The following is a 57,671-nucleotide window of genomic DNA, read 5'->3' as shown; positions in this document are numbered from 1 at the left end:
GAGAGCTTTGAGCGCATTCATCGCAGCAACCTTATCGGGATGGGAGTTCTCCCTTTGCAGTTCGAAGAAGGACAGAATTATCAGACACTTGGCCTTTCTGGACTTGAGGTGTTCGATATCGAAGGAATCGCAGACGACCTTACACCTCGAAAAAAAATAACTGTGACGGCAGTATCGAACGACGGCACAAAGAAAAATTTCACCGCGATATGCAGAATTGACACACCCAACGAAGTCGATTACTACAAACATGACGGCATTCTTCAATATGTTTTGCGGTCGCTCTTGAAACAAAACCCGCCAAGTGTTGAAGAACAAACAAAACCCGCCGGTGAAAAAAAAAGCCAAAAATATCGGGTTCTTTTCAAAGGTGAGATAGACGAAGGGCAAGAACTTGATAAAGTGAAAGAGCGCTTCACAAAGCTTTTCAAAACTTCACCCGAGCGAATTGAAAAACTCTTCACAGGCAAAATGGTTACGCTGAATCACAACATCGATCATGCCAAAGCGCAGGAATATAGCGACGAGTTAAAGAATGCTGGCGCGCTCTGCATCATCGAACCGATGTTGAAAACACCTTCGGTTCCCATGAGTACTAACACAGAACCACCACCACCCCCTTCTGTCTCAAAAACCGACCGTGCTTCAACACTGAACATGAGTTCTTCTAAAATTAGCGGCTCAAAAAAAGCAATCAGACCGGCTTCCTTACATTCCAAATTATATCTTATCGGAAAGATGTTAGCAGCGTCGTGTATGATTCTCCTTCCCATACTGTATTGTGTACTTATCCTTTTCGTATTGAACATCACACTCAATCATATTGAAGACAATTTTTCTTTGATCAATAATTATTCGTTCATCGTTGGATTTCTTTTATATTTCATTCCAGGCTTTATTGGAATCTTCCTTGTCACGGCTATGGCGAAACCGCTCATCGCGCGCCCTAGTGCAAAAAAGATCTTTATTTCCCTTTCACGAAAAAATGAGCCAGCATTCCAAGCTTTTATTGAGAAAGTTTGTCATGCTGTCGGATCCAAAATTCCAGATACCATTGACGTGGATTGTTCGATTCATGCTTCGGCAAATTACCGGCGCGGAATTATTAGTTTTTTAGAGGACGATCTTACTCTCACGATCGGTCTGCCGATAATTTCGGAAATGACGATGACAGAATTTGCTAATGTATTAGCGCATGAATTGAGCCAATACACAAAAAAAACAGAAACGCGTCTTTCATCTATTATCACAGGCATCAATCTCTGGTTTGCACGTGTGATCTATGAACAAGATGTTATCGATGATAAACTAACCTTGCTGTCATTGACTGCAAGCGGATTTCTCGCTCAGATTCCTCTGAGTATAGCGAAATTCTTTATTTGGCTATCACGAAAGATTCTTATTGTGTTCATGATTGCGGGTCATATGATCAGTAAAATCTTTGTACGCCAAATTGAATTCGATGCTGATGAATCCGCGATCTCACTTACCGGTTTCGAATCATTTAAATCGTCTTTGACGAAACTGCATACACTTATGAATGCATCATTTGAGGCGTTCTCTCAATTAAAGACGCAGAGAGATCCAAATGATAATTCCCTGCCGGATGATTTTGTACTTCTTCTATCTTCCATCAACCGACAAGTATCTGATCAAGGTAATTTGAAGCCGAATCTAAACTCACCGCAAGGGAAGACAGCCATACGTACTATTTATCCGTCTGATCAAGAACGTATTGACCATGGAAAGAAGATAGCTTCGAAAGATATATTCCAATCCGACAAGCCTGTGTCTGCACTATTCACTAATTTTGAAGAATTGTGCAAAACTGCCTCGATGCGACTGTATCGCGATGTGCTGGACATACGGTTTGATAAAGATGATTTAGTTCCGACAAGTCAATTTAGTAACAGTACGGATCACACAACGAAAACAACTGATAGTACCTCGAACTTTTTCTAAGACATAACAAGAGAGAGCACAACTCATAATGCCAATTTACGATTATCGCTGTAAAGAATGCAGGACGCTGTACGATGTCTACCATAAAGGAAAAGAGATCACCGAAGACATACAATGTCCGGCTTGCGGTTCGTTTCACTCTACAAAGTTAATTTCACTGCCTGGCATTATTACAAAGGGGACATCTACAGCACAGTGTGATAGAGGGGCTTGCGGTATAGATACATCATGCTGCGGCGGGGCTTGCGGTTTGAATTAGCATTACGGCTTCACGATATTTTTTCGTTCTAATTCTTTTCGAATCATCGCCTGCAATTCTGGCTTCATACTTGATTTTTGAATATACCCATCTGCCGGAGAATCAATATTCAACTCCCTAAATTCTTTCAATTCATATGCCGAACATAAATAGACATAGATATGAAGCGATAAAGATTTAATTCTTCGCGCTACTTCTACACCGCTTAATCCTGGCATACTCATATCCAAGATTACAACATCAGGTTGAAATTCTTGAGCTTTCGTCAATGCTTCCTCACCGTTGCTTGCCTCCCCGACAACGATGACTGCTTTATAACTGCGAAGATATTGCTGCATCAATAAGCGCATAGATGGCATATCGTCAACAATGAGAATTCGCAGCTTCGTCATATCTTCTTTACTTACTATATTTGACAATAATCGTACCCGCCAAATTCTTCAATTATTTTTGTGTACTAAAAAATACGAAACTCTCGCACTGTAGTCAATATCGGATGAAAGAACATAATAATTTCTCTGATGCGAAGCGGAAAGCTCACCGTTTTGAAATCAGATACCTCATCAAGAATATGGCATCATCCCAATTTCTTTTGGAACCGCATGACGCTCATGCTTAATATGACACTGCCAAACACTAAGAGAGCCAGTGCTTGCGGCCACAGGATGCGCATGCCGACTCCCTTTAAGAACAAACCACGCACAATAACAAAATAATAGCGAAGCGGAATAACGTAAGAAACATATTGGATGATTAACGGCATGTTTTCGATTGGGAAAACAAAACCGGAGAAAAACATCATAGGCAACATGAAGAAAAAGATTGCGGTCATCATTGCCTGTTGCTGTGTGCGTGAGATTGTCGAAATAAATAATCCCAATCCAAGCGTTGTCATAAGGAAGATAAGACTAAGAAAGAGAAGCAGCAGTACTCCGCCTTTTACGGGCAGACTAAAAACCAACGATGCGAAGAACACGACAAGAACGACATCGATGACTCCAATAAGAAAAAATGGTGCAAGCTTGCCAATAATAAGCTGATAGGGTTTGATGGGCGTAACAACAAGCTGTTCCAATGTGCCAAGCTCTTTTTCTTTGACGATTGCCAGTGAAGTGAGGAGCATTGTCATCACCATCAGAAGCAAACCAAGCACTCCGGGAACCATAAAGTTACGGCTCTTAAGTTCTGGATTGTACCATACGCGAAACTCTGCCGAAACGCGGGCAGGCATAGTCACCGAACCTCGCTTGACCAGCGATTCCAGCAAAATATTTTGCGAGTATCGTGACACAATGATGGAAGCATAACTCAAACCAATTCCAGCTGTACTCGTCTCTGTTCCATCTGCAATAATTTGTAGCGGCGCAGATTGACCGGCACCAATCTTTTTTTCAAAGCCTCGAGGAATGATGATCGCGATCGATGCATGCCCATCATCTAATTGATTGTCAATCTCTGAGGTTTTGTCAAAATATCCGTCTACTCTGAAATATTCCGTGCTGGTGAAGTTTCGTACAAGCTCTCTGCTGGACGGCGAGTTATCAAAGTCACAGACAACCGTTGGAATATGAGTGACATCAAAGGTCGCGGCATAGCCAAGGATAATTAATTGAAATACAGGCGCAACAAAGCTCATGCCAAACATTTTCCGGTCTTGCCGCAATTGAAGAAATTCTTTTCGTATGATATGGAGAATATTTTTCATCGTTTATAACTAAGCAAGGATCTTCCGCATGCGCAGCGAACTGACGCTGATCATAATAACAGCATAGATGATGAGCATGAATGCTTGATCCCAGAAAGCGCTTAAGCCGGCGCCTTTCAAGATGATGGCACGGAGAGCAACCAAGAAATATCGTGCGGGCAATATATATGTTATGGCTTGAATAATGATCGGCATGTTGCGGATAGGAAAAACAAATCCGGAAAGAATAAACGTTGGCAGCATAGAAACAATGACCGCAATCATAAACGCAAGCTGCTGTGTCTCGACGAGTGTGGAGATCAATATTCCCATTCCCAAACTGCCCACAAGAAATATAAATGTCACGAGCGATAGCAAGAGAATACTGCCCTTAATACTGACATCAAACAGAATGTAACCAAGAAACAAAATTGCGATGGTGGCAAACGAGGAAATGATCGTGTAGGGAATTGTCTTGCCCAATATTAATTCAATAGGTTTAATAGGCGAAACCATGAGCTGCTCCATTGTTCCGAGCTCGCGTTCGCGCACAATCGCCAAAGCAGTTGAAATGACTGCTGTCACCATGAGGATAAAAGCAATGAATCCCGGCACTAAGAATTTTGCACTCTTTAATTCAGGGTTGTACCAAACACGCGGCTCGAAATCGATTGGCATCGTAATATTTTGGCGTCCCATTCTGACGAAAGATTCCGTCATCACTTTCACAGAGTATTGTTGTATAATGGCACTGATATATCCGAGGACAGTCGCTGCTGCATTCGAGTTTGTGCCATCGACGATCACCTGCACAGAGGCAGCGCGTCCGCGCTGTATATCTTTTGTGAACGTGGAAGGAACGACCAGCACAACACGAACCTGTTCTCCATCGAGCAGGTTGTTGATCTCTGCTTTGCTTTCCAGAGTTTGAACTTTGGTAAAATATTCTGAAATAAAAAATTGCTCAATAAATTCCCTGCTGACACTGGTTCGATCTTCGTCGTACACTGCCATCGAAGTGTGTTTAACATCAAAGTTCAGCGCGTAACCAAACATCAACAGCATCAATGCCGGAATAAACAACAGCACACTCAGTATGCGTTTATCGCGTTTGATCTGACGAAATTCTTTTCGCACAATTGGAAGAATGTTCAGCGATACAAGTGGCATCTTCAATTGAGGGCTCCGTACTTGCGTGCATCTTCTTCGGCAATCCTATTGATAAATACGTCTTCGAGAGACGGGATAATTTGGTCGATACGATCTGCTGTCATGTGTTCTTTTGTAAGCAGCCGGCGTATCTTTTTCTGCGCGTCCGGTTCGTCCAACGTGCTCACATGAAATGCTGAGCCAAATATCGATGTTTCAGCAACCCACGTTTGACTGCGCAACAGTTCCATCGCATCCACCGGATTACTGCTCTGAACTTCAAAAATAGCGTAGCGATCAAGGCCGTGCTTTAACTCCGTTGGAGATCCGATGGAAATGAGTTTTCCGTTGTAAATCAAACCTATCGTATTGCAATGTTCCGCTTCATCCATATAATGCGTGGTAACAAAGACTGTGACGCCGCTGTGTGACAAGTCGTAAATCAAATCCCAAAAATTGCGGCGAGAAACCGGATCAACACCGCCCGTTGGTTCATCAAGAAATAAAATAGGCGGCTCGTGAAGGATGGAACATCCTAATGCCAATCTCTGCCGCCATCCGCCTGAAAGTGCATGCGCCAGCATTGTTTCCTTACCGCTCAATCCAGCCATCTCGATAGCCCAACGCTTGCGTTCTTCTAACCGCATGCCGTCAAGACCATAGATACCGCCGTAAAAGTTAATGTTCTGCTCGACCGTGAGATCTTCATACAAAGAAAATCGCTGCGACATATATCCAATGCGTGATTTCACTTCGTCAGGCTGAGTTGCAATATCAAATCCTCCAACACTGGCCGATCCTTCTGTGGGTGAAAATAGTCCGCAGAGCATTCGGATTGTTGTTGACTTGCCCGCTCCATTCGGTCCCAGAAATCCGAATACCTCTCCCCGCTTCACTTTGAAGCTCACATGATCAACTGCAACAAACTTGCCGAACTTCTTCGTCAGCCCTTCGGCAACGACAGCACAATCACTATCACACGGTACTTTTGCAATAAGTCGTTCTTTGTGACCAACCCACAGCTTCACTGATTTTCTCCTACCGCTTTTTTCAATCGAGCCAATGCAAGCATGCAATCAACGACGGCTTGAGTGTGCGTCAGCCTTGACTGCAAGAGAGCAGTCTCAGCATCAAGCATGTCTGTATTGGAACTCAAGCCATGTTTATACTTTTCTGATGTCATACGAAATGATTCCTGTGCTTGCTCCATACCGCCGGAAGCAACACCGACTTTTTCCTTTGCTGTCTGCGCATTAAAATATTGCTGAGCGACATCCAACGATACTGCATCGTTGAGCTGCACCACACTTGCTTCGCTTTGACGCAAAACTGCTTCTGCTTGTGCTGTCTGATGGCCAGTAGCATACCAATCCCAAATGTTCCATTGAAAGTTGACACCGATATCCCACGTTCCATCCCATTGGTCTTTTGGGGGAATGATGCGTTGATTCGGCCGGGCATAGTCATAGTTCGCGGCAAGAAATATTTGCGGATACCAGCCGCCTTTTGCGGCGGTTACTCCAGCACTGCTCATATCCCGCCGTAATTGCATTGACTTCAGTTCCGGACGGCGTTTAAGTGCAAGAGTTTGAAGCGTAGATAGATTTTCACTCAGTAGTGTTGTGCCTGGATTTTGTGAAATTGCAGGTGTATCACTTGGCGTTATCTCGGTCTCAAGAGTATTTCTCATCAGACTATTGAGTGCCATCGAGGTAAGTCTCATCGCATTCCGTGCTTCGAGCTGTTTCACCTTCACATCAGAAAGTTGTACCTGCACTTTCATCACATCAGCATCGGTCGCCATTCCTTGCTGCGACATGTTCGTCACATCTTTCAGATGTTCCGACATTTGTTCAACAGATTGTCGGATCACCTCTTCAACTTTAATTGCACGGTAGAAATTCCAATATGCTGTAATAACATTCAGAACTAACTCTGCTTGATCCTTTGTCCATTCTTCGCGTACAGCACTGGCATTGAGCTCTGCCATCTCACGATTCTTTTGAAGCTTAAATCCGGTGAACAACGGTTGTTGTAGCGAAAGCTTCAAAGAATAGTTTTCAGTGATAGACGGAAATAGGACCATGGACATATTGATCGGCGGCCCAAGTGTCAATCCGAATGCGTCGATTGTACTCAGTTCGGCGACTCTTCCGCTGAGTTTAAGCTGCGGCAATAACGCTGTTGCCGCCTCAGAAGAACGTGCTTCCGCCGCCTGTACTTTTGCTCCGCTTATTTGGAGAGATGGATTCTTTCCTAATGCCAGAGCAATACAATCAGCTAAGCGGATGGGCTGGACATTCTGCTGTGCATACACTTGATGTATCAACACAAACGATATTATCAAGAATTTCATTTTCATAGCACCCTCATTCATGATCAAGTATGTAAACTTGCAATAAAAACATCTTCCAACGATGCCGGAACAATTCGATAACTGCGCACTTCAATATGTTCCTTCTTCAATGTTTTAAGAATTTCTTTTTCTTTCTTTTTCGCGTCTTGAACCAGAACGTGCAAACGATCGCCAAACAACTGGATATCTTTTCGTGAAAAAGATCGCAGTAATATATCGGAAGCAACCCGAACATTATCACATACTAATTCAACTACTTCGGAATGGAATGATGACTTCACAGCCTCAGGTGTATCGCAATTTAAAAGCTTGCCTTGATTCATCAACGCTACGCGTGTGCTTCGCTCCGCTTCATCAAGATACGGCGTACTCACAACTATCGTAATCCCTGACTTAAGAAGACTTGACAGAATTTTCCAAAAATCGCGACGCGAAACCGGATCAACGCCTGTGGTTGGTTCATCTAAGAAAATAATTTCTGGTGTGTGTATCAGTGTACATGAGAGCGCAAGTTTTTGCTTCATTCCGCCGGAAAGCTGACCTGCAAGACGGTCCCGGAACGCGGTGAGCCGTGTGAATTGCAGAAGTTCTTCTTTTCTCTCTTTATACTCTCTTACTTTATGAATTTCAGCGAAGAAGTCGATGTTTTCATCAATGGTTAAATCCTGATACAAACTGAAGCGTTGCGAAAGATATCCAATGCGTTTTTTAATTTCATCCTTTTGCGTTCTGATATCAAATCCTAGCAGCGAAATTGTTCCCTCTGTTGGCGCAAGCACACCGCACATCATCCGGATTGTTGTCGTCTTCCCTGCACCATCAGGTCCAACCAAACTGAAGATTTCCCCCCGTTCAATTTTGAGTGAGAGATGATCAACGGCGACGACGCGTTCTTCACGTCCTGCACCAAAGATCTTTCCAACATGATCGAGGATAATGGCATCAGCCATGTCTTTTTGCCTTACTCATGTGCTACTTGCAGTGTAACATCTGCCGGAATTCCAGCTTTAAGTGTGCCATCGGGATTAGGAACTTTCACTTTTACGCTGAACACTAACTTTGTTCGTTCTTCTTTTGTTTGAATATTCTTTGGAGTGAATTCCGCTGTTGAGGAAATGAACGTTACCTTGCCTTCATAATCCTTATTTTGAAATGCATCGATATTGACAATCGCTTTCTGATTCAATTTGACTTTGGGAAGATTCGATTCTGACACATAGATTGTAATATCCATCGTTGAAAGATCCGAAACACGATAAAGCGCCATGCCAGTACTGGCAAGTTCTCCTTGTTCCACAAACCGTTTTGTTACAGTTCCACCAACCTGTGCAGTAACGACGCAATCATTTACTTTTTTCTGAAGAGATGCCATTTGCGCCTTCGTTTGATCGCGGCGGGCACGAGCTGCATCGATCTCTTCCTGTCGAGAACCATTTTTCATTTTTTCCCACATCTGCTGACTTACGGTGAACCGTGTCCGTGCATCATCTAATTGTTTCTCCGAGACACTCTTCGCACGATAAAGTTCTTCCATTCGCTTCAGGTCAGTTTCCGCGTTTTTGTAGTTTGCTTCGGATTGGATGACATCTTCTTCTCGCGCGCCTTTTATAGCAAGCCGAAATTGTGCTTCCGCCATCTCATATCCGCCTCGCGCTTGTTCCAGTTGATATACCCAATCTGTATTATCAATAATGAGGAGCGTGTCGCCACTTCGAACAACATCTCCTTCATCTGCAATAATACGTTTGACCTGGCCACCCGCCTGCGCGCTCAGAGTCACTTCTGTTGCTTCGATCGTCCCGGTTGCGGAGATGGTTTCTCCATCGTGCGAACTGCATCCGAGAAGAAAACCGGCACATAATATAACGGCTATAATATTTTTCATACGTTCCTCGGTGATTCATTTGATGATAGACTAATATTATTCAATTGAAATCTTTTACGTGCCTCATCTGTGAGAGCACCCTCATAAAGAATTCTAAAAATTCCCTTGAAAGCTTCCTCTGCAGAAAATGGCTGTTGAGAGAGTACCTGCGGATTCATGATGCCTTGAATTGTCGAATTTAAAACGAGAAAAAAAAGATCCGGATCCAAATCTTCACGAAAGGCCCCCTCCTTCTTTGCCTGTCTAAACATCTGTTGTAGTTTACTCAATACTCGTTCGCGACGGAATAGTTCAATCTCTTTCCACAGCATTGGTGCAAACCGTTGAATATCTGTCATGAATGGACGGGAGAACCTCCGCATCACCTTCCCTACAAACGTTATAAGTGTCGTGAGTTTTTCTTCAAGAGGTTTATCGGATGCAATGATTCCCTGTACTTCCCCCTCAACCTTCTTCATCATCGAATGAACAATAGCTTTCAACAGAACTTCTTTGCTGGGAAAGAACTTGTACACAGTTTTTTTGCTCATTCGAAGGTCGGATGCAATTTCATCCATCGTGACTTTATAGAGACCTGCGTCCATGAATCTGTCGGTAGCTGCCTCCATAATTCTTGTTTCATCACTGTTCTCTATCATAAGTCGTATATCCTCAAATGAAACTATAAAGGTATTTCAGGTTTCCTAACATTTATATATTGGTATGTTATAATAATATCAAGCATTTCGTCCATCTCAGAAGGAAACTATTATCGTTTCTTTCGTTTCCAATATACATTATTGATTCCCATTTGTCAAGATTTTTTATGGAATTTTGAGAAGGGGAGTATGAATCGAGAGCGTTTTAGTTAAGTTGTGTCAACCAAATATTGCGTAATTCGAATGGAACTCCTTTGAGCTGGATGCCTATCTTTTCGGCATGCGGCCGGCAATTGGTTATATGATTTTGACCAATGCCGTTCATCAAACACTCAATGGTGCTGTCACAACAAATGATACCGACGATGTTCCATTCGCCGACGGGCCTTTCGCTGTCAGGTTTCTGGCATTCAAGCAGAATCGTCTTGGTTTCAGGAACGGTGGATAGTGGTTCGTCGAATTTCGCACCAGCCATCAGAAGCAAGTCGCCAGCACGCGTGATCTTCGTCTGAATCTGAAAGCACAAAGGCCATGTATTTCGATCAATCGGCCCGGACGCAATGTGGATAAACACACCGCTGTTGCTATTTTTAACAGCGTCAAGCGGCCATCGGTACTCTAAGTGGAGTTTATAGTTATTATATGAATCGATAGTTGCAAGATAACCAATGGGATTGCCAGCGACAACAAGTACACTATCGGATTCAATTTTATAAACAGAGTCTATATTGGCAGCAGAATTGGTTACGAGTTCCCAACCTTTCACATCTTCGCCGTTCCAGATTTTTTATCGTTATGGATGATGATTGACTATAGACCGAGATTGAGATGAAAATGAGAATTTCTACTATGGAAAGCAAGTGCATCATAAAATTCCTTGAAATGTATCTTATAATGCGACTATAGCTCAAATTACTTTTTAAATAGTGTCTTAATGTGCACTGATCTTATTATTGTAAAATTGGAACTACTTTTTCCTGCATCGATAAGCCGGTAACAATCACTTCCAGATCTTTCGAGATATAGACATCAATCTCACTACGGATACCATACTTGTCGCGCAGATAAATTCCAGGTTCAAGAGAGAATGACGTCTGAGGGATAATGGTGCGTTCATCGCGAGTTTCAAGATTGTCCATGTTGGCACCATTGCCATGCACTTCCTCTCCTATGGAATGTCCTGTGCGATGTACAAAATATTCGCCATACCCATGCTGTGTGATATAATTGCGCGCAGCATCGTCTACTTCATACCCATGAATAATCGTTCCTGCTTTTAGAGATGAACGAACGAAATCCAACGCTGCATTACGTCCGCCCTTCACGATTTGGAATATCTTTTCAAATTCATCTGGAACTGTATCTCCAAGAAATCCCATCCACGTGATATCCGCGTACACCGACCGCTGCTTATCTTTCTTCGCCCAGAGATCCAATAGCACATAATCGCCTTTATGTAATGGAGAATGAATTTCCTTCGTCGGTTCGTAATGCGGATTTGCGCTATTTGCATTCACAGAACAATTCGGATCGCTCGATGTTACTAACCCGCGTTTCTTGAACTCCGATGACATAAACTGCTGAACATCATATTCTGTCATCGCAGTATTCGATTTTATATTCTTACGAATAAATCCAAATGTTTCTTCAACGATCTGATATAGATGCGCTGCACTCTCCATGTTGTCCTTCAATTGCTCATCGTCCCACCGGGCTTCAAAGTACTGGATAAGATTCGCCGAGGATACAATCTCAACTCCCGTACCTCGGACAAGTTCAACAGTACCTGCATCAACAGTTGAGACGTACGGAATCGCGCATCGAGGTGAATATTCCATCGCAATTTGTTTCGCACCTGAAAGAAGTTCCTTCAGTCCTCCTTCCAGCGAACGCCAGCTGAGATAGATGCTCTTACCGCCGGGGAGCGCATCCAGATTCCATTCTTCTATCCGATGAACTAATTTTTTAGGTGCACCGTGCGCTGGAATATAATAGAAATACCTTCGCGTGAACATAATATGTTTGGGAAGCGCAAGAAGGCGAGTCGCAAATATATTGGAATCGCGAAAATTGTAAAGAAGCCAGCCGTCTATACGTTCTGCCTGCAAAGCGTGTTGAATTTCGCGAATCAACTCGGAATAATCCTTCGATGGTATCATTGAATGTTCCTTTCAACTAAGAATATTTATTTCAATCAGCAGGAATGCTATAAATAAAAAATCCCGCCCCGATACGTCGGGACGGGATTAATGTACAATTCAGTCGGTCACTTTCCAACTTGTCCCACTGGAACTTGTTCCTCCGTCCCTGTAGGTGCTTCGGCAACTGTCACGGGTTTTCGTCTTCCATTCTGACGTTTCCTCAAGTACTTATGTTCCACCGGATGCTGTTCAATCGGTGCTTCTTCCACATCCGGATATGTATAGATTTCATATTTATAATTACGGAGAATAATATCCTTCCCATTTCTTCCCAGCACGTATTGTGGAAGCAGGGGTATTTTACCACCGCCGCCCGGTGCATCAATAACATAATATGGAATCGCAAGACCCGAGGTGTGGCCGCGCAGTTTATCCATAATCTCTAGACCGACACGCACAGGTGTTCTGAAGTGATTCGTGCCTTTTGTCAGATCGGCTTGGTAAATATAATATGGACGTACGCGCATTTTGAGCAGTTTGCGGTGCAATTCCAACATGACGTCTGGATCGTCATTTACGCCTTTCATCAGCACAGATTGATTGCCGACAGGGATTCCAACATCAGCCAGCATATTGCATGCACGTTCAGCCTCCGGTGTGCATTCCCAAGGATGATTAAAATGCGTATTAACATACAGCGGATGATACTTCTTTAACATTTTGCACAGTTTTGGAGTAATGCGCTGCGGCAGTACACACGGCATTTTTGTGCCAAGGCGGATAATCTCGACATGGGGAATTTCCCGCAAACCCGCCAGCACTCGTTCTAACGCATAGTCTGTCACCATCAATGGATCGCCGCCAGAGATAATCACGTCCCGTATCTCTGGATGAGCGCCAATATAATCCAATCCCCACTGAATATATTTTGCGTTGATCTTCGTCGAATCGCTCACTTTTCTTTTACGTGTGCAGAATCGACAGTACATAGAACACTGGCTGGTGATAAGAAATAATGCTCTATCAGGATATCGATGCGTAATACTCGGAACCGGACTATCGGCATCTTCATTCAGCGGATCTTCAGGAGCTTTCTCGTCCTGAAGCTCGATTGCATCTGGGATACATTGCCGCCAGATAGGATCGTTCGGATAACGAATCAAACTCAGGTAGTACGGATTGATTCGTATATGAAAGAATTTATCGAGTTTCTCCGCTGCCTCTTTATCAAATCCAAAGCGTTCAACTAAATCTTTTGCGCTGTCAACGCTTTGTCTCAGCATTTCTTGCCAAAGTTCCATAAATAATGCTCTTGCTCCTTAGAAGTATTTAGAATAGATGACGAGGTCGTCATCCTGTGCATAATAATCTTTGATCCGCGCCGCTTCTTTATATTGATGCCGAAGATAGAATCGTCGAGTTGGTTCGTACTTCGGTTGTGATGACGTTTCAACAACGAGCAATTTTCCGCCCATCGTTTTCACGTGCTCTTCACAATGTTCAAGTAATTCATGGCCAATTCGCTTTTTATGCATACTTGGATGTACGGCGATCCAATACAAGTCATACGTTCTTTGCGTCATCGGTGTAGGCCCTGCGCAATAATATCCCTGGATTGTACCGATTTCATCCACATAGGAAAAAAGAAAATAATCATTTTGCTCTTTGTCGTTTGCAGCAATATCCATCAGTTCCACTGCGACAGTAACTTCTTCTTCACGAAACACACCGGTTGCCCGCACAATTTCTGCGAGTGGTTTGATATCTTCTTTTTCAAACTTTCGAATCGGCATACCGTTAACGCCGCGACCGCTCAAGTGCGGTTTCTACTATTTTCACAATCATATCGTCAAAAGTCATTCCAGCCGTGCGGGCTGAACGGGCAAAACCAGCATCACATGAAATATCCGGATTGGGATTCACTTCTAAAACGTACGGTGTATTCGCAGCATCAAGCCGGATATCTACGCGTGCATAATCTCGAATTTCCATTAATTGATACGCACGCAATGCAACTTCCCGCACGCGTTGTTCTACACTTGGCTCAAGCTGTGCCGGGCATGTTCCAACAGTACCATCATATTCCGGCGAACCCTCAACCCATTTAGCATTATAGGTGACAATCTTAGGATAGCCAGACGGTAATTTTGAAAAATCAATTTCAGAAATCGGCAGCAATGTCGGCTGCTCGTTACCGATGATGGCAACATTCAATTCTCTTCCTTCAATATATTCCTCCACAAGCGCCGGTTCGTTGAAGGTTTTTAAAATATAGGCAATCTGCTTCTGAAGCGATTGAATATCATACACTACAGATGAATTCACAATACCAATGCTCGCATCTTCGTGAATTGGCTTGACAATAAATGGAAAGTGTAAACGTGCGTCATCGATATGGCAGGCTTCAACCTTCGCGGAAATGAGGTGCCGTGCGGTCGGTATTCCATGTGCCTGAAGAATTTCTTTCGTGCGGACCTTATTCAAACATGTCCCTAGTGCAAGCGTTGCGGCTCCTGTGTAGGGAATATTCATCAATTCATAAATGCCGGCAACGTGCATCTCGTGAAGCGATTCTCCCATCAGTGATTCGCATAAATTGAATATAATATCAGGTTTTTGCACTTCTATAAAATTAATAAGACGTTTGATGTTGCCATCAATATTAAAGAGAGAAGTACGATATCCTTTATGTTGAAGCGCTTTTTCAACTTGCTCACGCTCTTCGATTACGCCAACTTCCGACATATCAACTAAATAACTTGGCATCGTGCTAACTATTTCCGAATGAGTCGCAAGGGCACCCACCTGTCCTTCTGCAGATATGAACATCCGCCCTTTCTCTGTCGCAATAGTCGGCTCATTAAAAACAACTGCAATATGTGCCATTTTGATCATCATTTATTCAATTAACATAAGTTATATCGTTTAATCCCTGCATTTAACACGGCGTTAATCATCGTGTTGTAATCCATGCCTGCCGCTCTGGCAGCTTGTGGGAAGCACGAATGTTCTTCAGGATTTGGCAATATTCCAGGTAAAGGATTCAATTCCAGCACATTTGGACAACCCTGATCATCCAATCTTATGTCAATTCGACACCAGTCTCGACATCGTAATACTCGATAAGTATCACGGCATATATTCTCAATTTCTTTCTGAAGTTTCAAAGAAACCTTAGCCGGACATTCATGTACATCGATGGGATTCTCTATTGTATCCCAAATCCATTTCGCCTCATACGAATAAATAGGATTGACATCTTCAGGAAGCGAATCGAAGCGAATCTCTACAATTGGCAATACTCGAATGTCGGAGTCGTTACCAAGAATTGCCACTGTGAACTCGCGTCCTGTTAAGAATTTTTCTACCAACGCAGGTTCTTCATACTCCTCAATGACTCTCTTGATCTGACGATGGAGTTCTTCAGTGGTGCGAACAACGGATGCATTGTAAATTCCTTTACTCGATCCCTCATGTAAAGGTTTCACTATGCAAGGCAGAGAGATATTGAATTCCGATAATTGATGAAGAGTATTAACGACAACGAATGGTGGAGTTAGAATTTTGTAATAGGAGAGAATTTCCTTTGCTCTCGACTTATCGAGACAAATTCCAAGAGTGAGCGAATCAGAACCAGTATAGGGAATGCCCAGCATCTCGAGAATCGCTGGAATTTGTGCTTCACGCGATGGCCCCCGCAATCCTTCAGCAATATTGAAAACTATGTCAGGTTTCTTTTGAAGAAGTGCCAGGTAGGATTCCTCGTTTGCTTCGATGAGAGTAATATCATGATGCAATTCGAGTGCTGTCTTCACGGCGAGAATAGTTTCTTCCGTGTCCCATTCTGCGTATGTGTCAGCTTTCGTCTGATGAAGTTCTGTTTTTACTGCGACGGATTCTTTTCTTCCGGTGTATCTATCCGGATCACCATCGTCTTTCGAAACTTCATCTACACTTTCCTTCTTCACATTGTAGACGAGAGCTACGTTCAGTCGCTGTAGCAAGCGGTAAGATCAACCTTTCACTTGTTGAACTAATCAACTTTGCTGTTTCAATGAACAACAAATGTTGATACTAATATAATCCTTTCTATCTTGTTGTCAAGTTTTTTCACTCGTTTTACTGATAAAATCTTTGCAGCGCATGAGCATGACGAGAAGAGAATTTTTAAGATTTATGATTCTAGATTTTGGATTTAGGATTTTAGATATGAGATATACGAATAGAAGATTTAAAATAATATCTTGTCGATAGTTGTTTCTGCTTTCTGCTTTCTGTTTTCTGCTTTTCTGCTTTCTGCTTTTCTGCTTTCTGCTTTTCTGTTTCTGTCTTATCCTATTTTTCCCAACGCAAGAATATCTCTGAACTCATCTTCAAAATGTTTTCGAATACATTCGTTCGATTTCTTTCGAAGATGCGGATCATTCTTAATAAGATCGAATGCTTCTTTTCGTGCCTTGATGAGCAAGTCTGCATCATCAATAAGATTTGCAATGCGAAGCGCCGGCAATCCACTTTGCAGTGTACCAAAGAATTCCCCAGGCCCTCGTAATTTTAAATCCACCTCCGCTATTTTGAATCCATCAGTTGTCTGCACCATCGTCTCTAAACGTATGCGGGCGTGTTCCTTTTCCTCATGCAATTCCAGCGCCTCCATTCCTCTTGCGTGTGCATCGAACCAACTGTAGTTTGCTATAAGGATACAGTAGGATTGATCGGCTCCGCGGCCTACACGACCGCGGAGTTGATGCAATTGTGCCAGTCCAAACCTTTCTGCGTTTTCAATAATCATGACGGTTGCATTCGCAACATCAATACCGACTTCGATGACCGTTGTTGAAACAAGAATTTGAATTTCACCTGCTTTGAACTTTTGCATCACTTCATCTTTTATTTCCGGTTTCATTCTACCATGTAAGAGCCCGAGCCGATAGTTCGGAAAAATAGTATTTTGTAGAAGTTCACACTCTTTCGTAGCGGCTTTAAGATCTATTTTTTCCGATTCCTCGATAAGTGGAAAAACAATATATGCCTGCCTGCCGCGATCAATTTCCTCCTTGACGAATTGATAAACTTTATTTTTTTGAGATTCAGTCCGAATTGCGGTGCGAATAGGTTTGCGGTTTGAAGGCAGTTCGTCAATTTGAGATATTTCAAGATCGCCATATAATGTCATTGCAAGTGTGCGTGGAATGGGTGTCGCTGTCATCACCAGAACATCAGGATTGAGGCCCTTCCCGCGTAATGTTGCACGCTGCATGACACCGAATCGATGCTGTTCATCTACGATAACGAAACCAAGCTTTGCAAATTCGACTTTTTCCTCAACTAACGCATGTGTACCAACCACAATATTTGCTCTACCATTCCTGATATCTTCCAGAACATCGTCTCGTAATATTTTTCGCTGCCCGCCAATAAGTATGCGGACATTGACTGGTAAATTGGTGAGAAACGATTTAAGAGTCTGATAATGCTGTTCGGCAAGAATTTCTGTCGGCGCCATAAATGCAACCTGCAAACCATTCTCAACAGCGATGAGTGCAGTGCAAATCGCTACTATTGTTTTACCGCTTCCAACATCGCCCTGCATAAGCCGATTCATTGGGCATGGAGATTTTAAATCATCAACAATTTCTCGCAGTACTCGCTTCTGTGCACGTGTTAATTCAAACTGAAGAGACTCTACGAGCTGTCGTGCAAGTGTACTTTCTACATTATATGTCAATCCGCGTAATTGCTGCTGTGCCCCGCGTTTGCGTAAAGCTAACATCAATTGGAGAAAGAACAGTTCCTCAAACTTGAGCCGTCGCTGTGCTTTTTCTAATTCTTGAAAATTGTCTGGAAAATGAATGGAACGTATTGCTGATTGTCTATCGCAGAGAGATTGACGAAGTAAAATGTCAGGCGAAATCGTTTCCTCAATTGCAGCACCATGGTGATCCACTGCATTCCGAATAATACGCCGAAAGCCGCGGCTGTCGAGTCCTACTTTTTCAAGTTCAGCGCTGGAACGATACTTTGGAATGATACCACCGGTGTTGAATAATTTGCCCCAATCGGGCTCGTCATCTTCAACACGTTTCAATCTATCAAATTGCGGATGAATGAATTGTGGACGCCCAAGTTTATCAAGCGTAGGAAGAGAGGAAAGTGCAAGTACCTCACCGACCTCAAACGCATCTTTCAACCAATAGAATCCTTCAAACCAAACACACGTAAGAAATCCGCTTTCGTCTTTCACTGTAAGCATAAATATCAATTTGTTGCTGCGCCTCGTGCGCCTTGCTTCTTGTCGATACACTTCGGCGAAGATAGTTACAGCTTCGCCATGTTCGACATAGCGTTTCAAATCAGCTATACGCACAATTTGACTACGATCTAAATAACCACGCGGGAAATACAAGAAAATATCTTTGATGCTATGGATACCGAGATTCGCCAACGCCTCTGCGCGTTTCGGTCCAACACCTTTAATATATTGAAGAGGCAGCTGTGAATTTATAGTCATAGTAACAATTGTCTCCCCAGAGCATTCCTCTACTGCATTTGTTTAACATACTGAATGAAGATAGCCAAAGAGCGAATGAGATTCAAATTTAACAACATATAAAATGGACAATAGTACGCATTACTTTCTGTTTGCATTTGGCAAAGTGTCTTCCTAACTTAATCCTAGTTTTTCACTCTATTAAAGGGGATTTGCTATGAAGCTAAATTTCAAGCCCAGTGTGCCAGCAATATTCTGTTTCATTCTTTTGAGCTGCATTCAACTCACCAAAATCCAAGCTCAAGATAATTCCACTGTCAAAGAGCCACCCGTTCCTGTCTATGTCATCTCTCCTTATCACGAAGACAGTCTCAGTGCCGCGTATGAAGAATCTATAAAGGGCATTAACTCATCAAATATCAGTACTCTCAAGAAATTAGATACGCTTCAACAACATGTTCAGAAATCATCTGCAGAAAGTACTGTTCATTTCATTTGGCTTTATACACTCGTGGCACTGCTTGGTATTATGAACATCGTTCTTCTTTTTTCAGCATCTCGCATTAAAAAAGAAGTAGCACAATTGAAGCGTTTTGAACACCAAAAAATGCTTTTAACAGCTGAAGCTTCTGCAATGTCACAGCCAACCCCTAAACTTCTAGAAACGTCGTTCAAACAAGAGCCGACGAAACTGCTGGCACCAGCGCGAATTCGTAAACCGCGGACAGCGAAACCGCGCATCAAAAAAAAGAAATAGGTTTTAAACCCGTATTTTTTAGACGTAACCGAAACGGCGAATTATAGCACCCTAAAATTCGCCGTTTTGTTGTAAAAACCCTGCCATTTAGCAATATCTGATTATCGAGGAATTGATTGCTTTTTCCCAGTATTGTTGGGTAAAGGGCATCGGTATGAAAAGACTTGAAGAGAATCAGACAAAATAATCCAAGCGAAAACATGCGCTAAAAACTTCTAAAAAGTTCAAGTCCCCATTTCAGGAATACAATGCATTTGTAGAACTTACAAAGTTAAGGCTATAATATTCACACTACGAAGTTCAAACCTATCTCGTTTTCCCCTTATTTATCAGGCATTTCCTCACTTTTTCATTTTAAAAAGTAAGCTTTCTTCGACTGGCACGTTGAGTGAACTTCTTTAGTAGAAGTTCAACGAAAGGTAACTAAAATGAAGATGAGCAAAAGATACTATCAAATTCTAATAGGCCTGTTAATCTCAGTCTCCATAGCATACTCTGGTAACAAACTAACAGTAGTGCGGACTGCAACGAATGCTCTCGAAGTCCAGCTCGCCAATTCTGACGCGGTTGCTGGTGTGCAGTTCAGTATGCACACTTCGTCCGATGTTGTGTTAGGTGAACTCGAACATGGCACTCGTACTGCTGAATCGCACTGGATTGTTGCTTCTTATAAACCGAACGATTCTACTGTCAATGTCGTAATCTTAAGTTTAGAACAAAAAGCTTTTCCGATTGGTCAAGGCGCACTGGTAAGATTTCCTATTTCTTTGATCAATCCGTTAGATAAGAGTAATGCATCCTTAGCTAATGTTATGGTCACGAATAGTCAAGCTGATAGTCTTGGTGTAGCGATTAACAACTTGGAATGGAGTAACAACTCTACTCTCGCATCAAACAACGATTCGAAATCGACTCTGCTCGGTCAAAATTATCCTAATCCATTCAACCCATCTACACGAATTGCCTATCAATTACTTAAGGCAGCACAAGTGCAATTAAGTGTATATGACATTACAGGCCGCGAAGTGAATCGCCTTGTTGATCAATATCAACCAGTTGGTGATTATAGTGTAGAATGGAGCAGCAATGCAACAAGCGGACAGAAATTGTCATCAGGCGTCTATTTCGCCCGACTCATTGCAGACAACGAAAGTGCAACACGTAAGATGATTATGACAAAATAATTTTAACGTACGTCTCTACGCGATCGCGTTTGGTGGAAACGTGATCTATTGAGACATCAATGGCGCTCCTGAGGTTTCCCCTTACTTCAGGAGCGCAAGTTTTTTCTCAGCCATCTGTTTAAGACTTCCTTGAGGATATATCCGCAGCATTTTTTCGAAGGCCATTTTCGCATCTCGTTTTGCTCCCTTGCGTTCATAGCACTGACCAACCATAAAGTATGCGCCTTCTGCTTTTTCGGAATGAGCATATCCAAGTACTTTTGTGAACTCACTGAATGCTTGATTGCTTCTCTTCAAGTTGAAATAACATACGCCCATCCAAAAATGATAGCGGTCTGCTAGATTTGGTTCAATTTTCCGATCCAATAATTTCCTGAAGGCAGTTATCGCTTTTCCATACTGTTTGTTCTGATAGAGTCGGATCGCTTTCCCGTAATTTAATGAGGCACTGAGATGCTGAGACACAGGTTGACGCACTGGAACCTGCTGAACATGAGCCGCATCGGAATGATCGGCAAGATTTGAACGATATGCACTTTGATCCTGGGAAAGAAGTTTCAACTGTTCAATAACATCGTTAAGCCGTTGGTTCTGATCTCTCATCATTTCCACCAGCATTTCATTTGAAATGCGATCGCGAGTTGCAAGAAGATCACCAAGATTGTTTGAACTCTTTGAATTGTCGGCAATTTCTTTATCGGTCAATAGATTCAGTTTCTGAACTACATCATCTAATCGTTTATTCTGCTGTCGAAGCATCTCCATAAGTGAATCCGTTAAGCCATGATCAGTTCGTGTAACAAAGCGTTCAAGAACCATGACAGGAGCTCCTGAGTCCGGCTTCTGATATGCGATCTGACTCACCGGTTTAAAATAATAATCATCCTTTTGGGCTTCTTCTAATGTTAACGAACATGCAACGAATACAGTTGCCATAATAACCGCCAGCAACAACCGGAGAAGAATAGTAAATTGTTTCATGTGGATCACCCCTCAATACGTATTACCTTGCGATAACGAAATCCGTCTCCATTAAGATTTACTCTGTACCTGTTGACTCTTACTATTGTCTTTTACTGCCTTCACGAAACCGACGAACAATGGATGTGGAGCGACCGGACGAGATTTTAATTCAGGATGAAATTGGACTGCAACAAACCACGGATGATCCGGCAATTCAATAATCTCGACGAGATCGTTATTAATATACATACCGCTAAATATCATGCCATTATCCGCAAGTCTCTTCCTGAATTTATTGTTCACTTCAAATCTATGCCGGTGTCTCTCCGTTACCAATTCCTTCCGGTACGCGGCGTACGCGTTTGATCCTTTCTGAATTGTGCACGGATATGCACCAAGGCGCATCGTGCCGCCCAAGTTCCGCACCGACTTTTGTTCCAGCATCATATCGATGACGTTATGTTTCGTCTTTCGAAATTCAGTGCTGTTTGCATCCTTCATTCCGCATCTGTTTCGCGCAAATTCGATGACAGCGCACTGTAATCCAAGGCATATTCCAAAAAATGGAATTTTGTTCTCCCGTGCAAATCGGACAGCATCAATTTTTCCTTCAATGCCGCGGCTGCCAAATCCCCAAGGGACCAGCAACCCTGCAGCACCTTTTAAATATTTTTCAGCACCATAATCTTCTACATCTTCGGCTCGAATCCAATCAAGCTGAACTTCGACATCATTCTCTGCGCCTGCATGGACAAACGCTTCAGAGATGCTTTTATAGGCATCTTTTAGTTCAATATACTTTCCGCAAACGGCAATACGGACCTTGCCGGTGGGTTTTTTCACTTTATTTACGAACCGAAGCCACTGTTTTAAGTTAGGTTTATCGCATTTAATATTTAATTCCTCAATGACAATTCCAGGAAGATTTTCCTTCTCATACATAAGCGGAACTTCATAAATAGTTTGAACATCTCTTCCTTCAATGACAGAACGGGTTTCTACATTGCAGAACAAGGCAATCTTTTCTTTTAGTTCTTTCGATAACGGTTTCTCGGTGCGACAGATGAGGATATCCGGCTGCAATCCGATTTCGAGAAGCGTCTTCACACTATGCTGTGTGGGTTTGGTCTTTATTTCACCTGCTGCTTTAATATATGGTATCAGCGTTAAATGAATATTAATTGCGTTGCGCCGTCCGACATCGTGCTTGAACTGACGAATAGCTTCGAGGAAGGGTAATCCTTCAATATCACCGACAGTGCCGCCTACCTCTACAATAATGACGTCATATTTACCGGTCTTGGCAAGATTCCATAATCGTTTTTTGATCTCATCTGTGATATGTGGAATCACCTGAACAGTTGCACCGAGATAATCGCCGCGCCGTTCTCGTGAAATCACTTCAAAATATACCTGACCTGTCGTCGTATTGTTTTGACGAGTCATATTCTCGTTGAGAAACCGCTCATAATGGCCAAGATCTAAATCTGTTTCAGCGCCGTCTTCCGTTACGTACACTTCACCATGCTGAAATGGATTCATTGTTCCCGGATCAACATTGATGTACGGATCGAACTTCTGAATTGTCACGCGCAAACCACGCGCTTTGAGCAGCATCCCCAGTGAGGAAGCAGCGATTCCTTTGCCAAGCGATGAAACGACACCGCCTGTCACAAAAATAAACTTCACAGTGTTTCTAGCCATAAGTTTCTCATCTATGTACCCGACGATGTATGCTCTAATATCTCAACCACGCGAGCAACATCTTCCGGTGTGTCAATTGGAATGCTTTCGTACGTTGTTATACCTGCTTTTATTTTATACCCTGCTTCAAGAATACGCAGCTGTTCTAATTTTTCAGCCATCTCCAATTGAGAAACCGGCAGCTGCGCGTACTGCAACAAAAACTCACGCCGAAATATATACAATCCGATATGTTTATAAAATGTTTGATGTTCAAGCCATTGTCTCATGTCCGCTTCACCGCGCACATAAGGAACTATGGAACGAGAGAAGTACATAGCATACCCGCCATCACTCAGCACCACTTTTACTATATTCGGATTTAGTAATTCTCCTAGTAAAGAAATTTGTTTTACTAATGTTCCTACCGGTGCAGATGTGTCGTCAAGAAGAAGTTGAATTCCCTGATCGATCATCTCCGGCGCAATCAATGGTTCATCGCCTTGGATATTAACGAAGATATCACCTGCCACGTGCAATGCGACCGCAGCAACGCGATCACTTCCGCTTGCTATATCCGGTGATGTAAGCATCACATCACCGCCAAACTGCAGTACAGCTTCTTCGATGCGAACATCATCAGTCGCAATCACGACACGATCCAGAAGTCGGGATTTTTTTGCCTGCTCATATACCCGCTGCACCATTGGTTTGCCGCATAAATCCACCAACGGCTTTGCCGGCAGCCGGTGCGATGCATAGCGCGACGGAATAACTCCAACAACAATCGGTTTCGCGGGCATCAGGATTTCTCACCAATTACTTTTGGCACTTTGAAAAACTGTTCATTCTTTTCCGGGGCGTTCTTCAACGCGTCCTCAGTCGATACACCTGGCTTCACTTCATCCACACGGAATACGTTGCTGAGTTCTATAACATGCGAAAGCGGTTCAACATTGCTCGTATCCAGCGAGTTTAATTGTTCCATGTACTCTAAAATTTGGTTCATCTGGTGCGTGAATTTTTCTTTTTCTGCATCCGAGAATTCTAACTTCGCCAGCGTGGCTATATGTTCAACATCTTTTATCGTTACTGCCATACATCATCTCACGATTGATCAACATAATGTTTTTCGATTGCTTTATGTACTTGGTCCATCAATTCCAATTCATCGGTTTTGCTTTGAAGTCCGTCTGTGAGAATTGGTTTTTCTAGTACCACTGAAATATCTGCCTGCTTGACGATGAAAGATCCTTTCGGCATAATTCCGAATGTATTATTTATGGTCATCGGTACAACTGAAACTCCAGATTTCGCAGCCAGTGTGAACGCCCCGCGCTTGAACGGCTGTAGTTTGCCGTCACGTGTCCGGGTTCCTTCTGGAAACAAGATGACCGATTGACCGCTGCGAATAGTTTTCACTGCCCGTTCGATACTTGCCATTGCATCCCGTGGATTCGATCGATCAATCATAATAAAAGGCCCATAGCGTAACGCCCATCCCCAGATAGGTACCCACGTCAATTCTTTTTTAAAAACAATATTCGCTTTGCCATTCAAAGCCACCAAGACTGTTGGAATATCAGCCATACTTGCATGGTTCGATACGAAAATGTACGGCTGATGGAGATCAATATTTTCAAGTCCCTTCAGATGTACTTTAATACCAAAAGTCCACAGAATGCATTTTGACCATGTCCAGGGACACCAGCGAAAAAAATCTCCTTTCCTGTCAAATGGAATAGAACCAAATGCCAATAATGAAAGCAGTAATGAAACGGGAAATAGAAAAATTAATTTCGCAATTGTTAAAAACAACACAGGCTCCTTTCTTGAACAATATCCAAGAAAGCATATGCTTTACGCCGATGCCGGCGACAAATTAATTTTGGAGATGGTGCAGGGGACTCGTATTCCGTGGAACGCGGGGGGAGAAAATAAACTTGGACTTTCAGGTCTGAAGAACCTGTTTCGATTCGCTCCATGGACTCATGTTTATCTGGGTATTCATAATGAATTCATTACTAAAATAGGAAAGCCTTGCATGAAATGCAACGGCTGTATACGGATTTTCCAAGCCGAGACAGAAATCAGACAACCAACATTAGCACACTGAAAAAGCTGTTCACGGCACTATTTGTATAAAAGATATTTCTCCCGCTTCACCATAAACTGCGCTCGCATTTGGTCGATTCTATGAAGAATTTCTTCAACCGAAGTTCCATTCTGAAGCGCACGCCGAATATCATCTGTTCCAACAGCTTTATCAAACGAATTGATTCTCTCCGGCTTTGCACGATCAAAAATATTATTATCTGGAAAAAGATGAAGCAGCGCTTCAAGTATGGTAATCTGCACTTGAGTCATGTTCAATATCGACCGGTCGATAACGTGTATCTGCACGCCTTTGTACCGAAGTCCTGTCGTGTCTTTGTAGAATGGGATATAGGAAATTGGACGGAACTGGACACCAGGTAAATTAAAGCTGTTCAAATAACGGGCAAGAGCATAACCGTCAATCCAAGGAGCACCAACCAATTCAAACGGCAGCGTGTACCCGATCCCTTGATTTGCTGTGCCAAGTTCCCCCAAAAGGCCGGTAAGCACAGCAAAGATAGTCGTAAAAGAATGAGGAATATGCGGGGATGTCGGAACCCACGTTAAGCCGGTTTCATCCCACCACAGAGAGCGCTTCCATCCTTTCATCGTTACAACCGTGAGATCACATTTACTCGCCGCACCAGACGAGCCGCCGTTGTTGAGCCATTGTTCTCCGTTTATCATCTGTGCTAATTCGCCAGTGGTCATTCCATAGACATACGGAATTGGATACTCGCCGATAAATGATTTAAATTTTGGTTCTAACATCGGTCCTTCTACTCGTTCGCCTGTTAATGGATTCGGTCGATCCAGAACAACAAACTTAATTCCATTTTCCGCAGCGGCTTCCATCGCTAATCCCATCGTTGATATGTACGTATACGAACGTACACCAATATCCTGAATATCATATACAAGCACATCTATGCCTTGCAGCATTTCCTTTGTCGGCCTGCGCGTTTTTCCATAAAGCGAGTACACCGGTAATCCAGTTCTTGAATCAATGAAACCGTTGATTTCTTTTCCCGCGTCAGCATCACCTCGTACACCGTGCTCTGGACTGTAGAGCGCAACGAGCTTCACTCCGGGAGAGTTGAACAGCACATCAATCGTGCTTTTCAAATCTGACGTAACACCTGTAGCATTGGTAATAAGACCAACCTGTTTACCTTTCAGGATGTCAAAGCCGCGTTCACGCAGAACGTCAATTCCCGGCTTTACTTTTGGTTCCGCAGAAAATAGTTGTAACGTGAATAACAAAACGAGAAATGGTATTGAAGAATAATTATATTTCATTTTAAAATCTATTCAATGAGAGTTTGGATTTTTTGTTAGGAACACTATTTGGATAACAATATAGACAAGCAATGCTGCAATCCCTAACGAAAGTATCCAGCCGAGAACTGTTACCGGTGGATCGATAAGAAGAAAGAGTACGAACAGGAGCGCAGCAAGCATCGCACTTCTTTGAATTCGAGCAAGTGATTTAGTCGATTGGCTGTTCTGTTTTTTCCCCCTCGTTTGCTGATTCACATATTCTCGGGCGGCAGTTATTTTTGATGATTTTGTTTCATACGGCAGTGGCTTACCGTCAATCTGCCAGTTTTTTATCCAGCTCAGATCAGAATAGAACTTCATCAAACGAGCAAAGCTTTCGGCGTCCATGGCAAAGAACGTATCTGAATATTTCTGCATGACATCTGCGGCAGTTCTTCCAACAAGCATCTTCAGCAAATCCATCGACTTTTTTACCGCAGATTGAAATTCTATCGAAAGCTTTTCGAATCCCTGCGCTTCATAACCGATTTGATTCATCACGTCTTGCGTGCGTACCAAAAACTTTGTTTGAAAGATCAATTCTTCAAACTCGTTTGTCAATCCAGTCTGAATAGTAATTTGAAGTATTTCACCGACTTCTGAAGGATAGTTCAACTTTCTTTTACTGAACACCTCAAGGTCGGCTACAAATTCTGCAATATCGGGACGAATAGTCATTTATTTGTCATTCATAATTCGTTGATCATTGTTTCATCGCCCAAATCTTGAGAAGCTTTGTTAATTCTGTAATAGAATATTTTGATTCATCGTACTGTCCCGAGGCAATTCTTTGGCGGACGATTTCAAAGAGAATGACTGCCGTAGCAACAGAAACATTTAAACTCTGAATCATTCCGAACATGGGAATCTGGAGAATACCATCTGCTAACTGAGCCGCTTCCGACGACACTCCTTTGTGTTCATTCCCCACAACAATCGCTATTTTCTTTGTCATATTGATTTCGAACAATGACTGTGCCTTTTCTTCAAGATGCGTTGCATAAATCGTAAATCCTTCTTCGTGTAACTGTTTGTAACAATCTTTCACATTTTTGAATCGGCGCAGTTCAACCCATTTTTTAGCGCTCGCCGAGCTTTTTTTGCCGATGCCTGGAAAATCTGTATCTGTATAGATCAACTGTACTTCCATAACTCCAGCTGCATCGCATGAACGAAGTACAGCGCTGACATTGTGCGGGTCGTGAATATTTTCCATCACGACCGTCATATCCGGCTGACGATGCCGCAGTACTTGTTCTAAACGATTCAGACGACGTTCTGTTCTCATTATTTTTTTATCTCAGAGTTGGATTTCCACATCATATTTTTCATCAACATTGGATGTGCTTGTAATAATCCAACCGCCGCTACTACCAGCACTGCACCAAATAGTTGTATCATACTCAGCGATTCGCCAAGAATAAGAAACGCAGCAATAATTGCAATGACGGGTTCTAGAATACTGACTATTCCAGCGGTAGATGCATCTAATAACTTCAAACCCGATGCGAATGATATTTGTGGAATAAGAATTGATATAATGGCAAATATCCAGAACATTCCCCAGTCACTGTATGTATAATTCTTCGCAATAATATCCCAGGGCGGATTGATGCACAACCAAAAAATTGCAGAGAAGCCGAACATATACATGAGCATCGTCCAGACGGAATAACGCTTCAGCAGCTGCTTCGTCGCCACTACCTGATATGCAAACGTGAATGCCGACACCGGTCCGGTGATGATCGCCCAGCCTTTCAGGTTTATACTTTGCATCGAGCCGGCAGTTACCGCAAAGTAACAGCCGATCAGCCCAAGGACGAGTGAGATGAATGTAATGCGATCAAGCGTATCTTCCTTAATGACAAATACTGAATACAGCACAATCCAAACCGGCGCAGTGTATTGGACAAGGATTGCCGTCGCGACCGATGATTCCTTCGCGGTGAAATAGTAAGTATAATTTGTCAATGAAATACCTACGACACCTAAAATTCCAAGTTTCCATAAGTCTGTAAGATCAATTTTGAATACACTTCGATCCTTGAGAAGAAAATAGAAAAGTAAAAGTATGAAGGTCAGCGACGTACGCGTCTGTGCCATGATCAGTGTATCAAAGCGCGTTACAATGAGATATTTTCCGATCGGTGCCGAACTTCCCCAGAAAAGCACGGCAATCATCAAGAGAATAAATCCGCGGAGTGTGTGTGAGCGGTAAATGGCTGTTTTAGTTTTGGCTGCGTCCGAGGTCATCAGCAAGGGTTCTGTAAAAATCTGCCTGCTTCTGATCTCCATGCATTTGGTAGAGATACGATAATCTATGCAGAAGCGTTTTTTTGTCTTTTACAAGATTGATACCTAATTTTAAAAATTCCACAAGCCAATAAAGCGGCGGAATATTGAGTTCCGGATCATGACAATCGGCAGCATCAAGGTACGGCTGAACTTCTTCCGGCTTCGCCACCGCGGCCTTGCGATAGTACTGCATTGCTAACTCAAAGTTATCAGACAAGGAATATGTTGCCTCGAACACACTTGCTAACCACATATATGTTTCATAAGCAAGATTTGGAAATTCCTTCGCAAGTTTTTCGCCGAAGAGGCACAATTCATCGGGACAGAGTGCAGAATTCCAGAAAAGAAGCCGGTAAAGTTCTACATCTTGAATACCTTGCGTCAACGCATCTTCAAAAGCATCGAAGATCTCATTGAAATCTTTACCGTTTGTAAATTTGCTGCGTATTTCGTCTTTTGTAAATCGAGGCATCAAGTATGATGAATGATTGTATGAATGAAATTAACAAATGCTCCCTTGAAAGGCAAGGTATCTATGCGCATGTGTTATATTCAATCTTCACAACAATCCTGTACCGTCGGGGAGACGGCATACCTTATGCATTGATCAGAAGATAGATTCCAGTTAAAAACAACGTTTCGGAAGGATAATTTCTTCTTTGTCATCCCGTCCCGACTACCGAAAACATTCGGGATACGTGGGAATCCAAAATAACGCACTGCCCAAAATACGTTAAGGGTGAGATCACCTCGCCCCTGTTAGGGCTACGAATCCATGTAAAAGCTCATGCCTCACTTGAGTAGCATGAGTTTTTTCGTCTCGGTATACTCGCTGCGTTCCATTGCTGTGTGTGTAAGTACCGGCTGATAATTCTGCAGAAACGATGGTTGTTGTTTCTTGTCTCAAAAAATTAGATACTTTCAATAAGGCAAAAGGTCATACTGGAAGAATAAAAGAATTATTTATTGAGGATTGAAGAATGCTAAATCTACCCATCCTGTTCCGTATAAATCAATTTGTATTCTGAAGTCTTCCATCTTTTAAATAATATGTCCTATCGGCAACATTCAATGGAAAGTTACCATGTGTGGTGACTATGAGAGTGACTCCTTTTTTCTTTATTGGAGTCATTAGATAATCTATTATTTGCTTTGATGTCTCTTTATCGATTTCACCGGTGGGCTCGTCGGCAAGTATGAGGATCGGTTCATGGGCTAAAGCCCTTGCGATGGCGACTCGCTGCTGCTGCCCAATGCTGAGCTCTGAAGGCAGATGATCTTTCTCGTTTTCCAATCCAATATCTTCAAGTAACATTTTCACTTTCTTACACCGATATGATTTGGATAATCCTGTATGCAGGAGAGCGGCTTCAATATTTTCAAATGCCGTCCATGTCGGAATCAAATTAAAACTTTGAAAAATGATGCCTATCTTCTCACGCCGTATGAACGCTAATTGCTCATTCGTTTGGCTTTCTATAAGGCGCCTGGTAAATAAAATACTGCCAGAATTTGGACGAGAGAGCCCACCCAAGATTTCTATTAAAGTGGTTTTACCCGCACCGTTTTTGCCTTGAATGACCGCAATTTCACCTTGATGGACGATTAAATCAACTCCTTTCAAAACAGGCGTTGAACGGTTGTTGATTGTATAACTTTTTGTCAGATGATGGCACGTCAAAACAATATTAGATTGATCGATGTTCATGTTATAAATTATCCTGTGAACGGTTCTTGATCATAGACTTCTCAGTGCATCTGCAGGCTGCTGACGGGCAACCAGGAAAGCGGGAAGACTTCCTGCTATAATCCCTCCAACGAGTGAAAGAATAAAGCTGGCAATCGATATCCAAATGAGAATTGAATCATGGAATGAAATCATTTCTTCCCCTGATATTATAACAGGAACAAATAGCATGTACATAAGTGCAGTGAGACATCCGAATAATCCACCCAATGCAGCCTGTAAGAACGACTCTACTAAAAGTTGGGAAATTACATTTCGATTGCTCCAGCCAATTGACTTCAAAATACCGATCTCGCGTCTTCTTTCAATAATGGAAGTTAGTTGAGATTTCATCGACAGAATCAATGTAGCCGCTCCGATGATAATTATGAATGACCATACAGATGTTTCATTCAGTCCCATGACTTCCGCAGCCGGTTTATAACAACTATAACTGGAGAATGTAAGGGAAGGGAATAATGTTTTAATGGATTTTGATGCTGAATCCTGTACTTGGGCGTTTTTTGCTTCTACGAGTAAAACATTCGTTTGATTATGAATTGGGAATTTGTGTAAACGTTTATTGATTATTTTTTCAGCGTCGGCATATATCAAATAGATGTTTGCTTTTGCAGGACGGATACCGGCATTAACAATCCCTTTTACTGGATACAAAGCACCTGCGATTTCGATTCGATCGTTGACTTTAATATTTTTTAGAAGTGCATAAGATTCTTCAACTATAACGATGTTGGAATCCTTTACGGTCAGAAAACGCCCGGCAACGATATCACTTGGTGCACAACTCGTTGAGCCAACTGCTATTGTATCGTTTGGATTGAAACCTCCTATGGTAAATAGCTGATTGTCTTTTGGACTTCTCAATTGAAAAAGCAAGAATGGTGCAGCATCTTTCACAGAAGGAAGGTTTTTAACTTCATTAATGAAGCTTATGGGAATGAGATTCGTAGATATTCCGCTTGCAATAAAACCTTCGTTTTCTTTGAGTGATGTATCTTTTTTATACGGTGCGCACCCTGTGATGCAATCCGGCAAAAATGCAATAAAATGTGTCCCGGTATTATTTAATAAATGACCTGCTTTCTCTTTCGAATTGAAAAGATTGCTGCCCAGAACGATCATCATCGCCACTGCCAGTGTGTATCCGAAGATATTCGTTAACGTGCGTGTCTTTCTACGTCTCAATTCACGCCAAGCGCACGTAAATATATCATTCATAATTTTATTTGATTTATTTTATGAGTATCATTTTTTTTGTATCGTTAAAATTACCTGCTCGTAATTGGTATATATAAATTTCGCTCGTCAAATGACTCCCGTCAAAAAGTGCCTCGTACATTCCTGCATCCTGTCTCTGGGCGACAAGGGTAACGACTTCTTTTCCTAATAGATCAAACACTTTCAATGAGACAAATTCGTTGTGAGGAATTGAATATTGAATCTTTGAGATCGGATTGAAGGGATTAGGATAGTTTTGACCTAAATGGAAATCTAAAGGCCGAGATGCGCCCAAATGTTCAACCTTACTCGTCGTTGTGTAGATTATCGTTAACTTTGGCCGATTGGCGCTGGTTGACACATCGGATGAGCTGAATTCACAATCGCATTCTCCTGTTGTACCAATACAATGCCCATATACACCGTGATTTGTTGTAGTGTCCTTCATCCACTTTTGTACGAATTTTGTTATATCCACAGCATGCCATTGACCTGAAGAAGGCCAATTCGTTATCACAGAATCTTCGCCTGAATGATTGGGTATTGTAGTACATGTAACCTTAGTCTCTTCCCATTCTCCGGATATACGGTAGTATGCCATTTTACCGCTGATTGAACCATAAATAGTGTTACATTTTAACTCCATAATTGCATTGGAAACTGATATATTTTTTGGAAGCGACGAAAGATCCCACTGAATCAAAATACGATCGTAACATGCCCCATATTGTCCTTGATAAAGATTGGTTATTGGACCATTTGGATTATTGACGTTTGGCAGACAATCGCAGATGTAGGTATCTTTCCCCTCCGGTCCCGGTTGCAACGTAACTGTCTGTAAGTTTTGGGCATGCGCAAAACTGAAACAAGCTATCCAAGCTATAAACATAATAATTCCAGCAACAATAAGACTCTTGTTTTTCATATTGACTTCTCCTTGTAATTGAAAAAGACTCTTTGCTTTGAAGGAACATCCTGAAACCATTGATAATAATGCTATTGAAAATAGTCACTCAATGTTTTTCACGATTTAATTTGCAAATGCAAGATAATCTAGAAGGAACTATCTATCGTCCGAAATCCGGATTTCGGACATATTGGATGCACTACGAATAATTGGATGGTTCGTTGGTAGGGTTGTTCGATGAAGCTGAATAGTGACGTTTATATTCTTTTGGAGTCATACCGGTGTGCTTCTTAAACGCGGCATTAAAAACTGATTTGGAATTGAATCCCGCATCATATGCTAAGGCGAGTAATGTCAGATTCTGAGAGCCAGTGTCGAGCATCCGTTTCTTTATTTCTTCTATTCGATGAATATTGATAAAATCGTAGAAATTCTGATGTAGAGAAGAATGTATTGCTTGCGAAAGGTTTTTAACAGGAACATCCAATTTCTTAGAGAGATCTTCTACAGAAAGCGCGGGATCAAGATATGGTTTTTCACTTTGAATAAATGCAGATAGTTTCGTCACGATGCTGTTGCAATCGGATGGTTTCAATCGTGAAGCGGCATATTTTGGAAATACCTGTATTCCGGAAAAGCATATCGATTGTGCAAGCCCTTTATACGTTACAATTAAAGTAAATATTAGATTGATGAGGAGAGAAGAGATCAAGAGCCCGTTTGAAATAGACTGAGAGGATGCTTGAGAAATGCGGAGAATCCAATTTAAAAGGTCCATAAACCACATGGTACCAAATCCTACAAGCAGAAGATTGCACCAGAGGAGGTCGATTTTCTCGATGGATGAAAATAAATCCTTTAGACGTCTTCGATATTTTGTAAGCACGACTGCCGAAGCGATAAGATATGAAAATATCTGGATGTGCAGAACGATATGATGGCTCCAGAACTCGACATTTTTAACGGGCTGCTGAAGAAATTGGAACGTGCCGATTCGCAGAATATTTTTATCTAAAAAATATATAAACAGCGAATATATAACGAAGATGCAGAATGGTATTGTATGGAGAAGGTGAATAACTTTCAGTCGAAAATCTTTATAGCAAAGAGAGAGAATGTAGAGGTACAAAAAAGGCATGAGAAGGAGGTACGAAGAATTTCCGATGCTAAATAAGCCTATACACTTTTCCGGGGAAATCCAGCCGAAGCGGGAAAAAAGGAAGTGAGCGATCAGGAGTGCATTGGAAGCCATGAAGCCGGCTAAGAGCAGGTTGCTCAACCTCTTCCCTTTTTTGTAATTAAGGATGACGACTGTTAAAAACAGCAATTGGATGAGCGTAAAGAGAGAAATAAAATCTATCAGGTCAAGAGCCATGATAAGAATTTACATATTCTTTTAGATAAGGAAAATTAAAATTAGTGTACTCAGCTTTTAAAGCAGAATCAAGAAAGAAAAAGAATTACGGATGCACATCTAGCACAAAAGGGCATTGACAGCATCATAAACTGCATACTACCTCGTGAGTAATTTATATACTTGTTGAGCTTGCGAAATCCCGCTTTGTCCGTGGCTGACCAAAAAGAAAGAAAATGTCACCCCGAACTCCTGCCTGCCGAAGTGCATCGGCACGCAGGCAAGTGTTTCGGGGTCTAATTTTTTACAAAAACAGATGCTGAAACGAGTTCAGCATGACAACTCCGGACTTTTTGGTCAAACTCGAGACCGCGACAAAGTCGGGCGGGAACGCTTGCACGAATGAAATAGTAACACACTTCGTGTGTTTCAATCTCAGGCCTCCGGCTCTTTTTAAAGTTGCAAGATGATGTGCTCATACTGTTTAGACTTGAGCGGCAAGCCATTCGCAAAGGACCAAATGCGCCTTGCTGCTTGGATCTAAAAAATCCATGTGTCCTGCATCAGGCAACTCAACAAACTCGACACAGTCACCGAACGCTTGCGCAGCAGCAGCGTAACTTCGGGATAGGTCAATTGGCAGTGCTTCGTCTTTAACGCCGTGAATGATCAGCTGTCTTACACCAAGGGGCAGCAATTCAATTGGAGACGCGGCGGCATAGCGATCTGGATACTGACGAGGCGATCCGCCTAGAAATTCATTGACTGCACCTTTTCCTGCGTTGAGCTCGAACGTGCGTGCAAGATCGGTAATCGCTGCCAGACCAACTGCAGCAATAGGCTGGACGCGAACCAATGATGGGATATTTGAAGGTTTATTTCGTGCTGCGACCCATAATGCGAGGTGACCACCTGCAGAATGGCCAGCAACGATAACACGGTTCAAATCAAGTTCGATCCCATCAGTCACAAGTGTTGCAAGGTGATCTATCGCTGATGCAATGTCGTGAAGAGTACCAGGCCAACCGCCTCCGGGGGCGCCCGATCTTTGATATTCAATATTCCATACCGCATATCCCCGGGCTGCAAGGTCTTTCGCTATGGCAGAGAACTCATCGCGTCCGTACGGCATCCTCCAAAAACCACCGTGAATCAGGCACAGAACTGGAGGTCGCGATACTTGGGGTAAGTACAAATCGCCCTCTTGGCTATCCTGCGATCCATAACAATATGTATGAATTGAGTATGGCTGAGATGTCTTCTGCAAGTGTACGGATTCCTAATTGGTTATCAACCGCCTAACAGCCGACGGGCTCATACTATAATCTCGCTGTGAACATAATGGCTTTCTCAGAACGAGACCGCAACAAAGGTGAACGGGGAGCGCTTGGATATGGCGACACGTGAACAAAGTTAGATCTTGTGCCCTCTTAAAAGCTGAATATGTCGAACTCTATTCCAATCGCAACACTAATGGTGTAGTTTAGATATATGGATTTCTTGTCATACCATGCTTTAGTGAATGGACGAGGAGATATTCCATTCGGCTCGGCAGCATACCCGATCACCGTACCACCAGGCCATCCATGCAATTGCACTTCGCTGTGAATGACGCTGAAGTTCGTACTGAGCCCAATACCCGGCAACCAAAAGCTTCTGTCAAATGTGTATCTATGCCGCAACGAGCTATCATTAATGTAAGAACTTCTTTTCAAGCTTATGATTCCGGAAAGTTTTGCCGAACCGTGCTCCCAGAACAGGTAGCGACAGGAGAATTCAAGGTCACTACCTGACGCAGCTACAGGTTCTCTAATTTGGGAGCCATGGAGGCTGACGAAAAAGGATGTCCGTAGTTGATCCATTCGAATTCCAAGTGATAATCGAAAAAGAGCATTTGATTGAAACGCATCGTTGAAGACATTTGGACTCGATTCTGGCATTACAAAGTTTATAACCGTTTTCGGGCCTTCGGTTGTGCCTGTTGTATATGGAGTGAAGAATGTAAGTCCAATAACAAGATGATTTTTGTTCTCTTGGCGAGCAAGTGAAGTGCTGGAAAAAATCAATATTACGAATATGAAAAATGGAAAAACTTTTTTCATGTTGGCAAGAAGTTAAAAATCAAGTCTATGTTCTAATATGCGACCAAACCGATGGGCTCTCGATAAATCGGAATGCGGCACCCTGCCTTCGTGCCCGCCTTCTGCTAGCGTGCGGCGGACAGGCATGAATTTTGCAGTGAGCCTGATTGATAAATATTGTATCTCTATATAAGAAGTTGTTTCACGCTTCGCGTGAATCATTCTCAGGCCTCCGGCTGTCAGTGAGCGCATTTTAGAAATCCCGCGCTCTTTTTGCTGGGAATGCCTGGTTAGGCGGTTGCCTATTTATTATTGATTTGTAAATATACTTTAGTATTTTCATCTCCTACAATTATTAAGTCTAAAAGATTATCATGATTTAAATTACTAACAGCAACTTTATTTCCTCCGCTGCCGATGTCTATTTTGGAATTGTAGAAATGTCCGCCTTTATCGTTCAGAAAAATCTGATTTGGTTGGTTTGGACCATTTACCACAACGAGATCAAGGTATTGATCCTTGTTAAAATCACCGACTGCAACACCATAACCGTCATAGTCGCCAATACTTTGTGATTTGGAGAAATTACCTTTTCCGTCGTTTATCCATACTTCGTTACCTTTCGGTTTCTTACCCCAAGCTCCTTTTACAATAATAATGTCCTTATCTCCATCATTATCAATATCACAAACTGCTAAATCAATATTCTCTCCAACACCAATGTTTTGTCTGCTCTCTAAAAAATGACCTCTTCCGTTATTAAGCCATATTCTATTTGTATCGCCGTTGAGAACGATAGCATCTAAGAAACTATCGCCATTCACATCTGCTAACTTTACACGTCTTGCAGCATCCGATCTGCCTAACTTTTGACCGCTATTGGTAAAGTTACCTTTCCCGTCATTAAACCATACTTCATCTTCACCACCCTTACCGTTACTATAAGGATGATTTGCAAAAAAAATATCCAGAGCTCCATCGCCATTCAAATCTCCCAAAACAGCGCAGCTACTATTGGCTTTGCCAAATTTGTTTGCAGAACAAGTAAATTGGCCATAACCATTATTGATCCATAGACGGCTTGAATCCCCATTGTTCCAATCGCCGTTGGCAATAAACAAGTCAATAAATCCGCTTCCAGTAACATCTCCGTATGCCACACTCCATGATTTTGCTTCTCCAAAATCCTGTTTCGAATCAGCATAATGACCGGTTCCATCATTGATCCATAATTTGGATGGTAAGGGCTTATTCGATTTCCCGTTGGCGATAAACACGTCGACATTTCCATCATTATTGAAATCCACTAAAACAATATCATTACCTGCAGTATTAGGAATGGTTTGAGCCAGAACAAATTTAATAGAGTCTTGTGCGATTAGTCGAAAAGAAATAATAATAGCTATAAGAAAAACAATTACCTTTTGACTCATGTTATGCTACCTATGTTAGATTAAATTCGATGATTTCTGTATTATGACAGCCAATCAATATTTCCTGCAACCGCCTAACGGATGGCGGCTAAGTCCGACCCGATATTACATATCGGGACGCGATCGCGATCCCGCTTGGCGGGATCGGACTGCGGCACCCTACCTGCGTGCCGTAGGCACTTCCGCTTGCACTTCGTTTCAGCGGACAAGCCGGCAGGCAGGTGATGACTTTTGCGCCAGAGGCGCATGCGCCTTTGGCGCACAAAATATACAAAACGAACCAAGTTCATTCACTTCACTTTCAATTAAACACAAAACCTCTACCAGCCATGCGTAAAGTACTCACCCTCATTCCGCTTGCCCCGACGAAGTCGGGGTCAGCTTGAGCCGCTGGTTATACCGCTTGCATTTACTTTTAACTATTAGTTGACTGCCACCTTATCCTACATTGCGTGTGAACTGTATTATTGGCACTAGAATTTTATTGTTTTCTTTGTTTAAATAACCCAGCCCCAAAATTGTATCCAAGTGTATTTGGAATAATATGCAAATGATCAATTGGCAACGGTTCCCATATCTTATTGATCAACCTGAGTGATATATTACCTTCTTTAATAACATTATTCTCATTCATCGGAAATGTTACCGGATTTTCTCCGTCTGACGTATATATTTGATTGTTTACTACTACACAACTATCTAATGAGTATACAAATGAATTATTTATGCCTTTAGACCAAAAAATCTTACAATTTGAAGCTATATTATTCTTAAAAATAAAATCTTTATCTTGAGAATATGTGAAAATAGCGCTTCCAGTTGCACCATATATTATACAGTTTGTCATACTATTCCCGGTTTTAATACCATTTCCTGAATCGTGCCAATATACAACTGAATTATTTGCGTTATAAAAGATACAGTGATCAACTTTAACTGAATCTCCATGTGCAATAATACTTGCCTGAATTACAGAAATTTGTAAATTACCTAAAAACATACATTGCTCAACTACCAGATCTGTTTTTGCTTTATTAAACCGGGTAATCGGATAAAAGAATTTATTGTAACTATAACCAAGAAATTTTAATCCCCTTATCGTAACATGACTTTCATTAACATAAAAACTGGTAATCCAAATATCTTGCAGAAAAGCATCATCTGACATTATCTCTCCTGTTTTGGATTTACTTATGATCACCGGCATTTTATCAGGTGTCCATGTTGAAACGTCAGGAAGAATGTTTGCTTCAATTACTATCCTCTTATTAGTCATTGGTTTTTTTGTAGCAACTTCTATATGTTTATCTAAGACATAGATGCCCGGATTTATTTTCATAATATAGATATCATTATCCATGCTGTTAATTATTGCCATAGCTTTATTTATAGAATAAACCGGAGTCTTTTCAGTACCCGTGTTATTATCATTTCCTATATTACAATCAACATAAACTGCCTGTGCGTGAATTGTCAAATAGAAAACAAAAGTCAATAGATTTATTATTAATGGTTTTTTCATAAAATTACCTTTTTAGCTTTTATTAACATTATTTTGAATTTGTATATATAATTTTTACCACCAACTTCTAAAAGCGCAAGCGGTATAACGGATTGCGGCTAAGCTGCCGCGTGACCAACTTTAATTAACCACAAAACGAAAAGAGTTCATGCTGATGACCAAATATAATTTACTCAACCAACGAGGTACTAAAATGTTAATAATAAAAACATAAACCCACCACTCGCAATGCTTAACGTACTAGCCCGCCGACCAATTTCCTATAACTAACGGCGGGCGACGCTCATCCGGTCAGCTTGAGCCGCTGGTTAGGCGGCATGTATTTCCATTCTAAAAGATTTTTTCTTTCTGAAAGAGTTTTAACCGCGTCGAGTCATCTATGCTGTTAAGAAACTCCTTCAATTGAACCGTGTCACCTTGTTGGCTTAACAGTTCTCTCTTGAAATGGTAACCTTGAATGTTTGATGGATCAATTGCAATGGCATTGTTAAGATCTGCCAATGATGCGTTAGGATCAGTTCGGTGCAACATTCGGTCCAACGCTCTGCCTATGTGTGCAATCGCCAGAGACTTCGCAGTCAATTCTATGTACTTTGATAAATCTGCCTCCAGGGGCACCGGATTGGATGTTTTGTTAGCTATAAGGGCTCTTTCAAGGTGTGCCTGAGCATTGTTAGAATCAAGCTCAATCGCATAATTGAAATTGCTAAGCGCTTGATCGTATTTGTGGTCTATCACATTAGTCCGGCCAGCTTGGAGAAAATCATCACTACTGCGCGAACATCCCGAAGCAATTATAACAGCGAGCACAAAGAATAATTGAGAAATAATGATTTTGAATTTCATGATAACCTCTTGTGGTGATAGATTAAAATGATTAATAAAATGCCGCCTAACTACTGATTAGATAGACTTTGTCTATCTTTTGCGCTTATGGGAATCAATCCCTTCGGGATAAACAGAAAACATAGATTCCACCTTTCAGTTCATTCATGTCATTTATATTTGGAAAATTCTTACGACGGCAAATCTTCACACGCTACTCCCCGTGCGCAGATTATAGGAGAACTGGTTGTAATCTACAAAAGTGACTTGAGAATTACAAACTTCATGGAGAGAACGGAATATTCGAGCAGGTTTGTACCCGCATGCATGCCAAACATTAAAAATTGTCACTTCGCTTGTAAATGTATATGCCAACCTTTCAACAAATTCCGATGCATACACATAACCAATGACTCTTGAATCAGAATCAGCAACATACCAGGGATGAGCGAATTTATGTCTAAAGAGGAGGATTGTTATAGATTTTGAGAATGGTTACACTTATTCCGCCGAGTGAAATAAGCATATTAATAACTGATGTTATGCACAATAGATATGACACTTAATAAAGTAATATTGTCATGCCCGTCCCGATTGATTATATCAATCGGGATAGTCGGGCATCTTATGTAAGATTCCCGTCCGACTTTGTCGAGATCTCGTTTCGATTTACTAATCGAAACGGACTTAAAATCCGCGGGAATGACAATCCTTTTTTTTATGGTTGCGTAACACCAATTAATAAGAACACAAAATGTAGGGATCGATCACTTCATCAGCATCAGCTTCTTTACTAAATAATTTTTACCCGTATCCAAACGATAGAAATAGATGCCGGATGAAAGGTTTGATGCATTGAATGTGACTTGATGTACTACTCCTGCTTTGAGTTCTCCATCCACCAGCGTCGCCGCTTCTTTTCCGAGTACATCAAATATTTTCAAGGACACTTTGCTGTCTTCCGCGAGTGTAAATTCAATCGTCGTTATCGGGTTAAACGGATTGGGATAATTTTGTTTTAAATTAAATGAATGAACCGACATGAGGTCAGCCAGTTCGTCCACTGATGTTGTAGCTTCGGGTGCTCCGTCTTTAATCCACTGAATAATTGTTTGTAAATCACTTGCCGCCATCACCGGACCACCCAACGGCATTTGTGAGCCAAAACCGGCGATGCCTTTGATCTTCTTTACAAGCACACTATTCGTATCACCGGCTACAACGACGGGTGTGTGAGTTCCTGTCGTAAAAAGACTTGCATAGGGACTAACAAAGAGTCCTCCATTGCCTCCATGACAGTTTGTACAGCCATACTTATCGAACAACGGTTTTACGTCGCTTGTGTACGAAATGGTTTGTCCCAACGAATATTGCACTGCTAACAGAAGCATGAAAACACCGGTGAGTAAATTTTTCATATATTTCTCCTTTGTTGATAGACTCCGAATATATTTAGTGTGATATTGTAAAAATGAATTTCCATGCCTTCAAATTCCTCTCCATCCCAATCACATACCCAAACAACTACATGAACACCGTTACAATACGAATGATGCTTTCAATGCAAACTGCAATTCGTCCTTGACCGGAACCATCAACAAGGAAGGCCGTTCGACTTGAAAAGCAGTGAGGCTTATTGCAAATCCTCCTTGTACTTCGAGTTTATTCTGCGACCATTTTGTTACTCCCAAGAGGACAACATCTTTCGTAATACCATGGAATGTGAGCTGACCTGCAACGGTAAGGCTGTCACCTCGCTGTATAATCGATGTACTAGAGAATGTAGCATTTGGATACGTGATAGCATCGATAACTTCCATGGCGTGTGAATCCCGGTTTGAATTACCACTATCGAACGTGGTGACATCCACCTGAGCCGAAACGGATTTTATTTCTTTCTTCAATGCATCGATTTCAATCCGATATATCACATCTTTACTGACAGCTTCTATGGTATGCAGTAGATGAGAGAGATGATACGTGACCGAAGATTCGTCTTTGATAACCTCCGCCCATTTGGGTTGTGCGTGTGCACCAATGTAAATTCCAAATGATAAAAATATTATCATAGAAAGTTTTGACATACGTGTTCCTCGCTAAAAAGTAATAACGATCAGAGACGCGGCAAGTGCCGCAGTTGTGATGTAGGCAGATACCTGATGAAAATGGGCTTTCTGGGAAGTTGTCGCATTTCTACCGATAGAAGCTCCAAGAATTGGAGTTAACACCATTCCAGCAAAATGTACCCATGCCAATGTTTTATGAATTGTGGTTGTGCTCATTTCGTTGCGACGAATCATGGGAGGTGGCGAGAGCACGGCGAGTAAACCGGTTGCGGAATATGAAATAATTGTTGCAGTGACAGCATACTGATGGTTTCTGCGATATCCATAATTTCCATCGATGAGCTTCTGTCCAAAATACGCTGCTGTGATCATCGATCCCAATGTTACAAATCCACCGATTTGATGAGCAACAAGCATTGTACGGCGAAGTGCGAGTTCGCTTTTTCGCGATTCAGGCGTCAAAGGTGCAGCCAGGCCAGCGCTGCGAAAAAACCCATTCTCGCCCCATAATCCCTTTTCCATAAAGCTCATATTATCCGGTAAGAGTTTGCGCTTCGGTATTTGCGGGAGAGAATCAGTTTGTAGTTCTAATGGACCACCATAGAGCAGTTGATCTTTCAAGTCAGGCAGGTATGTGTACTCCTGAGCTTGCAACACCTGGATACTGAACAAAGCAACAACGATAGAAAGGACGATGTGTTTCATTTTTTCCCCAATGAAATGATGAAATCAGATTATTGATGCAACTTTACTAATGAAAATCATTCTCTCCATCGGATGAACCTAGGAAAATACTCTTAATGATGTTGCATCAAGAAGAGATGTTTTATAAGTCACCAACGGACTGCCTGCCGGTCCATTAATGACAGAACCGTCTGTCGCAAAATTGGAGCCATGATTTGGGCAATGGAATCTATTTGCTCCAATCTCGTATGCAACAGTGCCTCCTTGATGTGTGCAAACGGAACTGAGCGCCACATATGATCCATCTGAAATCCGCGCCACGATGATATTATCTTTATAAATATATCCGCCATTTGTTTTCAAAGCACTATTTGCTGGATCCGCCAGATTCAGAGTAAAGTCGAGATTTGTCGGTGGGCTTGTAGGATTATCGAGAGGCTTACAAGCAGCGAGGCAAGAAGTGCATATTGCTGCTACCGCGCCAATTCCTACTGTTGTCAAGAATTCTTTTCTATCCATTACTACCTCCTGTGAGAATATGAATGAAAGAATCAACACTCTCTTTAACAATACATTCCGAGTGCGTAATAGAATGAACACTGCTGCAAACTTAAAGTATTAAACAAAGGAGTGCCTTTTATCGTTCCCCCGATGTGTTGCCTGTCAACGTTTCCTGTATCGGCATTGACCTTCACTTTCCTCTTTTCGTCTCCTTCTCCTTCTTTTTCTCTAACTTTGTGCAATCTTTATATGCTAGAAGATAGTCATGTTAGAATATTCCATTCATACTCCTCAACCTGAAATAAATCTCGCGAAAATGTATAGTATAGACAGGATTTTTGCATATTATCTTTTTTTAAAATTATTCATAGTATCTTGCTTTTAACCGATGTTTTTATCTTATTTAACCCGTAAGATTTTAGTCACCATCTCATCAATTTATTAAGGAGATTTTTTATGAGACGTATTATCACTATTTTCTTTTTGCTGATATGCGCGTTTGTGGTTTTCACTATACACGCATCGGCACAAGTATTGATTGAAGATTTTACCGGAACAGTCGGAACTGCCCTGACAAGTGCGGGGTGGACACAAAGCGGAGCAACAACGACATTACCTTTGAAGATTGTATCAGCCCCTGATGTCACATTCACAGGTTATGTGAGTTCCGGGGTTGGTGATGCAGTCTTGATTGACACAACCGGACAAGATGACTACAAGAATTTTTCACCCGACAGCATAGGTTCAGTTTATCTATCATTCATGTTTAACGTTACGAAGGCGGCGACAGGTGACTATTTTGTAGCATTATCTTCATCTTTAGCACAGACGAACTATTACGCAAGGACGTTCATAAAGTCAAGCGGTGCAGGATTTGTCGTAGGCGTAAGCAAAAGTAACGAGACTGCGACATATGGCACAACAGTATTTTCGCTCAATACGACTTATCTCGCAGTGATTAAGTACACGTTTGTTGCCGCAGATTCTGATTTCATCAGCGTTATGATTTTACCGTCCGGTACCGACATCACAACTGAACCATCGACTGCAGAAATCAATGCATATCAGGATAAAACAAAAAGTGACACGAAAAATTTGGGATATATTACGCTTCGCCAAGGCGGCGTGGCAAGCGCTCCGAGACTCTTCATTGATGGCATTCGTATAGGCACGTCCTGGGCAAACAGTGTGAATGGAGTTCTGGAACCAAAAGTTGTAATTGCTCCAGCGAGTATTGATTTCGGAAAAAAGGATGTTGGAGTAAGCACAACCGATACAATCACCGTACAAAACAACAGTGTTTATGGTACACTTGATATCACATCGGTTTCTTCGAGTGATGTTGTATTTGTTATTACGCCAACCGCTGCTACAATTTTACCCAAGGCTTCGCAAAAATTTGCGTTGACATATACACCGGCGAGTGCAGTGCCAAGTTCTGCAAATATTGTGTTCGTCAGCAATGACCCAACTTCTCCCAATACGGTAGCGGTGTCTGGTTCGGGTACACAAGCCGGTTTTTCAATGACGCCTAAGAGTCTCAACTTCGGAAACATTTTTAAAGACTCCACTAAAACGGATTCTATTGCCATTGCAAATGCCAGTGAGACTGCGCATCTTGTCATCGACTCGGTGAGATCAAACAATACTCTTTTCACCATCACGCCGACCAGTGCCGATATTGATACTTCATCCACAACGAAATTCGCAGTGACATTTAATCCAATAGCCAAAGGAGCGGAAACAGGAAAAATTGTTTTCTATCATAATGCTCCATCAAAACAAGATACTTTAACCGTCGAAGGAAATGGTATTCTCAAGGAACCGCTCTTCTCAGTTACACCGACGGCAATGAATCTTGGCCTTTTGGTTCTTGGACAATCAAAAACGGATAGTTTAGTAGTTACGAATATTGGCTATGATTCTCTTATTATTTCAAATGTTGCTCTATCAAACCCGGCAGACACGGCGTATACCATTACACCGACAACGGCGAGGTTGGATATTAATGCATCGCAGAAATTTTTCATCACCTTTAAACCAACTGTGAACGGATCAATACCGTCTTCCTTCGTTTTTTTCAGCAATGTGTCTGAAGTTGCAGATACAGTGAAGGTAGTCGGAATTGGTACCTCTTCTGTATCAATCGCCGAAGCAAGAAAAGATCTTAATGGCGACTATATTGCCGATCATGTTGCCACCGGCGATACGTTAGTGTGTGTAGGCATCATCACAACTCCCAATATGGGAGCCTCTGCCGGCCAGACTTCCTATTTTATTCAGGATTCGACAGGAGGTATCGATGTATTTGCCTATGGATTATCAGCAACAACCTACGCGATTGGTGATTCTGTCAGAGTCATCGGAATAGTGAAGCAGTACAAGGGCTTGGTTGAGCTTTCTCTACTCGTACTAGACGATGCTCATTTCACAATACTGAAGCATAATGCCATTGTCCCTGCTCCGAAACGATTGTCGCTTCATCAATTTGTAACGAATGCCGAGAATTATGAAGGACAGTTGATTGAACTTGATGATCTTTCCAAGGCAAGCGGTACATGGCCTGCCGCACCTTCGAATGTGAGTATATACGTTATGAATGCAAGTAAAGCGGACACTATGCAAATGTTCCTTGATCTTGACGCGAACATTACTATGGCAGAGCCAATCTACCCGATTAATGTTGTCGGTTTTGTGAGTCAATACTCATCAAGCACACCACCGAACAATGGCTATGAAATCTGTCCGCGCGATACAAACGACATTACAAAGACACCTCCTCCGCCAATTATTGTCGTAGATGGAATAAAGGACGATTTCTATAATACTTTGACTGGTCCTTCTAACGGGTACCTCCAGATTAGATCAAGTGCCTACAATGCAAACGGTGCGCCGAGGAACGATGCTGATCTATCAGCGAAGGTTTGGACAGCATGGGATACAACATGGTTCTATCTGTATGCAGAAGTGAAAGATGATACACTCTCCGGCAATTCCCCAAACATATGGGAAGAAGATGAAATGGAAATGACGTTCGATCCTCAAGCAAAAGATAGTGTCAGAAATTCGTGTTGGCAGGCCCGTTTTACCGCATTAGGCAAGGCAACTCCTGGCGTAATTCAAGCGGATAGTTTGAATATTATTACAGATTCGACATCAAAGCAATGGGTTCGAACAATCATCCCTGGTGGTTACGCATTTGAGCTTGCAATGAAATGGTCAGCCATTGGCGCCACTGAAAAGGTCTCTGTTGCAAAAGACAGTGTTTTCGGTATGTCGATCTGTATTCATGACAACGATGGCCACGCGCGTCGTGAGGCAACCATTGAATGGGCTGCAGTTATGGCGGATGCAGTGTACCAAACGCCGAAGTACCTCGGCACGGTCAAGTTTTTAGCAGATAATAAACTACAATTTATTGCAACAAATAATATGACTCCGTGGAGAACCAACCCGATTAAGTACGACGGCACCGATGCACCTATGTCGGTTGAGAGAATGGATGCTGTGATTCCGACAGAGTTCAGTTTGAGTCAGAACTATCCGAATCCATTCAACCCGTCTACAACAATTGAATATGCGCTGCCGCATCGCAGCATTGTGACCGTAAAGATTTATTCGATTCTAGGTCAGGAAATTGCCACGTTGATCAACGGCGAGCAGAGTGCAGGGCATTACCAAACCATCTGGAACGCTTCGAATATGGCCAGTGGAATGTATCTCTTGCGTATTTCGGCCCAACCAATCGATGGTGACAAAACATCCTTCATGCAGGTACGGAAGATGTCATTAATGAAATGATGCCGTTATACTTGCACTTTCTTCCCGATATGATGCATGCCGGGAATGAAGGGTAGTTATTTTAGAAGGGACGTTCAGGTGAGCGTCCCTTTTTTTTTCCAACCATTCCCTCCTCCTTCCTTTTCTGCAACTTTGTGTTATATTTATGTGTTAGAACAAAGGAATGTCAGAATACTCTATGAATATTCTTCAGTCTGAAATGAACCCTATAAAATCGAAAATACGTAGGCAAAATGACCTTCTCGGTCTCTCAACAGAAATTCTCCTCAAGTGGTACGACGAGATGCTTCTCATTCGCCGCTTCGAGGAGAAGTGCGCTCAATTGTATGGTATGGGCAAGATTGGCGGTTTTTGCCATCTCTACAATGGACAGGAAGCAATTGCAACAGGTTCCATTGGTGCGATTAATTCAGACGATTACGTCATTACCGCCTATCGCGATCACGGATTAGCGATTTCCAAGGGGCTCGACCCACGTCGCATTCTTGCAGAACTTCTCGGCAAGAGCACCGGCACAACTAAAGGAAAAGGCGGTTCGATGCATTTGTTCAGCCGCGAAAAGAATTTTCTTGGCGGACACGCCATCGTTGGCGGTCACATTCCGTTAGCAGCGGGCGCTGCGTTTGCAAGTAAGTATCGTGATGAAAAACGTGTTTGCTTGTGCTTTATGGGAGATGGTGCAACGAACATTGGCGAGTTTCACGAAGCTCTCAACCTTGCAGCTCTCTGGAAACTTCCCGTCATCTATATCATCGAAAATAATAAGTACGGGATGGGAACTGCCGTTGATCGTGCCTCCGCTGTCGATGAGCTTCATCTGAAAGCGGCTGCATATAACATGCGCAATCAAGTAATTGAAGAAGGCCATAACGTACTAAAAGTCTATCAATCTGTTCAAGCGGCAGTTGATCATGCCCGTAAGACGTATGAACCAAGTTTGCTTGAAGTGCAAACGTTCCGTTACCGTGGTCATTCCATGTCAGATCCGATTCATGGCCATTATCGCACGAAGGAAGAAGTCGAAGCCCAGAAGAAATTGGACCCGATAACAATGTTTATGGACATTCTCACTGATGCCGATCTTGCCTCAGAAGCGTATTTCGATTCAGCAGAAGAACGGATAAAAATAATAGTGGATGACTGCGTTGCATTCACGGAGAATAGTCCGGAACCGCCGCTTAAAGAGCTTTATACAGATGTCTATGCTGAGTAAACGAATGTGAGAATACAATATTTTTGATTTAGAATTGAGAGTTTTCTTTTTTTGTTTGTTTGTGTTTTATTTATTGTGATTTGTGATTTATGTGTTGATTGTTGTATTGACAGAGAGTTTTCTTTTTCATGTGGAGAATAATTAATGCCTGTTGTAAGTTATCGTGAAGCATTAAACCAAGCAATGGATGAAGAAATGGCGCGTGACGAACGCGTGTTTCTCATGGGTGAAGAAGTTGCGCAGTACAACGGCGCATACAAAGTCAGCCAGGGATTGCTTGCGAAGTACGGGCCAAAGCGGATAATAGATACGCCGATAGCAGAAGCAGGATTTACCGGCATCGGCATCGGTTCTGCAATGGTCGGCCTTCGCCCCATTGTTGAGTTTATGTCCTGGAATTTTTCTCTAATCGCCTTTGATCAAATCGTCAATAATGCTGCTAAAATGTTTTCCATGTCCGGCGGAAATTTTAATGTACCGATTGTTTTTCGTGGTCCCGGCGGTGCTGCACATAATCTCGCAGCAACTCACTCACAGGCGCTGGAATCCCTCTATGCACACTTTCCCGGACTGAAGGTTGTTATGCCTTCGACTCCGCGAGATGCAAAGGGATTATTGAAGACTGCTATTCGAGACAATAATCCTGTCATCTTCATCGAGAGCGAAGTAATGTACGGTGAGAAAGGTGAAATTCCGGATGGTGAATATACAATTCCATTTGGAGTTGGAGATATTGTACGAGAAGGAAAAGATGTGACTATCGTTTCTTGGTCAAAAATCCTCCAGCATATCGCAACGAAAGCCGTCAACCGGCTGGCTGAAGAAAATATCAGTGTCGAACTCATTGATCCTCGTACAATAAAACCGATGGATTGGGAATTAATATTCAATTCAGTGAAGAAAACAAATCGGCTAGTGATTGTAGAAGAAGGCTGGCCGTTTGCTGGAGTCGGTGCACAAATATCGCACGAGGTGAGCAACCAATGTTTCGATTATCTCGATGCACCAATTGAGCGCGTTACGCAGGAAGATGTTCCTCTCCCCTATGCACATAATCTTGAAGTAGCTTCACTGCCGAATATTCAGAAAGTAATCCGTGCAGTGCGCAAAGTAATGTATCTTGATTAACAACAAGTGAGGAATCCATGGCTACTAAAATCTTGATGCCAAAATTAAGCGATACGATGAATGAAGGAATCATTCTCAAATGGCTTAAGAAGGAAGGCGAAAAAGTTAAGCAAGGAGAAACGCTTGTTGAGATTGAATCTGATAAAGCAGATATGGAATTGGAAGCGTATGATTCCGGTGTGTTACGCAAAATTCTAGTTCCTGATGGAGGTAAAGCAGGTATCGGCGCTCCTATTGGCATCATCGCCAATGCAAATGAAGATATTACCGGATTATTGAGTGAAACCCCTTCAATTTCGCAGCAGCCGACGAACCTCGAAGCAACAAAGAAAGAAGCGCCGACGACACTATCTTCTTCACCTTCCCAGTTAAACACGCTTTCCAGTGTAACGAACGGACACCTGAAAGCATCCCCGCTCGCAAAACGGCTTGCCATAGAAAACAAAATTGAACTTCGTTCTCTTACCGGAAGCGGACCGCAAGGCCGTATCGTCAAACGGGATATTGAACCTCTTGTTGGCGGAATGAAAACAATATCTGCCAAAGTTCCATCTCCGATTATTCCCGGCGGTTATCGCGATATAGAACTTTCGCTCATCAGAAAAACGATTGCAAAACGAATGCAGGAAAGCAAACAAACAGTACCGCACTTCTACGTCACGGTAGAGATCGATATGGAACCGGCGATGTCTTTCCGTGAACAACTGAACGCCGCGACTGAAACCAAAATCAGCTTTACTGACATTCTCGTAAAAGCTATTGCGAGCACATTGATGCAGCATCCCAACATGAACGCTACATATTTAGGAAATACGATGCGCCAGTTTGGCGAAGCGCATATTGCCGTGGCTGTCGCACTTGACGAGGGTTTGGTAACTCCTGTACTGAGGAATTGCGAGCAGAAAACTGTTTTTCAGATCAATTCAGAATTACATGACCTCGCAGAACGCGCACGCAGCCGCAAACTAAAACCGGAAGAATATCAAGGCGCCACATTTACCATAAGCAACCTTGGAATGTTCGGCGTTGAAGATTTTGTTGCCATCGTCAATCCACCTGAAGGCGCCATTCTTGCTGTCGGTTCTATTGTTGAAAAGCCCGTCGTCAAAAAAGGACAGATTGTTGTCGGGCACACAATGAAGGTAACGCTTTCCTCTGATCATCGCATCATTGATGGAGCCGTCGCTGCGCGGTTCTTGCACGATCTTAAAATTCTGGTAGAAAAACCGATCGCATTGATGTTGTAACCACAATAAATTATAAATCGGTACAAACATCAACATCGAACAATTTTATTCGTTCAGACGAGATTAGAAATCGGTAGAAAGCTTGAAGCGGAAAATACAATTTGCTGTAGAATCCGCGATGTACAATGTCTTATCAAAAAAGGCAGCGCCCATAGGTGATTTCATTCGCCCATTCGTCCAATATTTCCCAAATGATTCTTTTTTGAATTTTCCATCTTTGCTGTTAAACTTGAACACGCTATCTTTTATTGCATCAGTAATAAAAATATCGAGTCGCTTGCTGTCGATCGCACAACCTGCCGGCGAACTAAATTGATTAGGTCGTATAAAATCTGCCGATGCAGTCCTTGGATCCGTTGGATCATACACTGATTTCCAACCTTCAAAATCTGATGATGATGAATACCTCATATAGATTGCCCCGTAAGCAACCCCAACCGATCGTTGCAATACGATGAAGTCACGTGTATTGGGAATTGAAGTAATTCCTGTAATCTGATTAATAAAACTTATGCCCGATCCAGTTCCCGTCGAGAGGTCGGTAATCGGTGTAATATATTTATCCGAAGTGCTGAATTTCATCACGCGAGTGTCCGGATCAATCGGACTTGAATTGTCCGGTCCCGTTCGAGCTGCAAGATAGGTATTATCCGGCAATGCCGTAAGTCCTACAAAACGCCGATTTGGATGAGACGATTCTTTCCAGACGGTATCTATCTTCACGGAATCTAAGTTATGCAACGCTTGAACGAGATGAAGACGGAATAGAGCGCCGACCGGATTGCCGTTCTTCATCACCGTACCGCCTATTAATAAATCTAACCGAAAATCTTGTGCGAGGGAAATTGGTTGGTCAATCTGACATGCACCTAAAACTCCGCCAGCGGCATCCATCATCATAATTCGATTGTTTCGTGTATCTGCAACATAGAGTAGTTGATCATTTCCATAGAGTACTGCTGTCGGGCCGTTGAAGCCCAATTGATACGGCGGATAGAGTTCTACATACGAGGTATCGCCCACCGTGTAATACGTATTCTCCAACGCAGTGAATTCATTGATCGAGGCACGGTCCGTGCAGCCGCTTCCCGCAATAAACACGGCAATCAAAATTATCGATATGGTTGCGTAGTGTTTCATCAATACGTTAATGCGCATGAAATCCGATGCACTGCTCCTAATTCATTAAAATGTGTGTAGCTGTACTCGAACGACGCTGTTGTGAATGGCAGTGGAATCATCAGGCCGAAACCCAGAGAAAAATCGTCAGCCGATTTCTGGCTCACCCCGAACCAGTTTTCTCCGATCGTCCTCTTCAGCCCTGCCCGAAGATTCAGCCAATCACTCCATCCATATTCAAAGCCAAATCGCAAATCCTCTGCATTGTCATTGGGATGATCCAATTGAATGGACGTTGTAATACGATGCTCCTCAGTTTGATACGGCTCAAACGCAACGCCCAGCTTAAAGACTGTTGGAGGCGAAAATGCTTGAAACGATGAGTTGACGGTGCCATCGAGATATGTCACATCGCCCTTCGGTGTTACATCTGAACCAAAATTCGTTACTGCCACACCAATACGAAGTGAACCCAACCCTGTTGCATAGTGTGTTCCAAAATCAACGAGCATCGATTTTATCTTCACAACATCAAGACGTTCTTCGACATAACGCAGTGTCACACCGAAACTGAATTGTGTTGTCATCCTTCTTGCGTACGTTACGCCAAGTGCAAGATCGCTGTATTGAAAATACGAACCTGTTCCCATCGGCTGTGTTTCTGTCGTGACCGGCATGTCGTCTGTACGAAGTGAGATGCACGACAGTCCGACAATATCGGCAGGAGAAAGATGGTACATAGTTCCGAGAAAATCATGCTTCAAATCGACCAACCATTCAGTGTGCACAACCATGACGCTATTGTGTTCATCCAACACTGCTCCAGCCGGATTCCAGTATAATGCAGACACATCGTTCACTGCTGCCACCATAGCTTCCTGCATTCCAGAACCGCGTCCACCTATACCGATCTTGAGAAATTGAAAACTTGAAATACCTGCCCGCTGCCCTCCTAAATTCGGTAATAAACTTTGGCTGAACGCAAAGCTCACAGTGCAACTTATACACGCGATATAGAATACTATTCGCTTCATTTAGAACCGTACTCCCAGTCCTAAAATAAAATGACGTGGTTCCTGATATCGCGCCGGATTGTACGGGAAAGGATCTACAGGCGCCTGTAAATCCGGATAGTGTGGATCGTTCCAAGAGTTCGGTGTCGGTGTCCATTGTCCATTGGATTGCGTCGGCTCATACGCATTGCCCGTGACAGGATTAATAATCTGGGCATTTTCCCGATTCAGGAGATTACTGATTTCTAGTGATAGGACGAACCTGACATTTGCAATCGTAAAGTATTTCTCAATATTCAGATCGAGAGTGATAACGTCTTCACCCACTGCACCGTACGGATTATTGGGATCAGAAATATAAATTGGCCTTCCCGTTGCAGGATCATTGCCGAGGAAAAGCTGCGGCATGTATCGCTTGCCCGATTCATAAAAGAATCGTGTATAGATGTTGTAGTCATCCAGAATGCCGTTGCCAAAACCAAAAAGTGCTTTCTCTTTTTTCACCCGAAAATTTAAAGCGAGCGTTGCATCAAACGGTCGATCCCATGCAAGGTAAGATTCCTTTACATTTTCATTGGTTCCTTGCTGGATATTATAGAGCGCTTCTTCCGCAGAAGAGCTTTTTCCTTTCCCGATGGAATATGAAACAGAGGCATTGCATCGGAACCAATCAGAATATCTTTTTATGTATTCGATCTCCACTCCGCGAGTACGGGCATAATCTAAATTGATATACGTTGTATATGAACCAGTAGAATATTTTGTCTGAGGAAGCTGCACAGTCTTTGGCGTGATATAATCGAAAATATCTTTATAGTATGCAGTGACATTCAGTGCATCGTTCTCCGAAAGTTGATTGTGGAGCCCTACTTCGTATGCCACCGTTGTCTCCGGATTTAAATCCGGATTGCCGATCGTCTGAGTCGTCGAGCGTGCATTTGTTCTGAGAAGTTTCGTGTACACATACTGCGGACGCGGAAATTTCGAATAGTGTCCGTACGAAAATGTGAATGTCTGGTTGTCGGAAATCGGATGGGCAATCGCGATACGCGGACTCAACCGACCCTTCCATCGAAGTCCGAAGAGGGAATACGTATCAGCGAAGTATTTACTGCGAATAGCCGGGCTGACGAGCGAGAGCGAATCGTTCTGCATAGCGTCGTCCACGTACTTTCCTGGAAACCAGTAATCAAAACGCAAACCAAAATTCAATATCATTCCGCCGAATGTCAGATTATCCTGCGCATACAATGCACCGAGTACCGGCTTAACGGCATAGATATCATTATCATAGCCCATCGGACGAACCCACGGTTGGTAGATGTCAATCATCTGCATATCCTGGAACCGTATCTCGAAACCAGATTTGAATTTGTTCTTCTCATTAAAGTTGCTGGTCACATCAAGCTTCACCGTATACTCATCCACATATTGATCGCGCCAATTCGAAGGGCTGCCGACATCGTAGAAACCATCTCCAGGAATCACAATGACCGTATCTCTGCCAACATTTCGATACACCAGAGGCAGCGTCACAACATCTTTGGGTTGCATATATTGATTCCAAGACCTACCGTTTGCATCTGCACGCAAATGCGCAGTGTACCGGCTTAAGCGAAACTCGTAGAACGTTTTCGTGTTAATCGTATGCGTGAGAGAGAGTGATTGTTGAATATTCAATTGCGCAAATGTGTTCGCACTGTCCGGAATAAACTGAAACAGGTACTGGTACCCCGGTTGTGGTTCCTGATATTCCAGTGTCGTCTGAATGGATTGCGTATTTTGATTTACAGCTAAGGAATACGATGCTGCATAAGCGAGCTTGATCGTTGGCGTGATCTTCCATGTTAATTTGCCAAATCCTGTCCAGTTATTGCTCCGCCGAGGCATAAGATCGGACTGCGGGACCAACGAGCTCTTGAGTCCGCCCGGAGCTTCTACCTCCCAACCGACTGGCAGACCATCAGAATTGATTTTCTCTACCCATCGCGTATAACCATCTGTAATGTTCACATTACCGTTAACGAAGAAACTCAAAGTTCCGGGAATCGTTATACCAATCACTGGAAGAATTGTTGTTGTAATCGGTTCGGGACCACTCAGCGAAAAATCATAAATATCTGTTTTGAAATTTGAACGTGTATTGTCATTGAACCCAAAGTGGTCTTGTTTGTGCGTCAGCGACCCTGAGTATTTGTCTCCGCCGTCCTTTGTCGTCAGATTGATAACACCGGAGGTCGCCTGTCCGTACTCAGCGTTGTATCCGCCTGTGATTACTTCTGCTTCCTCAATCGAACCGGGAGGCAGCTGTGCACCGAAGCCGGTTCCTGCAAGAGGATCCTGAACAGAAACACCATCAATGACATACGCTGTTTCATAACTTCGGCCGCCGCGAATGTGAATCTGATCGTCCGACTTTACAACACCCACCTGCATCGCCACGACATCTTGCACATTTCTGACTGCCGCAACTTCAATATCTTCACTTTTAATGGCATGTTTACTGGAGGTTTCTTCTATGTTGAAGATTGGTTTTTCACCCACAACGACGACTTCTTGCCCTAACGACAGCGATGTTTCCTCAAGCTGAATATCTTGTACCGTTGTACCACCTTCTGCAATCTTCACTACCGGAAGTTGCACGACCTTGTACCCGATCAATTTTATTTCAACGACGTACGTGCCAGGATTAATCTTGGAAATTGAATAGTTGCCATCAAAATCTGTCGACGCACCATAGTATGTTCCCTTCACCACAATGTTCACACTCGGCAATCCTTCTTTCGTCGTTTTGTCTGTTATTCTACCTTTCAACTCTCCTGTTTGTGAATACGTTATTCCAGCACCCATCACGAACGCGGCGAAAAGAAACAATGTCAGTATGTAAAATTTCGATAAACGCATTGTTTACTGCAATCCGAATTCACTAAAGGCTTTCTTAAAGAATTCTACTACTCCGCTGTTTCCAATCGAAGACGTTGCCGCCATCCTATCCAATGGAATATTAAAGAAGATCACTCTCTTTGTATCATCTATGACACCAGCGCTTGTCAATGGATAGCTTGTGGTGGCAGGCAGGAAATAGATTGTGTGCGCTGCTGCATTAGGATACAGCGGGAAAATGCAAATGCCCGCTCCTGCGACCCTCGATTTGAATCCCATCACCGGATAAATATCTGCACTTACTGATGAATCCGGAGATACTATGCCAGTAAATTTTGTCACACTCAGAGGTGCAGAACCAAGACTGTCTATTGGAGCTATATCCCGGTATGCATGGCCAGCATCAGGTACAGCATTCGGATCTGCATAATGAGCTGAATAAATAAGATGGCCTCCATCCGAAGAACTCCAATAATCAAAGAGCACATTTCGCGCCAGGTCAAGGTTCGGTGATGGATCAGTGAACCACACCACGCAATTGTACAACTTTAGGGTCTTGGTGAGTGCCGGATTGACATGCTGTCCGGAAGGAATCATTTTACCGTCAGCCAGATTCAAGGTGTCCGTTGTGATTCCGTTTATCCGTTTGAAGACGCTATCAACATAAAAGGACTGAACAGAGCCCAAATCGGTACCATCGTAATCGACGACCATGAGGATGTTCCCACGAGGTTTCTTCACATACCAACGGTTTCCCTTCGATGGAAATACAATAGACTTACTCATAGCTCCAGCCACATCGACGGACTGAACATAGAGAGTATTATTCGCGTCCATGTGCAGCCCCGAAACAGTTCCCGCCTTATGAAGGTTAGGCGATGTTCCCCATAGCACGTCTGCATCCACTAGGGAGGATGTTGCTGCATCACTCGTGCTGCGCGGCACGGCAAGAGTTATCGTTGTTACACTCGAGGGAATAGTGAACGGATGGGAGAACAAAGAATCATTCAGAGATATTCTAAAAGAAGCAATGGTCTCATCGCCGTCAAAATCATGCCCGACCCACGAGAATCCCGCTACTGTAAATGTCTGCGACGGTGGTTGAGCATACATTGTATCGTTCGCACTATCAAAAACATAATCGATTGCTGGTGGTGTATTGATTGTTGGAAACCGCTGCTTAGCTCCATTTGGATCCATTGCATCGGCGAGAGTATTCAACCTAACATCTGTGCCATCAAAAATGCCGTTACCATTTTGATCCCAATAAGAAAATGGCGTTATTCTGATAATAGATCCTGCCGGTAATGGATAAGTAAATGTATTATCCACGGCATGAACATCAACGAGAAATGTCTGGCGAGCCTGGCGAAGAGGAAATGCAATGAGTGAATCCGTGGAGGTAACAAACCTATAAGCGAGTGTATCGGGATGAGGAACGACGATAAGGTCTGGCACAACCGAAAGCAAGTATCCATTCACAAATCCATCTCGATCTTCTCCCCACCAATGTAACTGCTGTCTGCTCACACCATCAGCGATACTCGTATCCGAAGGATACAGCCACAAGAACGTTTGCGGTTGTGTGTTGAGATGCGGTTGATTGGTGTACTGTTTTGTGCATCCGTTGTGCAAAACAATTACGGCAATTGCCAGCACACAGAGAGCAAGCATCTGCAGCACAACATTATATCGATTCTTTGTATTCATTCGTTCACAAATCACGGCGGCAGTAAATGCCGGGGCATAATTCCGGCATCACAAGCTGCCAAAAGTTTACTTACTCGCGTTACAGATGTTAAGAACAGCACCTAATAAAATTGTCATGCCCGAATGCTTTAGTCGGGCATCCATTTTTTTGGATTCCCTCTAAAAAAGTGGGGGAATGACAGTAGTTCTTTTCTTCTTTGCTTAACATCAGTTATTTACTTACTATTAGGACATTTGTCCGGTTACTTTATTTTGATGTTTTTTATCTTTTTTCATTTTAACGGACGGTGTTTTCTCCGGGACATAAACCTTTAACTCCGGATGAAAGTCTTTCACGAGACGTAAGTATTGACGAT

General features: G+C 42.6%; 50 protein-coding genes and 1 pseudogene (1 of these 51 running past the window's edge). 8 read left to right on the top strand and 43 right to left on the bottom strand.

All coding sequences use genetic code 11. From position 1 onward, the window contains the following. Positions 1-291, top strand: a pseudogene (gene acnA, locus NTX44_08740) (aconitate hydratase AcnA) (it extends 2,457 nt beyond the left edge of the window). Between the two features lie 1,932 nt (positions 292-2,223). On the opposite strand, the gene NTX44_08735 reads toward acnA, so the two are convergent. The 15 genes from NTX44_08735 to recG all read right to left on the bottom strand — a co-directional run bounded on the left by NTX44_08735 (position 2,224) and on the right by recG (position 18,585). Further along, positions 2,224-2,613: a response regulator transcription factor gene (locus NTX44_08735; protein MCX6121691.1), complete on the bottom strand. Its 390-nt coding sequence runs from the start codon at positions 2,611-2,613 to the stop codon at positions 2,224-2,226. Positions 2,614-2,798: 185 nt separating this feature from the next. Further along, positions 2,799-3,926, bottom strand: coding sequence for an ABC transporter permease (locus NTX44_08730; protein MCX6121690.1), 1,128 nt, complete (start codon positions 3,924-3,926; stop codon positions 2,799-2,801). A gap of 9 nt (positions 3,927-3,935) precedes the next feature. Continuing rightward, a complete protein-coding gene (locus tag NTX44_08725) occupies positions 3,936-5,075 on the bottom strand; it encodes an ABC transporter permease (GenBank protein MCX6121689.1) in 1,140 nt (379 codons plus the stop codon). A gap of 2 nt (positions 5,076-5,077) precedes the next feature. Further along, on the bottom strand, positions 5,078-6,082 hold the full coding sequence (locus tag NTX44_08720; GenBank protein ID MCX6121688.1) for an ABC transporter ATP-binding protein: 1,005 nt from the start codon (positions 6,080-6,082) through the stop codon (positions 5,078-5,080). Then, entirely contained in the window at positions 6,079-7,416 is a 1,338-nt protein-coding gene (locus NTX44_08715) for a TolC family protein (GenBank protein ID MCX6121687.1), read from the bottom strand. Before NTX44_08715 ends, NTX44_08720 begins: the two co-directional genes overlap by 4 nt. A 17-nt stretch (positions 7,417-7,433) precedes the next feature. Then, a complete protein-coding gene (locus NTX44_08710; protein MCX6121686.1) occupies positions 7,434-8,360 on the bottom strand; it encodes an ABC transporter ATP-binding protein in 927 nt (308 codons plus the stop codon). Between the two features lie 11 nt (positions 8,361-8,371). Then, complete coding sequence (locus NTX44_08705; protein MCX6121685.1) at positions 8,372-9,295, bottom strand: efflux RND transporter periplasmic adaptor subunit; 924 nt, start codon at positions 9,293-9,295, stop codon at positions 8,372-8,374. Next, on the bottom strand, positions 9,292-9,933 hold the full coding sequence (locus NTX44_08700) for a TetR/AcrR family transcriptional regulator (GenBank protein MCX6121684.1): 642 nt from the start codon (positions 9,931-9,933) through the stop codon (positions 9,292-9,294). Before NTX44_08700 ends, NTX44_08705 begins: the two co-directional genes overlap by 4 nt. A 205-nt stretch (positions 9,934-10,138) precedes the next feature. Continuing rightward, positions 10,139-10,717 carry a DUF1080 domain-containing protein gene (locus tag NTX44_08695; GenBank protein ID MCX6121683.1) on the bottom strand — a complete coding sequence of 193 codons (579 nt, stop codon included), beginning with the start codon at positions 10,715-10,717 and terminating at the stop codon, positions 10,139-10,141. A gap of 166 nt (positions 10,718-10,883) precedes the next feature. Continuing rightward, positions 10,884-12,092, bottom strand: a complete 1,209-nt coding sequence (locus tag NTX44_08690; GenBank protein ID MCX6121682.1) for a Xaa-Pro peptidase family protein — start codon at positions 12,090-12,092, stop codon at positions 10,884-10,886. A 107-nt stretch (positions 12,093-12,199) separates the two neighbouring features. Then, the gene (locus NTX44_08685) at positions 12,200-13,375 is read right to left on the bottom strand and encodes a KamA family radical SAM protein (protein ID MCX6121681.1); all 1,176 of its coding nucleotides are present in this window, start codon (positions 13,373-13,375) and stop codon (positions 12,200-12,202) included. A gap of 18 nt (positions 13,376-13,393) precedes the next feature. After that, positions 13,394-13,867 carry a GNAT family N-acetyltransferase gene (locus NTX44_08680; GenBank protein MCX6121680.1) on the bottom strand — a complete coding sequence of 158 codons (474 nt, stop codon included), beginning with the start codon at positions 13,865-13,867 and terminating at the stop codon, positions 13,394-13,396. A 4-nt stretch (positions 13,868-13,871) separates the two neighbouring features. Beyond that, complete coding sequence (locus NTX44_08675) at positions 13,872-14,960, bottom strand: ATP-grasp domain-containing protein (GenBank protein MCX6121679.1); 1,089 nt, start codon at positions 14,958-14,960, stop codon at positions 13,872-13,874. Between the two features lie 20 nt (positions 14,961-14,980). After that, positions 14,981-16,078, bottom strand: coding sequence for an ATP-grasp domain-containing protein (locus NTX44_08670; GenBank protein MCX6121678.1), 1,098 nt, complete (start codon positions 16,076-16,078; stop codon positions 14,981-14,983). A gap of 326 nt (positions 16,079-16,404) precedes the next feature. Further along, entirely contained in the window at positions 16,405-18,585 is a 2,181-nt protein-coding gene (recG, locus tag NTX44_08665) for an ATP-dependent DNA helicase RecG (protein MCX6121677.1), read from the bottom strand. Positions 18,586-18,781: 196 nt separating this feature from the next. Here recG and NTX44_08660 point away from each other — a divergent pair, with 196 nt between their 5' ends. Together NTX44_08660 and NTX44_08655 are read left to right on the top strand one after the other, a co-directional pair. Then, positions 18,782-19,321, top strand: a complete 540-nt coding sequence (locus NTX44_08660; GenBank protein ID MCX6121676.1) for a hypothetical protein — start codon at positions 18,782-18,784, stop codon at positions 19,319-19,321. 428 nt (positions 19,322-19,749) lie between these two features. Beyond that, complete coding sequence (locus tag NTX44_08655; GenBank protein MCX6121675.1) at positions 19,750-20,505, top strand: T9SS type A sorting domain-containing protein; 756 nt, start codon at positions 19,750-19,752, stop codon at positions 20,503-20,505. A gap of 81 nt (positions 20,506-20,586) precedes the next feature. Here NTX44_08655 and NTX44_08650 read toward each other — a convergent pair whose 3' ends face one another. From NTX44_08650 to NTX44_08565, 18 genes are all read right to left on the bottom strand, one after another. Further along, positions 20,587-21,486, bottom strand: a complete 900-nt coding sequence (locus tag NTX44_08650) for a tetratricopeptide repeat protein (GenBank protein ID MCX6121674.1) — start codon at positions 21,484-21,486, stop codon at positions 20,587-20,589. Positions 21,487-21,537: 51 nt separating this feature from the next. Then, a complete protein-coding gene (locus NTX44_08645; protein MCX6121673.1) occupies positions 21,538-23,172 on the bottom strand; it encodes a CTP synthase in 1,635 nt (544 codons plus the stop codon). Between the two features lie 11 nt (positions 23,173-23,183). Then, entirely contained in the window at positions 23,184-23,954 is a 771-nt protein-coding gene (kdsB, locus tag NTX44_08640; GenBank protein ID MCX6121672.1) for a 3-deoxy-manno-octulosonate cytidylyltransferase, read from the bottom strand. Then, complete coding sequence (gene gatC, locus NTX44_08635) at positions 23,954-24,250, bottom strand: Asp-tRNA(Asn)/Glu-tRNA(Gln) amidotransferase subunit GatC (protein MCX6121671.1); 297 nt, start codon at positions 24,248-24,250, stop codon at positions 23,954-23,956. Before gatC ends, kdsB begins: the two co-directional genes overlap by 1 nt. 8 nt (positions 24,251-24,258) lie before the next feature. Then, positions 24,259-24,969, bottom strand: a complete 711-nt coding sequence (locus tag NTX44_08630; protein MCX6121670.1) for a lysophospholipid acyltransferase family protein — start codon at positions 24,967-24,969, stop codon at positions 24,259-24,261. Positions 24,970-25,284: 315 nt separating this feature from the next. Continuing rightward, positions 25,285-26,547 carry a DUF1343 domain-containing protein gene (locus NTX44_08625; GenBank protein MCX6121669.1) on the bottom strand — a complete coding sequence of 421 codons (1,263 nt, stop codon included), beginning with the start codon at positions 26,545-26,547 and terminating at the stop codon, positions 25,285-25,287. A 12-nt stretch (positions 26,548-26,559) separates the two neighbouring features. Beyond that, entirely contained in the window at positions 26,560-27,246 is a 687-nt protein-coding gene (locus tag NTX44_08620) for a hypothetical protein (protein MCX6121668.1), read from the bottom strand. Between the two features lie 25 nt (positions 27,247-27,271). Then, entirely contained in the window at positions 27,272-27,856 is a 585-nt protein-coding gene (locus NTX44_08615) for an RNA methyltransferase (protein MCX6121667.1), read from the bottom strand. Then, positions 27,856-28,821 (bottom strand): DMT family transporter, encoded by a 966-nt coding sequence (locus tag NTX44_08610; protein ID MCX6121666.1) that lies wholly within the window; start codon positions 28,819-28,821, stop codon positions 27,856-27,858. The genes NTX44_08615 and NTX44_08610 overlap by 1 nt, the downstream gene beginning before the upstream one ends. Continuing rightward, entirely contained in the window at positions 28,796-29,335 is a 540-nt protein-coding gene (locus NTX44_08605) for a hypothetical protein (protein ID MCX6121665.1), read from the bottom strand. The genes NTX44_08610 and NTX44_08605 overlap by 26 nt, the downstream gene beginning before the upstream one ends. A gap of 540 nt (positions 29,336-29,875) precedes the next feature. Then, entirely contained in the window at positions 29,876-30,571 is a 696-nt protein-coding gene (locus NTX44_08600; protein MCX6121664.1) for an ABC transporter ATP-binding protein, read from the bottom strand. A gap of 30 nt (positions 30,572-30,601) precedes the next feature. Beyond that, positions 30,602-31,828 (bottom strand): FtsX-like permease family protein, encoded by a 1,227-nt coding sequence (locus tag NTX44_08595; protein MCX6121663.1) that lies wholly within the window; start codon positions 31,826-31,828, stop codon positions 30,602-30,604. A gap of 13 nt (positions 31,829-31,841) precedes the next feature. After that, positions 31,842-32,753, bottom strand: coding sequence for a DNRLRE domain-containing protein (locus NTX44_08590; protein MCX6121662.1), 912 nt, complete (start codon positions 32,751-32,753; stop codon positions 31,842-31,844). A 181-nt stretch (positions 32,754-32,934) separates the two neighbouring features. After that, positions 32,935-34,110 (bottom strand): helix-turn-helix domain-containing protein, encoded by a 1,176-nt coding sequence (locus NTX44_08585; GenBank protein ID MCX6121661.1) that lies wholly within the window; start codon positions 34,108-34,110, stop codon positions 32,935-32,937. Between the two features lie 463 nt (positions 34,111-34,573). Next, on the bottom strand, positions 34,574-35,284 hold the full coding sequence (locus NTX44_08580) for an alpha/beta hydrolase (GenBank protein MCX6121660.1): 711 nt from the start codon (positions 35,282-35,284) through the stop codon (positions 34,574-34,576). Positions 35,285-35,519: 235 nt separating this feature from the next. Further along, positions 35,520-36,029, bottom strand: coding sequence for a hypothetical protein (locus tag NTX44_08575; GenBank protein ID MCX6121659.1), 510 nt, complete (start codon positions 36,027-36,029; stop codon positions 35,520-35,522). Positions 36,030-36,203: 174 nt separating this feature from the next. Continuing rightward, positions 36,204-36,392, bottom strand: coding sequence for a hypothetical protein (locus tag NTX44_08570; GenBank protein MCX6121658.1), 189 nt, complete (start codon positions 36,390-36,392; stop codon positions 36,204-36,206). A gap of 80 nt (positions 36,393-36,472) precedes the next feature. Continuing rightward, positions 36,473-37,603 (bottom strand): VCBS repeat-containing protein, encoded by a 1,131-nt coding sequence (locus NTX44_08565; protein MCX6121657.1) that lies wholly within the window; start codon positions 37,601-37,603, stop codon positions 36,473-36,475. A 43-nt stretch (positions 37,604-37,646) separates the two neighbouring features. Here NTX44_08565 and NTX44_08560 point away from each other — a divergent pair, with 43 nt between their 5' ends. Continuing rightward, on the top strand, positions 37,647-37,940 hold the full coding sequence (locus NTX44_08560; protein ID MCX6121656.1) for a hypothetical protein: 294 nt from the start codon (positions 37,647-37,649) through the stop codon (positions 37,938-37,940). 144 nt (positions 37,941-38,084) lie between these two features. Here the strand turns inward: NTX44_08560 and NTX44_08555 are convergent, their stop codons facing one another. The 6 genes from NTX44_08555 to NTX44_08530 form a co-directional block, all read right to left on the bottom strand. Next, positions 38,085-39,125, bottom strand: coding sequence for a hypothetical protein (locus NTX44_08555; GenBank protein MCX6121655.1), 1,041 nt, complete (start codon positions 39,123-39,125; stop codon positions 38,085-38,087). Between the two features lie 330 nt (positions 39,126-39,455). Further along, entirely contained in the window at positions 39,456-39,971 is a 516-nt protein-coding gene (locus NTX44_08550) for a hypothetical protein (protein ID MCX6121654.1), read from the bottom strand. A gap of 746 nt (positions 39,972-40,717) precedes the next feature. Then, a complete protein-coding gene (locus NTX44_08545) occupies positions 40,718-41,368 on the bottom strand; it encodes a T9SS type A sorting domain-containing protein (protein ID MCX6121653.1) in 651 nt (216 codons plus the stop codon). 120 nt (positions 41,369-41,488) lie between these two features. Then, positions 41,489-42,034, bottom strand: coding sequence for a YceI family protein (locus tag NTX44_08540; protein ID MCX6121652.1), 546 nt, complete (start codon positions 42,032-42,034; stop codon positions 41,489-41,491). A gap of 12 nt (positions 42,035-42,046) precedes the next feature. Further along, positions 42,047-42,721, bottom strand: a complete 675-nt coding sequence (locus tag NTX44_08535) for a hypothetical protein (protein MCX6121651.1) — start codon at positions 42,719-42,721, stop codon at positions 42,047-42,049. Positions 42,722-42,799: 78 nt separating this feature from the next. Then, positions 42,800-43,219 carry a Rieske (2Fe-2S) protein gene (locus NTX44_08530; GenBank protein ID MCX6121650.1) on the bottom strand — a complete coding sequence of 140 codons (420 nt, stop codon included), beginning with the start codon at positions 43,217-43,219 and terminating at the stop codon, positions 42,800-42,802. Positions 43,220-43,657: 438 nt separating this feature from the next. Here NTX44_08530 and NTX44_08525 point away from each other — a divergent pair, with 438 nt between their 5' ends. The 4 genes from NTX44_08525 (at position 43,658) to NTX44_08510 (ending at position 50,590) form a co-directional block, all read left to right on the top strand. Further along, positions 43,658-47,002 (top strand): choice-of-anchor D domain-containing protein, encoded by a 3,345-nt coding sequence (locus NTX44_08525; GenBank protein ID MCX6121649.1) that lies wholly within the window; start codon positions 43,658-43,660, stop codon positions 47,000-47,002. A 178-nt stretch (positions 47,003-47,180) separates the two neighbouring features. Continuing rightward, positions 47,181-48,215, top strand: coding sequence for a pyruvate dehydrogenase (acetyl-transferring) E1 component subunit alpha (gene pdhA / locus NTX44_08520; GenBank protein ID MCX6121648.1), 1,035 nt, complete (start codon positions 47,181-47,183; stop codon positions 48,213-48,215). A gap of 144 nt (positions 48,216-48,359) precedes the next feature. Further along, the gene (locus tag NTX44_08515) at positions 48,360-49,343 is read left to right on the top strand and encodes a pyruvate dehydrogenase complex E1 component subunit beta (GenBank protein ID MCX6121647.1); all 984 of its coding nucleotides are present in this window, start codon (positions 48,360-48,362) and stop codon (positions 49,341-49,343) included. Positions 49,344-49,360: 17 nt separating this feature from the next. After that, on the top strand, positions 49,361-50,590 hold the full coding sequence (locus NTX44_08510; GenBank protein MCX6121646.1) for a dihydrolipoamide acetyltransferase family protein: 1,230 nt from the start codon (positions 49,361-49,363) through the stop codon (positions 50,588-50,590). A 63-nt stretch (positions 50,591-50,653) separates the two neighbouring features. On the opposite strand, the gene NTX44_08505 is transcribed toward NTX44_08510, so the two are convergent. Genes NTX44_08505 through NTX44_08490 form a run of 4 tightly spaced genes read right to left on the bottom strand, consistent with a single transcriptional unit; the run spans position 50,654 to position 57,315 of the window. Next, positions 50,654-51,748, bottom strand: a complete 1,095-nt coding sequence (locus NTX44_08505; protein ID MCX6121645.1) for a hypothetical protein — start codon at positions 51,746-51,748, stop codon at positions 50,654-50,656. Beyond that, entirely contained in the window at positions 51,730-52,743 is a 1,014-nt protein-coding gene (locus NTX44_08500) for a PorV/PorQ family protein (protein ID MCX6121644.1), read from the bottom strand. The genes NTX44_08505 and NTX44_08500 overlap by 19 nt, the downstream gene beginning before the upstream one ends. Then, the gene (locus NTX44_08495) at positions 52,744-55,626 is read right to left on the bottom strand and encodes a TonB-dependent receptor (protein ID MCX6121643.1); all 2,883 of its coding nucleotides are present in this window, start codon (positions 55,624-55,626) and stop codon (positions 52,744-52,746) included. 3 nt (positions 55,627-55,629) lie between these two features. Beyond that, positions 55,630-57,315 (bottom strand): hypothetical protein, encoded by a 1,686-nt coding sequence (locus tag NTX44_08490; protein MCX6121642.1) that lies wholly within the window; start codon positions 57,313-57,315, stop codon positions 55,630-55,632. Positions 57,316-57,671 lie beyond the last annotated feature (356 nt).

The sequence above is a fragment of the Ignavibacteriales bacterium genome (assembly GCA_026390575.1).
In the GTDB taxonomy this organism is placed as follows: Bacteria; Bacteroidota; Ignavibacteria; order UBA10030; family UBA10030; genus Fen-1298.
This window is presented reverse-complemented; position numbering and strand designations above follow the sequence as displayed.

Excerpts from the sequence above, each read along its gene's own strand:
- NTX44_08735 (MCX6121691.1), bottom strand. The coding sequence starts at position 2,613 with ATGACGAAGCTGCGAATTCTCATTGTTGACGATATGCCATCTATGCGC.
- NTX44_08730 (MCX6121690.1), bottom strand. The coding sequence starts at position 3,926 with ATGAAAAATATTCTCCATATCATACGAAAAGAATTTCTTCAATTGCGG.
- NTX44_08725 (MCX6121689.1), bottom strand. The coding sequence starts at position 5,075 with ATGCCACTTGTATCGCTGAACATTCTTCCAATTGTGCGAAAAGAATTT.
- NTX44_08715 (MCX6121687.1), bottom strand. The coding sequence starts at position 7,416 with ATGAAAATGAAATTCTTGATAATATCGTTTGTGTTGATACATCAAGTG.
- NTX44_08710 (MCX6121686.1), bottom strand. The coding sequence starts at position 8,360 with ATGGCTGATGCCATTATCCTCGATCATGTTGGAAAGATCTTTGGTGCA.
- NTX44_08705 (MCX6121685.1), bottom strand. The coding sequence starts at position 9,295 with ATGAAAAATATTATAGCCGTTATATTATGTGCCGGTTTTCTTCTCGGA.
- NTX44_08700 (MCX6121684.1), bottom strand. The coding sequence starts at position 9,933 with ATGATAGAGAACAGTGATGAAACAAGAATTATGGAGGCAGCTACCGAC.
- NTX44_08690 (MCX6121682.1), bottom strand. The coding sequence starts at position 12,092 with ATGATACCATCGAAGGATTATTCCGAGTTGATTCGCGAAATTCAACAC.
- NTX44_08685 (MCX6121681.1), bottom strand. The coding sequence starts at position 13,375 with ATGGAACTTTGGCAAGAAATGCTGAGACAAAGCGTTGACAGCGCAAAA.
- NTX44_08680 (MCX6121680.1), bottom strand. The coding sequence starts at position 13,867 with ATGCCGATTCGAAAGTTTGAAAAAGAAGATATCAAACCACTCGCAGAA.
- NTX44_08675 (MCX6121679.1), bottom strand. The coding sequence starts at position 14,960 with ATGGCACATATTGCAGTTGTTTTTAATGAGCCGACTATTGCGACAGAG.
- recG (MCX6121677.1), bottom strand. The coding sequence starts at position 18,585 with ATGACTATAAATTCACAGCTGCCTCTTCAATATATTAAAGGTGTTGGA.
- NTX44_08660 (MCX6121676.1), top strand. The coding sequence starts at position 18,782 with ATGAAGCTAAATTTCAAGCCCAGTGTGCCAGCAATATTCTGTTTCATT.
- NTX44_08655 (MCX6121675.1), top strand. The coding sequence starts at position 19,750 with ATGAAGATGAGCAAAAGATACTATCAAATTCTAATAGGCCTGTTAATC.
- NTX44_08650 (MCX6121674.1), bottom strand. The coding sequence starts at position 21,486 with ATGAAACAATTTACTATTCTTCTCCGGTTGTTGCTGGCGGTTATTATG.
- NTX44_08645 (MCX6121673.1), bottom strand. The coding sequence starts at position 23,172 with ATGGCTAGAAACACTGTGAAGTTTATTTTTGTGACAGGCGGTGTCGTT.
- kdsB (MCX6121672.1), bottom strand. The coding sequence starts at position 23,954 with ATGCCCGCGAAACCGATTGTTGTTGGAGTTATTCCGTCGCGCTATGCA.
- gatC (MCX6121671.1), bottom strand. The coding sequence starts at position 24,250 with ATGGCAGTAACGATAAAAGATGTTGAACATATAGCCACGCTGGCGAAG.
- NTX44_08625 (MCX6121669.1), bottom strand. The coding sequence starts at position 26,547 with ATGAAATATAATTATTCTTCAATACCATTTCTCGTTTTGTTATTCACG.
- NTX44_08620 (MCX6121668.1), bottom strand. The coding sequence starts at position 27,246 with ATGACTATTCGTCCCGATATTGCAGAATTTGTAGCCGACCTTGAGGTG.
- NTX44_08615 (MCX6121667.1), bottom strand. The coding sequence starts at position 27,856 with ATGAGAACAGAACGTCGTCTGAATCGTTTAGAACAAGTACTGCGGCAT.
- NTX44_08610 (MCX6121666.1), bottom strand. The coding sequence starts at position 28,821 with ATGACCTCGGACGCAGCCAAAACTAAAACAGCCATTTACCGCTCACAC.
- NTX44_08605 (MCX6121665.1), bottom strand. The coding sequence starts at position 29,335 with ATGCCTCGATTTACAAAAGACGAAATACGCAGCAAATTTACAAACGGT.
- NTX44_08600 (MCX6121664.1), bottom strand. The coding sequence starts at position 30,571 with ATGAACATCGATCAATCTAATATTGTTTTGACGTGCCATCATCTGACA.
- NTX44_08595 (MCX6121663.1), bottom strand. The coding sequence starts at position 31,828 with ATGAATGATATATTTACGTGCGCTTGGCGTGAATTGAGACGTAGAAAG.
- NTX44_08590 (MCX6121662.1), bottom strand. The coding sequence starts at position 32,753 with ATGAAAAACAAGAGTCTTATTGTTGCTGGAATTATTATGTTTATAGCT.
- NTX44_08585 (MCX6121661.1), bottom strand. The coding sequence starts at position 34,110 with ATGGCTCTTGACCTGATAGATTTTATTTCTCTCTTTACGCTCATCCAA.
- NTX44_08575 (MCX6121659.1), bottom strand. The coding sequence starts at position 36,029 with ATGCCAGAATCGAGTCCAAATGTCTTCAACGATGCGTTTCAATCAAAT.
- NTX44_08570 (MCX6121658.1), bottom strand. The coding sequence starts at position 36,392 with ATGATTCACGCGAAGCGTGAAACAACTTCTTATATAGAGATACAATAT.
- NTX44_08565 (MCX6121657.1), bottom strand. The coding sequence starts at position 37,603 with ATGAGTCAAAAGGTAATTGTTTTTCTTATAGCTATTATTATTTCTTTT.
- NTX44_08560 (MCX6121656.1), top strand. The coding sequence starts at position 37,647 with ATGACAGCCAATCAATATTTCCTGCAACCGCCTAACGGATGGCGGCTA.
- NTX44_08555 (MCX6121655.1), bottom strand. The coding sequence starts at position 39,125 with ATGAAAAAACCATTAATAATAAATCTATTGACTTTTGTTTTCTATTTG.
- NTX44_08550 (MCX6121654.1), bottom strand. The coding sequence starts at position 39,971 with ATGAAATTCAAAATCATTATTTCTCAATTATTCTTTGTGCTCGCTGTT.
- NTX44_08545 (MCX6121653.1), bottom strand. The coding sequence starts at position 41,368 with ATGAAAAATTTACTCACCGGTGTTTTCATGCTTCTGTTAGCAGTGCAA.
- NTX44_08540 (MCX6121652.1), bottom strand. The coding sequence starts at position 42,034 with ATGTCAAAACTTTCTATGATAATATTTTTATCATTTGGAATTTACATT.
- NTX44_08535 (MCX6121651.1), bottom strand. The coding sequence starts at position 42,721 with ATGAAACACATCGTCCTTTCTATCGTTGTTGCTTTGTTCAGTATCCAG.
- NTX44_08530 (MCX6121650.1), bottom strand. The coding sequence starts at position 43,219 with ATGGATAGAAAAGAATTCTTGACAACAGTAGGAATTGGCGCGGTAGCA.
- NTX44_08525 (MCX6121649.1), top strand. The coding sequence starts at position 43,658 with ATGAGACGTATTATCACTATTTTCTTTTTGCTGATATGCGCGTTTGTG.
- pdhA (MCX6121648.1), top strand. The coding sequence starts at position 47,181 with ATGAATATTCTTCAGTCTGAAATGAACCCTATAAAATCGAAAATACGT.
- NTX44_08515 (MCX6121647.1), top strand. The coding sequence starts at position 48,360 with ATGCCTGTTGTAAGTTATCGTGAAGCATTAAACCAAGCAATGGATGAA.
- NTX44_08510 (MCX6121646.1), top strand. The coding sequence starts at position 49,361 with ATGGCTACTAAAATCTTGATGCCAAAATTAAGCGATACGATGAATGAA.
- NTX44_08505 (MCX6121645.1), bottom strand. The coding sequence starts at position 51,748 with ATGCGCATTAACGTATTGATGAAACACTACGCAACCATATCGATAATT.
- NTX44_08500 (MCX6121644.1), bottom strand. The coding sequence starts at position 52,743 with ATGAAGCGAATAGTATTCTATATCGCGTGTATAAGTTGCACTGTGAGC.
- NTX44_08495 (MCX6121643.1), bottom strand. The coding sequence starts at position 55,626 with ATGCGTTTATCGAAATTTTACATACTGACATTGTTTCTTTTCGCCGCG.
- NTX44_08490 (MCX6121642.1), bottom strand. The coding sequence starts at position 57,315 with ATGAATACAAAGAATCGATATAATGTTGTGCTGCAGATGCTTGCTCTC.